The 57,671-nt window shown below is 38.4% G+C and carries 53 protein-coding genes; 28 read left to right on the top strand and 25 right to left on the bottom strand.

What is annotated here, in order from left to right:
* Window positions 1–279 precede the first annotated feature (279 nt).
* Complete coding sequence (locus AC0UMU_RS00620) at window positions 280–528, bottom strand: TIGR03905 family TSCPD domain-containing protein (RefSeq protein ID WP_022390924.1); 249 nt, start codon at window positions 526–528, stop codon at window positions 280–282.
* Between the two features lie 502 nt (window positions 529–1,030).
* On the opposite strand from AC0UMU_RS00620, the gene AC0UMU_RS00625 reads away from it, so the two are divergent.
* Together AC0UMU_RS00625 and AC0UMU_RS00630 are read left to right on the top strand one after the other, a co-directional pair.
* A complete protein-coding gene (locus tag AC0UMU_RS00625) occupies window positions 1,031–2,206 on the top strand; it encodes an ATP-binding protein (RefSeq protein ID WP_288640169.1) in 1,176 nt (391 codons plus the stop codon).
* 164 nt (window positions 2,207–2,370) lie between these two features.
* Window positions 2,371–3,093 (top strand): hypothetical protein, encoded by a 723-nt coding sequence (locus tag AC0UMU_RS00630; RefSeq protein WP_288640170.1) that lies wholly within the window; start codon window positions 2,371–2,373, stop codon window positions 3,091–3,093.
* A gap of 72 nt (window positions 3,094–3,165) precedes the next feature.
* Here the strand turns inward: AC0UMU_RS00630 and AC0UMU_RS00635 are convergent, their stop codons facing one another.
* The 3 genes from AC0UMU_RS00635 to AC0UMU_RS00645 all read right to left on the bottom strand — a co-directional run bounded on the left by AC0UMU_RS00635 (window position 3,166) and on the right by AC0UMU_RS00645 (window position 7,569).
* Window positions 3,166–3,894: a YebC/PmpR family DNA-binding transcriptional regulator gene (locus AC0UMU_RS00635; protein WP_009316537.1), complete on the bottom strand. Its 729-nt coding sequence runs from the start codon at window positions 3,892–3,894 to the stop codon at window positions 3,166–3,168.
* Window positions 3,895–3,931: 37 nt separating this feature from the next.
* Window positions 3,932–6,400, bottom strand: coding sequence for a phenylalanine--tRNA ligase subunit beta (pheT, locus tag AC0UMU_RS00640; RefSeq protein ID WP_009316535.1), 2,469 nt, complete (start codon window positions 6,398–6,400; stop codon window positions 3,932–3,934).
* Window positions 6,401–6,639: 239 nt separating this feature from the next.
* Complete coding sequence (locus AC0UMU_RS00645) at window positions 6,640–7,569, bottom strand: RluA family pseudouridine synthase (protein WP_288640173.1); 930 nt, start codon at window positions 7,567–7,569, stop codon at window positions 6,640–6,642.
* A gap of 232 nt (window positions 7,570–7,801) precedes the next feature.
* Here AC0UMU_RS00645 and AC0UMU_RS00650 point away from each other — a divergent pair, with 232 nt between their 5' ends.
* From AC0UMU_RS00650 to hisB, 8 genes are all read left to right on the top strand, one after another.
* Window positions 7,802–8,458, top strand: coding sequence for a phosphatidylserine decarboxylase family protein (locus AC0UMU_RS00650; protein ID WP_031258917.1), 657 nt, complete (start codon window positions 7,802–7,804; stop codon window positions 8,456–8,458).
* Window positions 8,459–8,502: 44 nt separating this feature from the next.
* Window positions 8,503–9,192, top strand: a complete 690-nt coding sequence (pssA, locus tag AC0UMU_RS00655; protein ID WP_288640175.1) for a CDP-diacylglycerol--serine O-phosphatidyltransferase — start codon at window positions 8,503–8,505, stop codon at window positions 9,190–9,192.
* 60 nt (window positions 9,193–9,252) lie between these two features.
* Window positions 9,253–9,507 carry a DUF4834 family protein gene (locus AC0UMU_RS00660; RefSeq protein WP_288640177.1) on the top strand — a complete coding sequence of 85 codons (255 nt, stop codon included), beginning with the start codon at window positions 9,253–9,255 and terminating at the stop codon, window positions 9,505–9,507.
* A gap of 374 nt (window positions 9,508–9,881) precedes the next feature.
* A complete protein-coding gene (locus tag AC0UMU_RS00665) occupies window positions 9,882–10,301 on the top strand; it encodes a DUF6789 family protein (protein ID WP_009316523.1) in 420 nt (139 codons plus the stop codon).
* A gap of 282 nt (window positions 10,302–10,583) precedes the next feature.
* Entirely contained in the window at window positions 10,584–11,435 is an 852-nt protein-coding gene (hisG, locus tag AC0UMU_RS00670; protein ID WP_009316521.1) for an ATP phosphoribosyltransferase, read from the top strand.
* 2 nt (window positions 11,436–11,437) lie between these two features.
* Complete coding sequence (hisD, locus tag AC0UMU_RS00675; RefSeq protein WP_009316518.1) at window positions 11,438–12,724, top strand: histidinol dehydrogenase; 1,287 nt, start codon at window positions 11,438–11,440, stop codon at window positions 12,722–12,724.
* 10 nt (window positions 12,725–12,734) lie between these two features.
* Window positions 12,735–13,772, top strand: coding sequence for a histidinol-phosphate transaminase (gene hisC / locus AC0UMU_RS00680; RefSeq protein WP_009316516.1), 1,038 nt, complete (start codon window positions 12,735–12,737; stop codon window positions 13,770–13,772).
* A 5-nt stretch (window positions 13,773–13,777) separates the two neighbouring features.
* A complete protein-coding gene (gene hisB / locus AC0UMU_RS00685; RefSeq protein ID WP_288640217.1) occupies window positions 13,778–14,908 on the top strand; it encodes a bifunctional histidinol-phosphatase/imidazoleglycerol-phosphate dehydratase HisB in 1,131 nt (376 codons plus the stop codon).
* An 89-nt stretch (window positions 14,909–14,997) separates the two neighbouring features.
* Here the strand turns inward: hisB and AC0UMU_RS00690 are convergent, their stop codons facing one another.
* The 6 genes from AC0UMU_RS00690 to AC0UMU_RS00715 all read right to left on the bottom strand — a co-directional run bounded on the left by AC0UMU_RS00690 (window position 14,998) and on the right by AC0UMU_RS00715 (window position 21,149).
* Window positions 14,998–15,534, bottom strand: a complete 537-nt coding sequence (locus AC0UMU_RS00690; RefSeq protein ID WP_022390914.1) for a GNAT family N-acetyltransferase — start codon at window positions 15,532–15,534, stop codon at window positions 14,998–15,000.
* A gap of 7 nt (window positions 15,535–15,541) precedes the next feature.
* On the bottom strand, window positions 15,542–16,468 hold the full coding sequence (locus AC0UMU_RS00695) for an EamA family transporter (protein ID WP_278715403.1): 927 nt from the start codon (window positions 16,466–16,468) through the stop codon (window positions 15,542–15,544).
* Window positions 16,469–16,567: 99 nt separating this feature from the next.
* Window positions 16,568–17,134, bottom strand: coding sequence for a Crp/Fnr family transcriptional regulator (locus AC0UMU_RS00700; RefSeq protein ID WP_270213995.1), 567 nt, complete (start codon window positions 17,132–17,134; stop codon window positions 16,568–16,570).
* 115 nt (window positions 17,135–17,249) lie between these two features.
* Complete coding sequence (locus tag AC0UMU_RS00705) at window positions 17,250–18,887, bottom strand: OmpP1/FadL family transporter (RefSeq protein ID WP_278715405.1); 1,638 nt, start codon at window positions 18,885–18,887, stop codon at window positions 17,250–17,252.
* Between the two features lie 122 nt (window positions 18,888–19,009).
* The gene (locus AC0UMU_RS00710; RefSeq protein ID WP_278715407.1) at window positions 19,010–20,329 is read right to left on the bottom strand and encodes a hypothetical protein; all 1,320 of its coding nucleotides are present in this window, start codon (window positions 20,327–20,329) and stop codon (window positions 19,010–19,012) included.
* A 250-nt stretch (window positions 20,330–20,579) separates the two neighbouring features.
* Entirely contained in the window at window positions 20,580–21,149 is a 570-nt protein-coding gene (locus tag AC0UMU_RS00715) for an HdeD family acid-resistance protein (RefSeq protein ID WP_009316508.1), read from the bottom strand.
* A 318-nt stretch (window positions 21,150–21,467) separates the two neighbouring features.
* Here AC0UMU_RS00715 and AC0UMU_RS00720 point away from each other — a divergent pair, with 318 nt between their 5' ends.
* Together AC0UMU_RS00720 and AC0UMU_RS00725 are read left to right on the top strand one after the other, a co-directional pair.
* Complete coding sequence (locus AC0UMU_RS00720) at window positions 21,468–23,444, top strand: putative porin (RefSeq protein WP_122337585.1); 1,977 nt, start codon at window positions 21,468–21,470, stop codon at window positions 23,442–23,444.
* Window positions 23,445–23,471: 27 nt separating this feature from the next.
* Window positions 23,472–24,299 (top strand): transporter substrate-binding domain-containing protein, encoded by an 828-nt coding sequence (locus tag AC0UMU_RS00725; RefSeq protein WP_122337584.1) that lies wholly within the window; start codon window positions 23,472–23,474, stop codon window positions 24,297–24,299.
* Between the two features lie 43 nt (window positions 24,300–24,342).
* Here the strand turns inward: AC0UMU_RS00725 and AC0UMU_RS00730 are convergent, their stop codons facing one another.
* Both AC0UMU_RS00730 and aspT read right to left on the bottom strand, forming a co-directional pair.
* Entirely contained in the window at window positions 24,343–26,010 is a 1,668-nt protein-coding gene (locus AC0UMU_RS00730; RefSeq protein ID WP_278715410.1) for a bifunctional aspartate transaminase/aspartate 4-decarboxylase, read from the bottom strand.
* A gap of 40 nt (window positions 26,011–26,050) precedes the next feature.
* On the bottom strand, window positions 26,051–27,751 hold the full coding sequence (aspT, locus tag AC0UMU_RS00735; protein ID WP_278582689.1) for an aspartate-alanine antiporter: 1,701 nt from the start codon (window positions 27,749–27,751) through the stop codon (window positions 26,051–26,053).
* A gap of 226 nt (window positions 27,752–27,977) precedes the next feature.
* Between aspT and AC0UMU_RS00740 the strand changes: the two genes are divergently transcribed.
* The 4 genes from AC0UMU_RS00740 (at window position 27,978) to AC0UMU_RS00755 (ending at window position 30,982) form a co-directional block, all read left to right on the top strand.
* A complete protein-coding gene (locus AC0UMU_RS00740; protein WP_288640181.1) occupies window positions 27,978–28,226 on the top strand; it encodes a hypothetical protein in 249 nt (82 codons plus the stop codon).
* Window positions 28,227–28,539: 313 nt separating this feature from the next.
* Window positions 28,540–29,079, top strand: coding sequence for a GNAT family N-acetyltransferase (locus AC0UMU_RS00745; RefSeq protein ID WP_122337594.1), 540 nt, complete (start codon window positions 28,540–28,542; stop codon window positions 29,077–29,079).
* A gap of 51 nt (window positions 29,080–29,130) precedes the next feature.
* On the top strand, window positions 29,131–30,306 hold the full coding sequence (locus AC0UMU_RS00750) for a MalY/PatB family protein (protein ID WP_122337582.1): 1,176 nt from the start codon (window positions 29,131–29,133) through the stop codon (window positions 30,304–30,306).
* 25 nt (window positions 30,307–30,331) lie between these two features.
* Window positions 30,332–30,982: a response regulator transcription factor gene (locus tag AC0UMU_RS00755; RefSeq protein WP_122337581.1), complete on the top strand. Its 651-nt coding sequence runs from the start codon at window positions 30,332–30,334 to the stop codon at window positions 30,980–30,982.
* A gap of 98 nt (window positions 30,983–31,080) precedes the next feature.
* On the opposite strand, the gene cysK is transcribed toward AC0UMU_RS00755, so the two are convergent.
* From cysK to AC0UMU_RS00770, 3 genes are all read right to left on the bottom strand, one after another.
* Window positions 31,081–32,031 carry a cysteine synthase A gene (gene cysK, locus AC0UMU_RS00760; protein WP_278715415.1) on the bottom strand — a complete coding sequence of 317 codons (951 nt, stop codon included), beginning with the start codon at window positions 32,029–32,031 and terminating at the stop codon, window positions 31,081–31,083.
* A gap of 293 nt (window positions 32,032–32,324) precedes the next feature.
* Window positions 32,325–32,933 (bottom strand): response regulator transcription factor, encoded by a 609-nt coding sequence (locus AC0UMU_RS00765; protein WP_195595786.1) that lies wholly within the window; start codon window positions 32,931–32,933, stop codon window positions 32,325–32,327.
* A complete protein-coding gene (locus tag AC0UMU_RS00770) occupies window positions 32,923–33,624 on the bottom strand; it encodes a hemerythrin domain-containing protein (RefSeq protein WP_195595785.1) in 702 nt (233 codons plus the stop codon). The genes AC0UMU_RS00765 and AC0UMU_RS00770 overlap by 11 nt, the downstream gene beginning before the upstream one ends.
* 222 nt (window positions 33,625–33,846) lie before the next feature.
* Here AC0UMU_RS00770 and AC0UMU_RS00775 point away from each other — a divergent pair, with 222 nt between their 5' ends.
* The 5 genes from AC0UMU_RS00775 to AC0UMU_RS00795 all read left to right on the top strand — a co-directional run bounded on the left by AC0UMU_RS00775 (window position 33,847) and on the right by AC0UMU_RS00795 (window position 39,741).
* On the top strand, window positions 33,847–35,142 hold the full coding sequence (locus AC0UMU_RS00775) for a hypothetical protein (RefSeq protein WP_270213986.1): 1,296 nt from the start codon (window positions 33,847–33,849) through the stop codon (window positions 35,140–35,142).
* Between the two features lie 34 nt (window positions 35,143–35,176).
* Window positions 35,177–36,322 (top strand): imelysin family protein, encoded by a 1,146-nt coding sequence (locus AC0UMU_RS00780; protein ID WP_031258913.1) that lies wholly within the window; start codon window positions 35,177–35,179, stop codon window positions 36,320–36,322.
* 100 nt (window positions 36,323–36,422) lie between these two features.
* The gene (locus AC0UMU_RS00785; RefSeq protein WP_278715433.1) at window positions 36,423–37,790 is read left to right on the top strand and encodes a di-heme oxidoredictase family protein; all 1,368 of its coding nucleotides are present in this window, start codon (window positions 36,423–36,425) and stop codon (window positions 37,788–37,790) included.
* Window positions 37,791–37,819: 29 nt separating this feature from the next.
* Entirely contained in the window at window positions 37,820–39,052 is a 1,233-nt protein-coding gene (locus AC0UMU_RS00790; RefSeq protein ID WP_278715420.1) for a porin, read from the top strand.
* An 11-nt stretch (window positions 39,053–39,063) separates the two neighbouring features.
* Complete coding sequence (locus AC0UMU_RS00795) at window positions 39,064–39,741, top strand: hypothetical protein (protein ID WP_278715421.1); 678 nt, start codon at window positions 39,064–39,066, stop codon at window positions 39,739–39,741.
* Between the two features lie 58 nt (window positions 39,742–39,799).
* On the opposite strand, the gene AC0UMU_RS00800 is transcribed toward AC0UMU_RS00795, so the two are convergent.
* The 5 genes from AC0UMU_RS00800 to AC0UMU_RS00820 form a co-directional block, all read right to left on the bottom strand.
* The gene (locus AC0UMU_RS00800) at window positions 39,800–41,005 is read right to left on the bottom strand and encodes an MFS transporter (protein WP_195595782.1); all 1,206 of its coding nucleotides are present in this window, start codon (window positions 41,003–41,005) and stop codon (window positions 39,800–39,802) included.
* Between the two features lie 730 nt (window positions 41,006–41,735).
* A complete protein-coding gene (locus tag AC0UMU_RS00805; protein ID WP_270738544.1) occupies window positions 41,736–42,179 on the bottom strand; it encodes a sugar 3,4-ketoisomerase in 444 nt (147 codons plus the stop codon).
* Window positions 42,172–42,582: a sugar 3,4-ketoisomerase gene (locus AC0UMU_RS00810; protein ID WP_270738551.1), complete on the bottom strand. Its 411-nt coding sequence runs from the start codon at window positions 42,580–42,582 to the stop codon at window positions 42,172–42,174. The genes AC0UMU_RS00805 and AC0UMU_RS00810 overlap by 8 nt, the downstream gene beginning before the upstream one ends.
* A complete protein-coding gene (gene rfbA / locus AC0UMU_RS00815; protein ID WP_278715426.1) occupies window positions 42,563–43,459 on the bottom strand; it encodes a glucose-1-phosphate thymidylyltransferase RfbA in 897 nt (298 codons plus the stop codon). Before rfbA ends, AC0UMU_RS00810 begins: the two co-directional genes overlap by 20 nt.
* A gap of 5 nt (window positions 43,460–43,464) precedes the next feature.
* Window positions 43,465–44,667 (bottom strand): dTDP-glucose 4,6-dehydratase, encoded by a 1,203-nt coding sequence (locus AC0UMU_RS00820; protein ID WP_009316484.1) that lies wholly within the window; start codon window positions 44,665–44,667, stop codon window positions 43,465–43,467.
* 259 nt (window positions 44,668–44,926) lie between these two features.
* Between AC0UMU_RS00820 and AC0UMU_RS00825 the strand changes: the two genes are divergently transcribed.
* From AC0UMU_RS00825 to rsxA, 7 genes are read left to right on the top strand one after another with little or no spacing between them, the layout of a single operon-like run.
* Entirely contained in the window at window positions 44,927–45,340 is a 414-nt protein-coding gene (locus AC0UMU_RS00825; protein WP_009316483.1) for a SoxR reducing system RseC family protein, read from the top strand.
* A gap of 34 nt (window positions 45,341–45,374) precedes the next feature.
* Entirely contained in the window at window positions 45,375–46,229 is an 855-nt protein-coding gene (locus tag AC0UMU_RS00830; protein WP_288640187.1) for a Fe-S cluster domain-containing protein, read from the top strand.
* A 59-nt stretch (window positions 46,230–46,288) separates the two neighbouring features.
* The gene (gene rsxC, locus AC0UMU_RS00835; RefSeq protein ID WP_022390125.1) at window positions 46,289–47,626 is read left to right on the top strand and encodes an electron transport complex subunit RsxC; all 1,338 of its coding nucleotides are present in this window, start codon (window positions 46,289–46,291) and stop codon (window positions 47,624–47,626) included.
* A gap of 21 nt (window positions 47,627–47,647) precedes the next feature.
* Window positions 47,648–48,598, top strand: coding sequence for an RnfABCDGE type electron transport complex subunit D (locus AC0UMU_RS00840; RefSeq protein ID WP_009316480.1), 951 nt, complete (start codon window positions 47,648–47,650; stop codon window positions 48,596–48,598).
* Entirely contained in the window at window positions 48,591–49,214 is a 624-nt protein-coding gene (locus AC0UMU_RS00845; protein WP_022390127.1) for an RnfABCDGE type electron transport complex subunit G, read from the top strand. Before AC0UMU_RS00840 ends, AC0UMU_RS00845 begins: the two co-directional genes overlap by 8 nt.
* 15 nt (window positions 49,215–49,229) lie before the next feature.
* Window positions 49,230–49,814, top strand: a complete 585-nt coding sequence (locus AC0UMU_RS00850; RefSeq protein ID WP_009316478.1) for an RnfABCDGE type electron transport complex subunit E — start codon at window positions 49,230–49,232, stop codon at window positions 49,812–49,814.
* A 6-nt stretch (window positions 49,815–49,820) separates the two neighbouring features.
* Window positions 49,821–50,399, top strand: a complete 579-nt coding sequence (gene rsxA / locus AC0UMU_RS00855) for an electron transport complex subunit RsxA (protein WP_031258911.1) — start codon at window positions 49,821–49,823, stop codon at window positions 50,397–50,399.
* A 78-nt stretch (window positions 50,400–50,477) separates the two neighbouring features.
* Here the strand turns inward: rsxA and cydB are convergent, their stop codons facing one another.
* The 5 genes from cydB to AC0UMU_RS00880 all read right to left on the bottom strand — a co-directional run bounded on the left by cydB (window position 50,478) and on the right by AC0UMU_RS00880 (window position 57,366).
* Window positions 50,478–51,629 carry a cytochrome d ubiquinol oxidase subunit II gene (cydB, locus tag AC0UMU_RS00860; RefSeq protein WP_009316476.1) on the bottom strand — a complete coding sequence of 384 codons (1,152 nt, stop codon included), beginning with the start codon at window positions 51,627–51,629 and terminating at the stop codon, window positions 50,478–50,480.
* A 6-nt stretch (window positions 51,630–51,635) separates the two neighbouring features.
* Window positions 51,636–53,192, bottom strand: coding sequence for a cytochrome ubiquinol oxidase subunit I (locus AC0UMU_RS00865; protein WP_122337566.1), 1,557 nt, complete (start codon window positions 53,190–53,192; stop codon window positions 51,636–51,638).
* A 27-nt stretch (window positions 53,193–53,219) separates the two neighbouring features.
* The gene (locus AC0UMU_RS00870) at window positions 53,220–53,462 is read right to left on the bottom strand and encodes a DUF4492 domain-containing protein (RefSeq protein ID WP_022602772.1); all 243 of its coding nucleotides are present in this window, start codon (window positions 53,460–53,462) and stop codon (window positions 53,220–53,222) included.
* Window positions 53,463–53,618: 156 nt separating this feature from the next.
* Window positions 53,619–54,125 (bottom strand): ferritin-like domain-containing protein, encoded by a 507-nt coding sequence (locus tag AC0UMU_RS00875; protein WP_009316473.1) that lies wholly within the window; start codon window positions 54,123–54,125, stop codon window positions 53,619–53,621.
* Between the two features lie 133 nt (window positions 54,126–54,258).
* Window positions 54,259–57,366: a glycoside hydrolase gene (locus AC0UMU_RS00880; RefSeq protein WP_288640190.1), complete on the bottom strand. Its 3,108-nt coding sequence runs from the start codon at window positions 57,364–57,366 to the stop codon at window positions 54,259–54,261.
* Window positions 57,367–57,671: the final 305 nt, after the last annotated feature.

Here is a 57,671-nt window from a genome sequence, read left to right on the forward strand (position 1 = left end):
ATTCGCAAAACTTTGTGTATGAATTAGTTGGCTAATTTTATACTATTTACTGAATCTCCCTTTCAAAGAAAAAAGAACATACAAACAGCCTCAGACAAAGTTACCAAACAGATTCTAAGAGCCTGTCTAAATTTTTCCGACAAAAAAATATTATCAGGTCATTTTTGTGTTTTCTTCCGGTCTTTTTCCCGTTTTCACTCGTCAGATAGCCTGCTATCATCCTCATAAAAACAGAAAAACATACTCCGAAGAAATTCTCAAATCTGACCCGAGTAAAATTCAGACAGGCTGTAAGGCCCTTAAGGCCTTGCATAATTGATCGGGACAAGAAGTAGAACGTACTCCGCAATGAATCCCTTCTAAACGGGAGATAACATCTTCGACTCTCATTCCTTTCACCAAAGACGATATTCCCTGCAAATTACCATTACAGCCTCCTTTGAAAACGACTTTTTCTATTCTTCCATCCTGCACTTCCAGCTCAATATCAGTACTACACGTTCCCTTTGGTTTATAGTTTATTTTCATTACATCCGAATATATTTACCGCTACAAAATTATAGATTATAAACGATTAAGACAATAAAACTTTTTAATTTATAAAGCATTCTATGTTTTCGTGTAAGTAAAACATAGTTACTGACAGTCCTTTTCGGAGCAATCTTATGAATACGGAATGGTAAGAAAAATTATCAATAACGTACAACACATCGTTTGGGATATATTCGTAACCTTGCTTTCGATCATTACATAATTTCAAATTCATCGTGCGATTATCAATAACAGATATGACAACAAAAGACATTCAAAAACAGTAATGCAGCAATGTAGACACTACGAGATGAACAGTATCTTCAAGTATATAGTGAAACTATAGCAGATGTCTTTATCCAACCTTCACCAACGGAAAAAAGAGAAATTTACCGATATAACAGGGAAAAGCAGCATCAGGCATGAAAAAAATATTCCGAGAAATTTGTGTCGCAATAAGATTTATGTAATTTTGTAGTTGTATTTCAAAATTACATAAATGAATATAGAAACAAAATATATCCGCCGGGAATTATCCGCCGTGATAGAAGAGGCATATCGTTACTTCTCAGTCATAACCATTACCGGCCCACGTCAGTCCGGTAAAACTACACTGATCCGTAATTTGTTCCCGCACCTACCGTATTACTCTTTGGAGAACCTCGATGTACGGAGTTTTGCCGAAAATGATCCGATAGCTTTTCTGAACCAACATGTGAAAGGCATGATTCTTGACGAAGTACATAATGCACCAAATCTTTTGTCATATATACAAGGTATGGTGGACGATGACGCAGATCGGCGATTTATTCTTTCGGGCAGTTCGCAATTTGCCATGCTGAAAAAGGTCACACAGTCTTTGGCAGGACGTACCGCCGTTTTCGAATTATTGCCCTTATCCTATTCTGAAGTACGGGAAACAGTCACCGATACACCGCTGGACCATCTGCTGTTCAACGGATTCTATCCCGCGATCTATTCGGGGCGTAACGTGCCTAAATTCCTCTATCCGGCATATATGAAAACCTATCTGGACAAGGACGTTCGCGATTTACTACAAATTAAGGACATGATGCAGTTCCATATGTTTATTCGGCTTTGTGCCGGACGTGTCGGCTCGCTATTCAAAGCCTCCGAACTGGCGAACGAAATCGGTATCAGCTCCCACACAGTTACAGCGTGGTTGTCTGTGCTACAAGCATCCTATATCGTGACTCTGCTGCCCCCATATTTCGAGAATACACGCAAACGGCTGACCAAAACACCCAAGCTCTACTTTATGGATACGGGACTTGCCTGCTATCTGCTCGGTATCGAATCCTCAGAACAACTTTCACGGGACAAAATGCGAGGGGCACTGTTCGAAAATTTCATCGTAACGGAAGCATTGAAACGGCGGTATAACCAAGGCAAGGAGAGCAACCTCTATTTCTACCGGGACTCAAACCAGAACGAGATCGATCTGTTACTGAAAAAAGGTTCGGGATTGTACGGTATCGAAATCAAGTCAGCTATGACCTACCATGAGGATTTTGAAAAGACATTGAAACAAATGAACAACTGGATCAAAGTTCCCATAGAGGGCAAGGCGGTAGTCTATGCGGGCACACTCGAAAACACCACCGGAAAAATCAGTTTGTTGAATTATGCCCACTTGGACGATGTGCTGGAGTAAACCATCAAAGTTTGTTCAACTCACCATCCTACCACTGCATAGAAATTCACAATTCACCACATAAAATGTGACGGTACATCAAAATAACAGAATAACAAACAACTAAAGACAAATATGAAGCAATCGTTTTAATGGCTATTATTCCAGAAAATATAATTTACAGTATGAAAAAAATAGTATTCATTATCTGCATGGTCTTGTGCAACACACTACTCGCATTCGCCCAAAACAAGCAAGAAATTGTATATCTGAAAAACGGAGACAAAGTAAAGGGAATCATCATCGAAGAAATACCCAATACATCTATAAAAGTAAAAACATCGAACGGCAGCATACTTGTCTATTCTATACATGAAATAGAAAAAATTATATCGCCCGAAGATGAAATCTTTCAAAAAAAATTTCGTCTCAAACAGTACAACAACAATCCGACTTATGATAAAACAGGTTACAAAGGATTCATAGATTTCGGAGGAGTAATAGGGATCGGAAATAGAGGAGACGGGGCAATTGCCGTATCAACAACTCACGGATATCAGTTTAACCCATATTTTTTCTTCGGAGCTGGTATCGGAATAGAATACCACATGAATTGGGAGACTTTTTTTATTCCTGTTTTTGCTGATATTAAAACGTATTTTCTCAACAAGAATATATCTCCGTTTTTAGGTCTGAAAGCCGGATACTCGGTTTATGACGGCAAAGGCTGTTATATAAACCCTCATATCGGAGTCACTCTTTCCAGCTCTCCTCGATTCGGTATGAATTTAACAATAGGATATAATATGCAAAAAGCGAAAATCAACGACAGACCGAAGAACATCAAAAATTATAAAGATAATATGGCAATCAACGGAATATCTATAAAACTCGGTTTTGAATTCTAAGAGCTTCTCCTATAAAGAACACAAAAAGAGGCCTTAAAAGACCTCTTTTTATATCTTAAGCCCCAAAGGGTGTTATTCTTCATCGTCAGCTTCTTTCATATTATGAAAAACATTCTGAACGTCTTCATCATCTTCAAACTTTTCAAGCAGTTTTTCAATTGAAGCACGCTGCTCTTCCGTCACTTCTTTAGTATCATTCGGAATACGTTCAAACTCAGCACTTTCTATCTCGAATCCATTTTCTTCAAGATATTTCTGAATGTTGCTGAACGATTCGAACTCTCCGTATAAAACAATCTCTTCCCCGTCGGCTTCAAGTTCATCTACTCCATAATCAATAAGTTCAAGTTCAAGATCTTCAAGAGAAACCCCTTCCTTAGCCTTAATCTTAAACACGCTCTTATGATCGAAAAGGAAAGATAAACTACCGCTGGTTCCTAACGATCCGCCGAATTTATTGAAATAACTACGCACATTGGCAACGGTACGGGTAGGATTATCTGTCGCAGTTTCTACTACAATAGCGATACCGAAAGGTCCGTATCCTTCATAAACGATTTCTTTATAATCGCCCTCATCTTTTGATGTCGCCTTTTTAATCGCACGCTCCACATTTTCTTTCGGCATATTGGCAGCCTTAGCATTCTGCATAAGAACACGCAAACGCGGATTAGCATCGGGATCAGGACCGCTGGCCTTCACGGCAATCGAAATTTCTTTACCTAATTTTGTAAATGTACGCGCCATGTTTCCCCAGCGCTTTAACTTTCTGGCTTTACGATATTCAAACGCTCTTCCCATTGTATTTTATTCTTATATTTCTTATTTATATAAACAATTATCTGAGTTTCGCATTAAGCTTCTGTTGCAAATTACCAATAATCCGGTTCATTATCGATTCGATTTGCTTATCATTCAATGTCTTGGTTTCATCCTGCAGAATGAAAGAAACAGCATAAGATTTTTTTCCTGATTCCAGATTCTTTCCTTCATAAACATCGAAGAGGTACACGTCTTTCAACAGTTTACGTTCAGTGTCATAAGCAACCTTCTCTATTTCGGCAAACTGTACGGAAGCATCGACCAATAACGCTAAATCCCGTTTCACGGGAGGAAATTTAGAAATTTCACTAAATGTGACTTTATTTTTTACGGCTTCTTTTACAAGGAGAGTCCAATTCATTTCAGCATAAGATACCTCAGTTTCAATATCGAACGATTTCAATATTTTTTTCGAGACTAATCCGAACTTCGCAAGAATTTTTCCACCGTTCCGCATCGTATAAACCAACGCAGCATCAAATATATCGTCTGAAATCTGAGAAAATTGTAATTTTTTCATATCGACACCCAAACGGACAAAGATATTCTCTACATACCCTTTCAGCTCGAATACCGAAGATTTTTCATCCGGATGTGCCCAACTTCCCGATACACGATTACCCGTAATCCATAAGCCGAGATGCTGCGCTTCCGAATAAGATGCCAGTGCATTTTTAGACGTATCGGCATCCGCATCATAATTATAACAATTCCCGAATTCGTAGAATTTCAAATCCGGCCGGCGACGGTTGATGTTATAAGCTAAACTCTCCAACCCTCCGAAAAGTAAAGTTTGTCTCATAACATTGAGATCATTACTCAACGGATTAAGAAGCGGAACACAGTTCTTTTCAGGATAAGTCGTCAAAGAGGCATAATAGGCACTTTTTGTCAACGAATTATTCATGATTTCATTGAATCCGCATCCGGTCAACTGTTCTGCAATCAAATTATACAACCGATGATTCTCATCCGTCATCGTTTTGTATGAAAGATTAGAATGTACAGAATCTGTAAATTCGACATTATTATATCCATAAATACGGAGAATGTCCTCTATAACATCGACATCTCTTTGAACATCTACCCGATAAGTAGGAACACTCAATGTCAGAACTCCATCTTTTTCATCTAAGATTTCAATTTCAAGGCTGGAGAGAATACTTTTTACCATATCTTGAGGAATCACCTTACCGACAAGACTGTTCAAACGGTCATAGCTGAGTTCTACCCTGAAATTATCGATTTTGTTCGGATACACATCTACGATTTCTCCCGTTATCTTTCCTCCGGCCAACTCTTTCACCAATAATGCCGCACGTTTAAGTACATAGATCAAATTATTAGGATCAGCACCTCTTTCAAAACGGAATGAAGAGTCGGTATTAAGCCCGTGACGACGTGCCGTCTTACGCACCCACATCGGACTGAAATATGCCGATTCGAGGAATACATCCGTTGTTTGTTCGGTTACACCCGATTTCAGGCCGCCGAACACCCCGGCAATACACATTCCTTCTTTTTCATTACAAATCATCAGATCTCGATCCGACAAAGAACGTTCGACACCATCCAGGGTTACAAACTTAGTCCCCTCCGGAAGTGTTTTTACAATAACCTTTCCTCCCTCGATATGATTCAAATCGAAACAATGCAAAGGTTGCCCGGTTTCATGCAATAGAAAGTTGGTAATATCTACAACATTATTGATAGGCCGCAAACCTATCGCCAATAATCGTTGCTGCAGCCATTCGGGACTCTCTGTCACTTTTACATCCCGTATTGTAATCCCGCAATACCGAGGACAAGCCTCGGTATTTTCGACCGATACCGATATAGCTTTCCCCTCTTTATCATCGACAGCAAATGCCTCTACGGAAGGACGTCTCAAGACGGCATCATACCCGTTTTGTTTTAAATAAGCCGCCAAATCGCGAGCTACACCATAATGTGAAGCGGCATCGACACGATTAGGAGTTATATCGACCTCCAATACATAATCACTTTTTACATTATAATAATCTTTAGCCAATGTACCGGGAGCAACTGTATCGGGCAATACGATAATTCCATCATGACTATCACCGATTCCTATCTCATCTTCGGCACAAATCATCCCGAAAGATTCTTCTCCGCGTATTTTTGATTTTTTAATCGTGAATGTTTCGTCTCCCGAATAAAGTACAGTACCGACAGTTGCGACAACGACATGCTGACCTGCCGCAACATTAGGAGCTCCGCAAACAATCTGCACAGGTTCGCCGTTACCCAAATCGACAGTCGTTATGTGGAGATGATCAGAGTTAGGATGATCTATACAAGTCAACACTTTACCGATTACCAGACCTTCCAATCCGCCTTTTATCGTTTGTACCTCTTCTACTCCACCCGTTTCGAGACCTATTGAGGTAAGGGCAGCTGCAACTTCTTCCGGAGTCTGCGAGATATTCAAATAATCTTTCAGCCAATTATACGAAATATTCATTTTGTATATAATTTTAAAGGTTCAGCAGGACAAAGGTTATAAATTTTACTGGTCAGGTAAAGAATATTCACCTTGCTGCTTATATAATTTTATTTTTTCAACATCATAAAATAATAAAAACAAATGACCCAAAACCGCACTTTAATAAAAAAGTATGCAAAGTTAATAAGATTATTTGTGTTATTAAAAAGTAGCGAGCGAAAAGTATTCTCAAAACGAGCCTCTTACCCGCATCTTTTTCATCGGCCTTTTACAATATACCTGAATTTAGCAGGAACAGGTGTTTCAAAAAACATGTCTCTCCTCGTTACGGGATGAACGAACCTCAAACGAGAAGCATGAAGAGCCAAACGCCCTAAAGGGTTGCATGTAGCTCCATATTTTTTATCTCCGATAATACTGTGCCCCAGGTCTTTCATGTGTACCCGAATCTGATTTTTCCGTCCGGTAGCCAATTGCAATTCTACTAAAGAATATTTTCCGTTGCTTTTGAGCACCTCATAGCGAGTAAGCGCATATTGTCCCTCATCCTTATTCTGTGTAGAATAAACCTCATAAGCAGCATTTTCGGCAAGATAAGAAGACACCTCTCCCTTATCTTTATCGAAAGCACCTTCCACAACTGCGACATAACGTCGGTCCAGCACCATATCGTTCCAAGACCGTTGCATAGTTTCCTGAATCTGTTGACTTTTGGCAAACATCATCAACCCAGATGTATCCCGGTCGAGCCGATGGATAATGAATATTCTGCCAACAGGATCATCTGCTTTCACGTAATCGCTAAGTATGTGATAGGCTGTTTTTTCTTTAATGCGATCTGTCGACATCGAAAGGAGTCCGTATCCTTTATCAATGACAATCAAAAACTCGTCTTCGTACACAATACGCAGACGACTATGCTTAAACACCCTAAATCCTCTTTCAAAATTTATCGCCAATTCATCACCGGAATGCAAAAGATCATCGAACTGTGTCGTAGGAATATTATTTATTGCAACCTGACGATGGGACAAAAGAGACTTTACCGTTGTCTTACTCTTTTCAGGAAACAACGAGAACAGATAATCCAACAATTTGACAGGACCTTCCTGCACCGAATATGTCTTTATCGAACTTTCCTGATTATATCTTCTATTGCTTTTTCTATTATTACGAGTTTGTCTCATGTTAAGCATTCTTTTTATTTCAAGTTACAAAGATAGACATTCAAGAATATTTTACAGGGTATATTTCATAAATTCAGAAAAGATATTCAAAAAGTCCAGATATATAATTCATCGAAAAATTCGGACTGTCTCTGAAAGCCTCTGTCTATAAGATTTTAAAAGAGTTCTTTTGCTATTCCATAAAATGTCATTACTTTTGCATGATAAATTTTTACGTTGCGATATTATGAAAATGAAAATACATCAGGAAGGACAAAACATACTTATTATATTATGTATTATCTTACTGATACTGAATAGCCTCATTCACTATTTTATAAACATACATTATGTTTCTATCCCTTTTCTTGTAATTTCGATCATATTCTTTTTATTGGTTCTCAATTTTTTCAGATCACCCAAAAGACATTATAAAGGAGATATAGAAAACAGCATCGTAGCCCCCGCCGATGGTACGATCGTAGCCGTAGAAGAGGTTATGGAAAATGAATATTTCCATGATAAAAGAATTCAGGTATCTATTTTCATGAGTATATTCAACGTACATGCCAACTGGTTTCCGGTAAACGGAACGGTAACCCATGTAAGCCATCAAAACGGACGTTTTATGGCAGCATATCTTCCCAAATCAAGTACAGAAAACGAACGTTCTACAGTAGTTATCAAAACAGATAAAGGTGAAGAAATTCTTATGCGTCAAATTGCCGGAGCTATGGCACGCCGCATTGTCACCTATGCAGAAGTCGGAGATAAATGTCATATAAACGAACATATGGGGTTCATAAAATTCGGTTCCCGCGTAGATGTATTTCTTCCTTTAGGGACAGAGGTTCTTGTCAAATTAAATGACAAAACGACAGGGAATATAACTCAAATTGCCAGATTATAGCTTTGTCGAAAAACAGGAAAAGACAATGCCTAAATGACATCATTATGAAAAAAATTATAGTCCACATACCCAATGCAATTACATGTCTGAATTTACTATCAGGATGTTTTGCTTGTCTTTTCGCATTTAAAACCGATTTTGAAGCGTCAGCTTTGTTTATCTGTCTGGCTGCACTGTTTGACTTTATGGACGGATTTGCCGCCCGATTATTAAATGCCTACTCCCCTATGGGAAAGGAGTTGGATTCTTTAGCAGACTTGATCAGTTTCGGCATGGCTCCAGGTATCTTGATATTCTCTTTTACCGGACAATTAATCACTCCCGAATATCCGATATTCATTCGAGAATACTTCCCTTATTTAGCATTCTTAATACCGGTTTTCTCCGGTTTGAGACTGGCCAAATTCAATATCGATACACGTCAAATTACGTCTTTCATCGGATTACCGGTTCCGGCTGATGCACTTTTCTGGATCGGAGTTTGCTTTTGGGGACTTGAAAACGGATTCAATATTTATGTATTAGGCTGTTTGATCCTAATCTTTTCCTATTTATTGGTATCCGAATTGCCGATGTTTTCTTTAAAATTTAAAGACTTATCATTGCGCAATAATTACATACGGTATATTCTTTTATTAGGAGCAATAGTCTTTATTACATTATTCGGATTCGGCGGATTCGCCGCAGCTATTGTACTTTACATCGTTTTATCAGTTATTAATATAAAACTGTGAAAACAAAAACGGAACGGTTTTTGTTAAAATATAATCGATGCACACAAAATATTCTCAGTTATGGTTATTATTCTCTATAGTCTCCTATTTATATTCATCTTTATCCTTCTTTTAGGATTAGGTTTTATTGGCACGATAATACGTGTCCTTTTTGGAAATACACGACGTAACTCCGATACGACAAAAAACTCCGGCAATCGTCAGGACGGACGCAGTTCAACAAAATGGTATACTTACCAAAAAAGAAGAGAAAAAATATTCGACAAAACAGATGGTGAATATGTCGAGTTTGAAGAAATAAAAGAAGAAAAGTAAGAGCTCGCCCAAATTTCGTACAGACATTTTCTGAGAATCTTTTGAGAGCGTTTTTCAGTTTCGATAAAAAATATCGAACTACATGATATACAGAAACAGGAAAACAAAACGGAAAGAAACTCCAAAAACTGACCCGAGCAAAATTCAAACAGGCTCTAAGATTATTTATTTCTCCCCTATTTCCATCCAACTGCAACAAAAAATTCTCCGAATTTTAAATATTTTTTCGTCCCGAAAAATAAATACACAAAAACAAAATGACCATAAAATGTGTTTAACCAACAAATCGTCCGGTTTGTTGAAGAGATCTCTAAACGAATAAACACTACAAATATCGGTTATCTTTTTATTTCAAACCGCAAAATTATAGTAATATGAAAAAAATACAAGAACCTATCATAGGAGGATTTTTTGCAACCCTTGCCTTATTATTTGTCTCTTTTATCGAAAATATCAGCGGATCATTCAATTATATTTCACCTATATTTTTATCATCAATAGCAGACGATTCTATTTTAGGAGCTTTCTTCTTGCAATTAATTGCAGGCTGGATATTTGCATTCATATACAGTCTTTTCTTTATTAAAATACTGAGTTGGGCAAAAAATGATTGGATAAGAGGCTTGATATATGGGATCGTAATAGCCATATTAATGGAAATAGGTCTATACATAGCAGTGGATAATATCATTCTTCCGAACCTCATATTAGACACAATCGGCATGCTTATCGCCTACGGAATATTCGGTATCGTTCTCGGAGCTTTCATTCCTTTGTCAAAAAGAGAAAAATAAATAACGAATTATCGGTTTCGACATTTTTTCAAGAACATTCAAAAAGAAAAAGCGCCATATTATTTGCAAATAATAATATTTAATGTACATTTGCAACATCAAAATAAAAGACTTATGACAAATATTACTTTACATCACGGTCATCATCATTCTTAACTCAAATGAGGTGAGCTGTAATTGTATTGTAAAAAAGAAATATAAATAGAAGGCTTGCCGATCGGGTAAGCCTTTTTTTTATGTCCGGAACAAAATTAATTTATAAACTTATAAAAACAATTTATCATGTTACGCATTGCTGTTCAATCAAAAGGTCGTTTATATGAAGACACAATGGGACTTCTCACGGAAGCCGGAATCAAATTATCCTCAGCCAAACGAACTTTATTGATCCCCGCCCGGAATTTTCCTGTAGAAATTCTTTTTCTAAGAGACGATGATATTCCCGATTCGGTCTCTTCCGGTGTCGCCGACATAGGGATCGTAGGTAAAAACGAATTTATGGAAAAGGAAAAGCAAGCTCGCATCGTTAAAAATCTGGGATTCAGCAAATGCAGGCTTTCTCTCGCAATTCCTAAAGACGAAGAGTATCAAGGTCTGGAATGGTTCTCGGGTCGTAAAATTGCGACATCCTATCCGGTAATCTTAAACAAATTTCTAAAAGACAACCACATAAATGCCGATATACACGTTATTACAGGATCTGTAGAGATTGCTCCGGGAATAGGCCTTGCCGATGCGATTTTCGATATTGTGAGTTCGGGAAGTACCCTTGTCAGTAACCGACTGAAAGAAGTCGAGGTCGTTGTAGAATCGGAGGCTATACTCATTGCCAACAATAATCTGACAGACGAAAAACTCGAAATACTGGAAGAGTTGATATTCCGAATCAATGCCGTTCAAGCCGCCGAAGACAAAAAATATATACTGATGAATGTTCCCAATAACTCTTTAGATAAAATACTTGAAGTCTTACCGGGAATCAAAAGTCCCACCATCATGCCTCTCGCAAAAGAAGGCTGGAGTTCGGTGCATACGGTTCTTGAAGAAAAACGTTTTTGGGAAATCATCAACAAACTAAAAACTGCCGGAGCTGAAGGTATATTGGTACTGAACATCGAAAAAATGGTATTATAATTATGGAAATCATCGAATATCCGTCCCGAGATGACTGGAACAAAATCACCGAACGTCCGCATTTAGATACTTTAGCCTTACACGAAAAGGTTAGAAACATATTAAACGAAATCCGGGAAAACGGAGATTGTGCGATACGTTCATATACAGAACAATTTCAAGGAGTCAGATTGTCAGAACTGGAGGTTCAGGAAAACGAATTCGCCGAAGCCGAAAAGCTGCTTGACAAAGAGTTGAAAGAAGCTATTTTGACGGCAAAAAAAAATATAGCTAAATTCCATGCTTCACAGGCTATAACACCTCAAAAAATAGAGACTACCGAAGGAGTAACATGCTGGCAAAAAGCAGTAGGCATAGAACGAGTCGGGCTTTATATTCCGGGAGGTACAGCACCTTTGTTCTCTACGGTATTAATGCTTGCCGTACCGGCTCGTATTGCCGGCTGTCGTGAGGTCATTATGTGCAGCCCGTGTAACGCAAACGGAAACATCCACCCGGCAATTCTTTTTGCAGCCCGTACCGCAGGGGTCGATAGGGTTTTCAAATTAGGAGGTGTTCAAGCAATCGGAGCAATGGCATACGGCACGAAAAGTGTTCCTAAAGTTTATAAAATATTCGGTCCCGGAAACCAATACGTAACTGCAGCAAAACAGATCGTGAGCCTGAAAGATGTAGCAATAGATATGCCTGCCGGACCATCAGAGGTCGAAGTCATTGCAGACAGCTCTTCTTTTCCTGAATTTGTGGCTTCGGACTTTTTATCACAGGCCGAACACGGTGCAGACAGTCAATCGATATTGCTCACTACCGAAAAATCGGTGATCGAAAACGTAAAACAAGAGATCGAGCGTCAACTCGAACAGCTCCCCAGAAAAGATCTGGCAAAAAAATCATTAGAACACAGCCGCCTTGTATTATTAAACGACTGGGATGAAGTCATCGATCTTACCAATGAGTACGCTCCCGAACATCTCATCATTCAAAGCAGTAACTATTGGGAATTGAGTGAAAGAGTCATCAATGCAGGATCTGTCTTTCTCGGCCCATATACTCCCGAAAGTGCCGGGGACTATGCTTCGGGAACAAATCATACCTTACCGACAAGCGGATATGCAAAATCTTACAGCGGAGTAAATCTGGATAGCTTTATACGAAAGATAACATTTCAGGAAATCAGCCGGAAAGGACTGCAGAATCTCGGGAACACTATAGAGACAATGGCCGCCAATGAAATGCTCGACGCTCATAAAAACGCCGTATCGGTAAGACTCGCAAAAATAAACCAATAATAAACACAGCATGAAAAAATTAGAAAAACTGGTTCGACCCAATATATGGAGGCTCAAGCCTTACTCTTCGGCACGAGATGAATTTAAAGGTGAAGCATCTGTTTTTCTCGATGCCAACGAAAACCCGTACAATACTCCGTATAACCGCTATCCTGACCCTCTACAATGGAAAGTTAAAGAAAAAATCGCCGACTTAAAAGGGGTAAACATAGAGTCTATTTTTCTCGGCGTAGGAAGCGACGAGCCGATCGATCTTTTATACCGGGCTTTCTGCGAGCCGGGTATAGACAACGTTATAGCCATCGATCCGACCTACGGGATGTACAAAGTATGCGCCGACATCAATAATGTGGAATACCGCCCTGTCCGACTCAACAACGATTTCGATTTCGAACCGGACAAACTTCTGGCAGAAGCCGACTCTAACAGTAAACTGCTATTTCTATGCTCTCCGAATAATCCTTCGGGGAATTCGTTTTCCTTTGAAAAGATACGGTATATATTAGATAATTTTCAAGGCATTGTTATTGTTGATGAGGCCTATATAGATTTCTCTGCTTATCCTTCTCTTTTGGAGAAACTCGACCAATACCCTAACTTGGTGGTATTACAGACTTTTTCCAAAGCATGGGGAAGTGCAGGAATACGTTTAGGAATGGCTTTTGCATCAAAAAATATTATTCAGATATTCAATAAGATAAAATATCCTTATAATATTAACCGGTTGACACAGGAACACGCTTTGGAGCTCTTGAAACGAAACGGAGAAATACAAGCATGGGTAAAAGAGCTTGTCTCAGAAAGAGAAATCCTTCAAAAAGAGTTATCCGCACTTCCGGTCATACTGCACATATACCCAAGCGATGCAAATTTTTTACTGGTAAAAACCCGGGACGCTCAAGCCTTATATGATTATTTGGTCGCAAAAGGGATCATCGTGCGTAACCGTAACAAGATCACCTTATGCGAAAACTGCCTCCGTATTACAGTCGGTACACCCGAAGAAAACAAGGCATTGATCGACGCATTAAAAAAAGTAACGTTATGAACTCTATAAAAAAAGCCCTATTCATAGACCGGGACGGAACTCTCGTAGTAGAACCTCCTGTCGATTATCAACTGGATAGTCTTGAAAAATTAGAATTTATTCCGAAAGTATTCCGCAACCTGCATTTCATTAAAGAAAAACTCGATTTCGAATTGGTCATGGTAAGTAATCAAGACGGTTTAGGGACAGATTCTTTTCCTGAAGAGACTTTTTGGCCTGCACAAAATAAAATCATACGTGCTTTTGAAAATGAAGGGGTGACTTTTGATAATATTTTAATAGACCGTTCTTTCCCTGAAGAAAATCTCCCTACTCGAAAACCCGGAACCGGAATGTTAAAAGAATATCTTGACGGAAGTTATAACATGAAACAATCTTTTGTCATAGGTGATCGCATCACCGATATGCAGCTTGCAAAAAATATGGGTTGTCGGGGAATATTCTTAAAAAATGAAGAACAAGGATTACAAGAAATAACAGATAACGGGCTCGATCAAACCTGCGTATTGGTCACTCCCGACTGGGATAAAATCACAGAATTCCTTTTTGCCGGAGAAAGACGTGCAGAAATAATACGTAAAACTTCTGAAACCGACATACATGTAACGATCAATTTAGACGGTAACGGTAAATGTAATATTTCTACCGGACTCGGATTTTTCGATCATATGCTCGATCAGATCGGAAAACATTCGGGAATAGACCTGACAATTCGGGTGAAAGGAGACCTGAACGTTGATGAACATCATACAATCGAAGACACAGGTATCGCTCTTGGTGAAGCTATCGGCAAAGCTTTAGGAAATAAAAGAGGCATAGAACGGTATGGTTACTATCTGCCAATGGATGACTGCCTCTGTTCTGTCGCATTGGACTTCGGAGGAAGGGCATGGCTGGTATGGAATGCAGAATTTAAAAGAGAGAAAATCGGAGACATGCCTACGGAAATGTTTTTCCATTTCTTTAAGTCGTTCAGCGATGCAGCCCGAATGAATCTCAACATCAAAGCTGAAGGAGACAATGAACACCATAAAATAGAAGGAATATTCAAAGCTTTGGCTCGTGCCCTAAAAATGGCTATACGACGAGATATATTCCACTATGAGTTACCGAGTACCAAAGGAGCGATCTTCTAAGATTGGGTAAACTCCTGTCTGAATTTTTCAATAAAAAGAATCACCGGAATACAACTTATTCTTTCCGGTGATTTTTTTATAAACTATTGCTATTCCGATATATTCCGGCGATAAACCTCATCTTTAATCCGCTCTATATATTGAGGTAAAAAGTCAGAGTTCTCGTTTCCCATAATCCATAACGGACATGCATCTTCTCGCTTATGATAAGAAGGCTGGATATATTCTTTTTCAAGAACCTTATATCCGTTTCTACGATAATATTCCACACGTCGTATAGCAATCTCATCATCAATTGCGGGCTCTACTTCAAGCAATCTCAATCCCGAAAGATTCTTTGCCACATAATCTAAAACCTGCTGTCCGATTTTCTTATTCCTTAAATGAGGATATATAGCGAAATGTTCCAGATAATAGAATGTTTCGAAATCCCAAAACACAAAAAGTCCGCATAATTCTCCATCCAAAACGACAGCATTAAAATGCATCGAATCGGCAGATTTTATCAAACGTTTCAATTGTTCTACCGGGCGTCTTTCTTCCAATGGAAAAGATTCTTCATATAAAGAAATGAGTCTTTTCAAGAAAGCATCATCAGAATCAGTAATTCGAATTAATTGCATCATAGATTATTTATTTAGAACGGTTAAACAAAAATACGGGAATAAACCGTTTTACAAAATCTCTATTTATCCTATTCTCGGATATAATAATAAACACCGCCGATAAAATAACAAAGATACCGACCAACTGTTCCCCATCAAGAGTCTCATTTAAAAAACATACTCCTAAGAACAATGCGGTAAGAGGCTCCATACAGCCCAAGATAGCAGTAATAGTAGACCCGACTTGCTTAATTGCTAAAATCAAAGTAAAATCAGAAATAAGGGTCGGGATCAGTGCAAGTAAAAATAAGTTTATGCCTGCTTTATAAGACGGAATCGCATCTAAACCGTTTCCCTTTATCAAAAGATTTCCTCCAAAAATAAGTGCCGATGACAACAAAACATAAAAAGTCATTTTTAACCCGTCCATTTTTTGAACACAAGACTTATTCACACCGACAATATATATCGCATAAGTGAGCACCGTTACTAAGACCAATGCCAATCCCCTTACATTAATGACTCCCCCATCCTTGCCTCCACTTAAAAAATAGACTCCGACAATCGCCATCACCGCCGCCGTAACAACAGATAAAGAGACCTTACTTTTGAAAAATAATATCATAATAGTCGTCACCAATACCGGATATAAAAAATGCACAGTGGTCGCAACACTGCTGGGAATATACAAATAAGACGCCGTAAGGCATAAAGAAGTAAGGGCATAAAAAACTCCAAGAAAAAATAATGTAACAAGTTCCTTAGCCGTAATACGAAAATCGCTCTTTACAAATAACAAATAAAGCCCTACTATAACTGCTGATACGGCAAAACGGTAAAACAATATAGAATCGATACCTACTCCCTCCTGTATGACCGGTAAAGCAAAAAACGGAATCATCCCGAACGTAGAAGAAGATAATATCGCTAAAAATATGCCTCTGAATTGTTTCATTTATTCTCTATTTTTAAAGTAAAGTATTTTTCGAGGCGCAAAATTGGGAATAATAAAACAATTATCAATTTACATATGTAAAAAAAGAACAGAGACCTATTATTGTATTCCGGCACGTATCCGGCTCAAAGAAACTTGAGAAATACCTAAATAGGAAGCAATGTGTCTGAGTGGCACTTTTTGTAAAATTTCCGGTTCTTGCTCCATCAACAGATGATACCGTTCGGAAGCCGAAATAAAACAACGTTCCATAATCAATTTCTCCAACTCTAAAATTATCTGATCAGACATTCTTCTTCCCCAATTAGCTAATTCGATATTACGGTCGAAAAGCCGGTTAAGAGCATCATTCGATATTTTCAACAAGTCACACTCCTCAAGTAATTCGATATTTTCATATCCTGCAGAACCAAACATATAACCATTCATCGATAATAACGACATACCCGATGAGGCAAACCAAATAGTCACATCCCGATCTTCTTTATAAAAAAATCCCCGTGCATATCCCTTTATAATGAAATAAGAATATTTTTCTTTAACATCGCTTCGTATCAACAAATGACCTTTCGGAAAAGATACTCGTTCTGTCTCTGCAATAAACAGGGACAACGCTTCATCCGAAAGAGGATATACTTTTCTGATTTTTTCTATAAAATCTTTCATTCGATCTGTTTAACAAAAGAATGCCCGAACAAGCCGGGCATAAAAAATATTACATTCTCATTCAATAAACCTTAAAGGCTGCCTAAATTTTCCGATAAAGAGATTCAGCTTCTTATCAGAACTTAAAACCGAGAGTCAATATAAACGAATTATTTTTAGCATGCAAAGTAGCTACCTCCGAAGTCAGGCCCGTACTCGGAATCGGGGAAAACGCTAAAACATCGCTTTTTGCATTTTTATGAATATAAGCCATATCTGCATAAAAAATTCCGAACCGATAACCCAAACCACAAGTATAATATTGCGTACCCCGGTCAAGTGTATAGTGAGGAGCCATACCTGCTATATTCAATTCATCCCCCGTACTCACTTTCATAGGAGATAACTGATTGGCATATCCCAAACGAGCACTTAACTGAGGAGTAATGCGATATTCTCCTCCTACCCGGAATGTATGTCCGGCTTTAAAATAAGAAGAAATATCATCATTGACATCATTCATCTCCAATCCGTCGGTTTCGCTCAAACTCATTTTGTCATACGCCGTATATTCATAATCAAAACTGACAATTCCTTTTTTCCCGATTATAAATGCCGTACTCGCCATAAATTTCCACGGAGTAACCAAACTATAATCATAACGACCTTCGGGACTATCGGTAATATCATTACGCGATTCATTACTATTATTTTTTAAATAAGTATAGCTATTGTCCACACTCGCCATATAATAATCGCTCATCGAATAGTAGGTCGGAGTGTGAAACGCCAAGCCCAATCGCCAATAATCGGTAACACGAGCTATTAATCCGAGTTTGACATTAAAACCCGTACCTTCTGTTTTCAACCGATTCCATAAAGAGAAATTACTGCTCGTTATCGGATAATTATAAACCTGACCATTATCACCATCTTCTTCCTCATATATAGGAACAAATCCTGATGTATTGGATAAATTTTCATCATGAGAAGAAGTCATTTCATAATCCAAGTCCATTATACCGAGCCCTATTCCGAAATAAACCACATTCGACACATTTCCCCCGAAATTGAACGTATATTCGTTTGTCCGACCTCTTTCCCTGACATAAAGCGATCCCGATCCGGTGGCTTTTGCTCCGAAAAGGCCCTCATAACTGTCATCATAATAACCTCCTTCCGGATTTTCCTGAGGAGACATCAGCAACGACTCATATCCTAAAATACTCAACCAAGGAAGGCCGTTTATATCATAAGCATCCCCACTTTGCACATCAGCTCCGGCCAAATCGTTCTCCCAAATCCCGAAAGATTTATCGGCAATATAATTCGTTACAGAGGAACGAAGATTACTATACTGTACCCGATATGTCTGATCATAAGAATTACGACGATTATACGCAAACCCGAAATTATAAGAGACTATTCCCAAATCTTTTCCGGTATTAAAAGTTCCTATTATACCGACATTATCAAAAACAAATTTTGTCAGATTATTATTCACATTGACAGAAGTTTTTGTCTCCGCAGAAATTCCGGCTATACCCAAAGTCGTAACGATTTCATTACTTCTATACACTCCGATACCCGCCGGATTTTGCGACAATGTCGATATATCACCGCCTAAAGCTCCAAAAGCCCCTCCCATTCCCATGTAACGGGCCGTACCTTTTATATCGGTACGAGAATAATTATAGGCATTCATACTGCCTTGCGCGAATAGCGAAGCTACGCAACACATCGTTATCGCCATAATACAAATTGACCGTTTCATTTTCATAAATATTTCTGATATAAAAAACGGAAGCCCACATCACTCCTCGAATTCTCATTCACAATGATTATGGGCTTTCATTACACTATTTCATTATCGAATATTATCTTAAACTTATCTCTTTATCTCGTACGCCCCCGGGAACCTCCGCTACTACGGCCAACACTACCGCTCGATCCGCTACTGCGAGATGTGGACGGGCTATAGCTACTCCTCGATTCCCGCCTCTGACTGCTTGATGGAGTATATGTGCTGCGTCCTCCGCTACTGTTCCGTACTCGCGATGAAGAGCCGGAAGTACGTCCTGAAGAAGATCCCGGAGTATAAGTCGATCGGCGATTGGTTGTTCCTGAAGGACGGTTATACGTAGAATTACCACTTGATGTACCGATACGAGTACGTCCACGATTCGAGTTGGTTTCTCTCATTATAGGTTGCTTGCTTGAAGAAGACCCCGGAGTGTATTTGTTCCCCGTAGAAGACGGACGGGTATTTATAGTGTTTCTTCCTCCACTATAACGATTTGAAGAACCATAATTTCCGTAAGTCGTTCGTCCACCATTCGAATAACGGATATCCCGTCCGTTATTCCATCCGGGACGATGTCCGGGATAATAGCCGGGGTGATGGTGATGACCTCCCCAGCCCCAATGCGGATACCATGGTCCTGCCCAACCCCAATAAGGATTGTAGCCCCATCCCGGATAACCATATCCCCATGAGAATCCCCATGAACCGAACCCGAAATTCCAGCGCCAAGACAAACTCGAATAACTGTAAGGCGCCCACGTATAATTCCAATACCACGGATTGGTCCATGTCGGTGTCACAAATGCATACGAATTATCAATATATACATTCCAATCCGTAGGATCTAAGAAATATATATCCGTATAAGCAGGATCGGAAATATGTATGGTAAATTTCGGATTGTGAAAACGGCGTATCCGTTCGGCATATTCAAGATCACTTTGAGAACCTTCAAAACCATTAAGATAATATCCCGTATTATCATCATCCGCATCCTGCTCATTCTTCTGAGTCATTCGGGTAAACTCATCAAGAGTAATAGATGGAATCGTATCTGTGGCTTCCGAAGAATAACGACGGTTATATGCATCTACTTCCCGATCATAATCAGATTGAGCAGTAGTTGTCGTAACTGTTGTAGTAGTCGTTGTTGTCGTCGCTACCGGCTGTTGATAAGTCGAAGTCGATTTTTCCTGTTTTTTCTTTTCTACAATCGGATTTTTATCTTTCGGCTGATAATATAAATCATCTTCGGGAATATATTTTTGCCCAAAAGCAACAACCGATAATCCTAAAAATATCAGGACAGACGATAATCTTTTTATTTTCATTGCGATGTCCTCCCTATAATAATTTTCTATTTTGACTTGTCCTGCCGGCAAAAGTTTAACTATACTGTCACTCTTTACCATATATTATATTTTATTCAAATGTCTATACATCAACGAATAAATACAAGAACAAGCATTATCTTATTGTAAAGATGCAACAATTCGGATATTTCGCTGCATCCCGAAGCAAAGATAAGATTTATACTGGTCAAAGAATACTTAATAATGAATAATTTACCCTATAAAATACATTAAAAGGCATGCTTTGCTCACGCAAAACATGCCTTATCGATAAAGAAAATAGGAAATATATAAAACACAATTGGCCTGATTACTTAGGCTGTTCTATTGTCTTGTCCGGCTTTACATCATAAGAGAAGATAATCAATGCCACTCCCCAATAAACAAAAACAAATGAACAGAGAAATACGATACTGTAGGCTGCAGTAAAAGGTGTAAAGAAAAACAAGAATGAGATCAAAAGCATGATAATTCCGTTAATCAAATACAGCCACCAATATTTATAAGCCGATGTCATAGAAAATGCAGAAATAATATTGCTAAGTCCCTTAAACAAAAATATAAAAGCGAAAAAATAAGGAAGAGTCAATTCGCTCAATGCCAAATTGCTGATCAACAAAAATCCGATAAATATATCGAATATTCCTCCAGCAAGCCACCAGCCCCATCCTTGTCCTCGTTTTTCTATATCTCCCGAAACAGTTAATTGAACCACTCCGAAAAGTATCAATCCCCATCCTAACAGCATCGAAATGACAGCATATCCCATAACCGGTTGAAACAACAACCATAACCCCGCAGGTATCAACAAAATCCCTACCAGCATTATTCCCCACCAATATTTGGTCTTTCCCCAAAAATTAAAAGTCGTAAGTTCCATAATCTTTACTTTTATTGATTTATCATATTAATTCGAAATGTTTAAAGTCTATCTAAATTCTCTGATAAGAAAATGTTATCCGGTTACTTTTGCATTTTCCTCTGAACAGAAATATGTCCTCAAAAGAAAACTCTCAAATCTGCCCCGACAAAATTCAGATAGGCTCTTAATCTGCATGTATAACAAGAATAATGGCCGTTTAGATTGATTTATACACGTTAAAGATTATCAAAACCCAAACAACCCTCTCTTTACGAAAGCCTTTTTATAGGCCCGACTCCTTTAATTCTGATTTTTTAATTTTATCTTTGCAGCCGTATGAAAAGAATTTCGGTACTCTTTATTATCGGTATCTGCTGTGTTTTCTCGGTATTTGCCAAGAAAAAGCCGGTTATTGCAGAACCGTATGCATGGCGCAATACACAACCGTTGGGCAACAGGTATCGTGTACCGATGGACACACTTCAGCTCAATTTTTACCAAACTGACCAACCCTCTTCATATTCGACGGCTTATGGTTATACGGGTAATTTAGGAGGTCCGGGATTTTCAAAAATATTTTTCGATCGCCCGCAGATGCCCCAGTTCATATTCAAAGCGCCTTTTCATCCTTGGATAACAACTCCCGAGAATTTTGACTTTTACAATACCCGCATTCCCATGACACTTTTATCCTACCTCACAGGTGGTTCTAAAGTGAAAAAACAAGACGACTTGAAAGCCGTCTTTTCAGGAAATGTAAATGCCAGATTGGGATTCGGAGCTAATATTCAATATCTCTATTCTCGAGGAAGTTATGATCATCAGGCAACAAATGAGCTTTCTTGGCAACTCTCATCTAATTATATCGGAGAAAAATATCAATTACAAGTAATGTTCAACACATATAATTTTGTATGTCAAGAAAACGGAGGGCTTGCTGACGACAACTACATCCTTCATCCTACCGAAATGGATGGAGGAACGGGTATCGATTCACAAAGTATTCCAATCAACCTAAGCGATGCATACAACCGTGTGAGAGGACAAAACTATTATGCCACACAACGTTATAATGTAGGTTTTTATAAAACAGAGACAAAAGACACGACAACAATAGAGACATTTGTTCCTGTCACCAGTTTTATTCATACGATAGAATACAACCGAAATTTCCGTCGTTTTGTCAATCTCTCGGCTGACGAAGATCAAAAATTTTTCAAAAATACCTATTTCAACAAAAACGGATCGAATGACACGACCTCTTATTGGTCTCTCAAAAATACACTGGGAATCTCTCTGCTTGAAGGTTTTAACAAATATGCAAAAATGGGATTGGCGGCCTATATGACATACGAAATACGCCAATTCAAACTAATGCCGGATACTGTTCCCTCAGCCTTCGCTTTCGCACCTGAAACACCGGTACTCGGAGAGCCTGTAACATTTATAAGACGATCATCGAGCCGATACTATACTGAGAATTTACTATGGATAGGTGCTGAAGTTTCGAAACGGCAAGGGAAAATACTGACCTATACTGTAAACGGGAAATTGGGATTAACCGGTCCGGAAGTAGGATCGTTCGATGTGAATGGAGAAATACAGACTCGCTTTCCTATTTTTAAAGATACCGTCCAATTACGTGCATATGGCTTCTTTAAAAATCTTGAACCTGCATTTTATTATAAGCATTACGTTTCCAATCATTTTATATGGAACAATAACTTCAATAAAATCAGGAATTTTCGAGTCGGAGGAGAATTTGCAATAGAACGTTGGGGCACTCGATTGAACGTTGGTGTAGAAAATGTCCAAAACTACGTCTATTTTGATGAAAACTGCATGCCTCGTCAAGAAAGTTCGATCATGCAAGTTTTTAGTGCCAAACTAAACCAATCATTCAAAGTCGGGATTCTTAATTTAGATATCGAAGCAGTTTATCAAAAATCGAGCAGACCTTCTATTATTCCCCTTCCCGACCTCAGCGCATACGGAAATCTGTATTTATCTTTTCCGATAGCGAAGGTATTGAATACTCAAATAGGCGTAGATTGCCGGTATCATACCGAATATTATGCAGAAGGATACCAACCGGCAACTTTGTCGTTTTATAACCAAAGGGAATTTAAAATAGGCAATTATCCAATGATGAATGTTTATGCAAACATGAAATTGAAAATGGTGCGTTTTTACGTTTTATACTCGAATTTCAATCAAGGAATGTTCGGTGGAAACAACTATTTTTCTATGTTGCATTACCCAATAAACCCTGCAACCCTGCAATTCGGAGTCTCAGTCGATTTTGCAAATTAAACCTATATAGAGATAAAGAAAGAATATATGAAATACAAAACGCGATTTATTCTCTATATCGTTCTGTTGGTCATGGTACTTTTCATCATGTATATGATACGTACCCAAATACTCGTTCCGTCATATACCCCGAGAGATATTCCGGAAATCAAGCAAGACACACTACGTATTGTAACGGACTATACTCCGATAAATTACTACATATCTGATGATACCATATCGGGATTTGATTATGAATTATCACAACTGATTGCCAAGCGAAGCGGTCTGCATGTAAAAGTATATCCCGAAGTCAGTTTAAGCAAAAGTATAGAAGGACTCGAGAAAAATCGTTACGATATTATCGGGCGTCCTATTCCTGTCACTACGGACAGTAAAGAAAATTTTTTATTTACCGATCCCATCTTACTCAACAAACAAGTATTAGTGCAAAGAAAAGCCGAATATAACAATGGGAAAGACCCTATACGAAATCAACTCGATCTGGCTCAAAAACATTTGAATATTATCAGTGACGCCCCTACCCGTTTACGGATTATGAATTTGGCACATGAAATAGGCGATACGATTTATGTCAATGAAGAAAACACCTACGGTGACGAACAATTAATTATTATGGTAGCCAAAGGTGAAATTGATTTTGCCGTATGCGATGAAACAATTGCCCGAGAAATGAGTAAACATTATCCGGAAATCGATTTCAGCACCGATATAAGTTTTACACAATTCCGATCTTGGGCTCTACGACTTACATCGCCTTTACTTCTCGACAGCCTCAATATCTGGCTAAAAGACATCAAAAAAAGTCCGGAATTTCAAAAACTGAAAACAAAATATTATAAGAAAAAAAGATAACAAAAACGGGAGACAAAAATTTTCTCTCCCGTTTTACAAAAAACTATTTTGATTCACCTTTCGCCTTTTTCCATGCCAAAGCATACTCATCCAATATCAACCGTACCCCTTTCCCGATTTTCTTATAATCATCTTTATCGAGATTGGCCAAAGATGCACGTATCGACCAATCAGGACCATCAAAACCGCTACCGTTAAGCAACACTATACAAGTATCTTTTGCTAAATGAATTACAAAATCAAGAGGATCATAATTAGCTTCAAGATAACAGGCAAATTCATCTCCGTATAATTTCTTTGCCCACACCATAATATCTATTTCTGAATAATATCCGGCACGCAAAGGATCAGGAACAAGCTCGAAACCTGTATTTTCCCACATGGCATCGAGCCGCTCTTTAATCATTTTCTGCATTTTTTTCTTATATCGGTCTTCCTTATCAAAAAGAGCATAAGCCGCAAAAAGAGCCATCTGCATTTGCTGCGGAGTAGAAAGTCCTGCCGTATGATTCAACGCCACCATACGACTATCCGCTACCATACGGTCTATAAATTTAAGCTTCTCCGGATTAAGAGTTATAGACTCATAACGTTTATGCAAATCTTCAATATCCGACTTCGGAAGCGCAGCAATCATCTCATCATAAATATTATTCTCGCTCAATGCTATTACCGCCAAGCGCCACCCGGTAGCTCCGAAATATTTAGAGAAAGAATATACACACAATGTATTCAACGGTAATTCATACATCAAAGATTTGAAATGCGGCACAAATGTCCCATACACATCATCCGTAATAATCATCAGATGCGGATTATCTTTCTTGACAATATCTACGATCTTATCCAAAGACCGTTTGTCTAACGTATAAGAGGGTGGATTACTCGGATTGACGATATAAAGGACCTTTATCGATTTATCTTTCAATTTATCGAGCTCCGAATCGGGATACTGCCAAGTATGAAGTCCTGTTTCAGTCATTTGACTTGCCTGAATTTTAGTCACCTGAAACTGAAAACGATCAAGTTCAGGAATTTCGATATAAGGGGTAAATATGGGTGTCATAAGAGCGACCCGATCTCCCTTGGCCAGCAGACGATTTTCTTGCAAAGAATCGAAAATATAACACATAGCTGCCGTGCCTCCCTCCGTAGCAAACAGATCATACTTGAAATTTACCGGCTGACGATCACACATCTCTTGTAACAGATAATCGTGTACAATCATTTCGGCATATTTCAACATACGATCAGGTACAGGATATTGATCTCCGATAATCGCTTCAGCCCATTCGTGTATCAACGAATCCGGATCGACTTTTTTCTTATCGACAAAATAATGATAAGCCTCTTTCAACAGATCAGCACCCGGTAAGGCCTTGTGCTGCTGAATAAAATCTTCAAAGCGTTTAGCAATGCCTTTCTCTACAGGAATACCTGCAATCCCTTCAGAGAGATCGAATACCTGACGACACTCTTCCAGACCGAATTTTCCCAATAAAAAGAAAGCTTCACGAGGGACTGTCGCGATCCAGTTAGGATTTCCTCGCCCGGCATTTAGAAATAAACAAAAAGCTTTTCGAGTATGTTCTTCGGCAAACTCTATTAACTTATTCTTAATCTCGAACGGGCTCATCGATTCAAGTCCTTTTTCGAACTTCCGGCTATATCCTTTCATTAAAGCCGAAGGTAATTTTTCTTTACAATCCATATTACAAATTTAAATTATCGATATATTCTACATTTATTATTTACGACATCAGCAATACGATAACGACTCCCCAAAGAATCAATAAAGTATTCCCGACGGCATACGTTACCGTATATCCGAGAGCCGGAACTGTACTCTCTATCGACTCCTGTATTGCACCTAATGCCGCTGTCGTAGTACGAGAACCGGCATTACATCCCAAATTAATGGCCGGATGAAACTTAAATATTTTGTCACCGATCCAGATTCCTAATATCAACGGTATGGAAGTGGACAAAATACCCGCAAAGAAAATTATGAATCCCATTTCTTTTATTCCGGATAAAAAAGTAGGTCCGGCAGTAATTCCGATTACTGCAATAAACATATTCAATCCGAGATTATTAAAAATCCATACCGCCGGATCGGGAATACGGCCAAAGGTCGGATGTTTGGTTCTCAGCCATCCGAAAAACAAACCCGATATCAAAGCCCCGCCACTGGTACTTAGACTAATAGGAATACCGCCTAAACGTATAGTCAATGCTCCTACAATACCGCCGATCAATATTCCTAAACCGACAAAAATAAGGTCTGTTTTATTAGTCGGACGATCTACATATCCCAATTTAGGAGAAGCTTGCTTTATATCGTTTGCCATACCGACAATTTCAAGCAGATCCCCTGCTTGCAACTTCGTATTTGCCAAAATAGGTAATTCAACTCCTGTTCTTTTTACTTTCTTAATAATAATGCCATGCATGAACGGCTGCCGGCGTAATTCTCTTATTGTTTTCCCCTTTGCCGTCTTCTGAGTAAGCATGACAAAAATATCTTCAACCGGAAATGTCAACAATTCAGGATCATTTACTTCATCCCCGATCCAACTTTCATCTTCTATAACAGTTTCCCGTCTTCCGCTCAAAACAAGTTCATCGTTTTTATGAATGATTTGATCAGGAGTCGCATCCACTACTTTTCCTGCAGAACGAACTCTTTCTACAAATATTCTCCGTCCCAAAGTCTGCATTTGTTTCTCCACATCGGCAACTGTTCTCTGAGTATCGAACCAATCGCTACAAGCACAATAGGCTCGAAAAACAACCGGACGGTTCGCATCGATCAAAGCCGGATCATCTTCGATAGAACTTTTTCTCATTTGAGCTTCAAGTTCCCGGGTTTTCTGTTTTACTTTTTCCAACCCGCCCAGCATTTTAGGTCCTAATGTCCCCAAAATATAAGCAGAACCGATTGTTCCGTAAATATAGGTCACAGCATAACAAACAGGAATAATATTCAACCAAGCTTGTTTTTCTGACTCTGAAACACCCAATGTCCCGATCGTATCAGTTCCGACTCCGATTACGGCAGAGATTGTCTGAGCTCCAGCGAACAGTCCAATGGTTTCTCCAGGGTTATAACCCAGTATCTTGGCAATAATAACCGTCACGCCTAAACAGAGAATACAAAGTACACAAGCGAATATAACTTGCGGGATGCCATCGCTTTTCAATGACTGAAAAAACTGAGGACCGACACTGTAACCAATAGAGAAAAGAAATAATAAAAAGAAAACCGATTTTACAGGTCCTGGTATAGGAATATCCATTTGTCCTACTACCACACCTACTAAGAGCACAGAAGTTACCGTCCCCAGAGAAAAAGATTTATATTTCAATTGTCCCAACCAGAACCCAATGCCGATTGTAAGAAATATAGCCATCTCCGGATAGGTACGAAAAAAATGTAAGATTGTCTCCATATCACAGATTATTTAATAAATAATTTTCTTTTCACTCTCAGATAACAAGCATAACCGATATTTTGTTGACTACTTCCAAAAGACAGATATCCAATAAATCTCCAAAAAACAACTGTACGACATAAACGAAGTAAATCAGAAAGTTCTATAAATTACTTTAACCGAATCAACATTTTTAAGCTTCGTATTGTATTTATATCAATTAATTTCTAAATAGTAAACAAATATGGAAAAACTAGAACAAAAAGTCTATGCAATAAAAGAACAGGCTAAAGACGCCGCAAATGTGGCTACAGCTAAAACAAAAAAATCTGCTGATAAAGTCAAAGAAAAAGCGCAGGAAAAGACTCAAGAATTAAAAGAAAAAGCACAACATGCAGCACATACAGTAAAAGAGAAAGCAACACTCGCTGCTGACACTGTCAAAGAAAAAGTTCGACAAGGAATCGACACTATTCATGAAAAAAGTAAATAAAAACCGACTCTAAGAGCCTATCTAAATTTTACTATGGTCGGTTTTGAAAATTTCTTTTGAAGATGTTTTTTATTTTTAAATGATAACAAACTATCTGTCGAATGAAAATGAAAAAACAAACCGAAAGAAAATATTAAAATGGTCTGACAGATTTTCTACATTAGCAAATTTAAACCGGTTCTTAAATCTGCCTAAATAAAGGGTATGTCTAAATTGAAATAACACTATTTCTGACATACTCCTTATTTTTTGGAAAAGAAGCTTCTCTGTTTTTCAAATAAAACGTAAGTTTGTAAATTATCGGATATTAATTATGAAACTATACATAGAAACAGAGAGGCTCTTATTACGAGAATGGACTCCAAATGATTTACCGACTTTTATTAAAATGAATCAAGATCCGGAGGTAATGGAGTTTTTTCCTAAAATATTAGACAGTAAAGAATCTATTGATTTTTATCAACGTATCTGCAAAGAGTTTGATAAAGTAAAATACGGATTGTTTGCCGTAGAAAGGAAATCGGATCATAAATTCATCGGATATACAGGATTGCATAAAGCCGATTTCCCTGCAAATTTTACCCCATGTATCGAAATCGGATGGAGACTTATAAAAGATGTATGGAATCAAGGTTATGCAACAGAAGCTGCCAAAGCATGCCTTCAATATGGATTTATTAATTTAAATATTAAAGAGATATACTCTTTCACTGCTGCTATCAATAAACGATCTGAACGTGTCATGCAAAAAATCGGATTACAAAAAATCGGAGAATTCGATCATCCGAATATAATTTCCGAGAATCGTCTATGCAGACACGTTCTGTACAAAAGTTCTTTTTCAGAAAAATAAGTCTCTGCATAATAAAAACAATAATACTCTATATTAAAAACCGCCCCTATTATGAAATATAATTTCGATACAATAATAGACAGAAATAACACTGATGCTATAAAACAAGAAGCATTGCTTACCCGATGGGGAAGAAATGATCTTATTCCGCTTTGGGTAGCCGATATGGACTTAGCGACACCTCCATTTATTATGGAGGTACTACAAAAACGATGTCAACACCCTATTTTAGGCTATACAAGCAAGCCCGATTCTTATTATTCGGCAATTATCAATTGGCTGAAAAAACGGTATAATTGGAGTATAGAACGCAAATCGATTTCTTATACTCCGGGTATCGTACCCGGACTTGCTTTCGCAATAAAATGTTTTACTTCACCGAAAGATAAAATATTGGTGATGCCTCCTGTTTATCACCCGTTCTTTTTAGTTACGGAAAATGAAAACCGTAAGGTCGTATTTTGTCCGTTAATCTTAAAAGACGGACAATACCAAATCGATTTCGAACAATTTGAAAAACAGATAAAAGGCTGTAAAGTTTTTATTCTTTGTAACCCACACAATCCTGGCGGACGAGTGTGGAATATGAAAGAACTGAAACGGATCGCTTCTATTTGTGCCCAAAACAATGTACTGGTCTTTTCGGACGAAATCCATGCAGATCTTACCTTCCCGCCATATCAACATATACCTTTTGCTACAGTATCAAAAGAAGCCGCAGATAATTCGCTGGTTTTCATGTCGCCCAGTAAAGCATTCAATATGGCAGGACTCGCCAGTTCATTTTGCATAATAAAAAACGAGTTCCTTCGAGAAAAGTTCAAAAAATTCACAGAAGGAAGCGATCTTACCGAAGGGCATGTATTTGCATTCAGGAGCGTAGAAGCGGCCTACACCTACGGAGAAGAGTGGTTATCGCAAGTATTGGAATACCTTCAAAAGAATATAATTTATACCGCACATTATTTAAAAGAAAAAATGCCCCGTATAAAGGCTATAATTCCACAAGCCTCTTTTTTAATTTTTTTAGATTGCAGAGAGCTTTGCTTGTCACAAAAAGATCTGGTCGAATTTTTTGTCGATAAAGCTCATCTCGCTCTGAATGACGGAAGCATGTTCGGAAAAGAAGGAGAAGGTTTTATGCGTATGAATATCGCATGTCCACAAGCTACTCTTGACCGTGCTTTAAATCAACTTGAAAAGGCTTATCACGAAAAATTCGAATAGACCAAATGCTCATTATTAAACCTGCATGTCTCAAAAATATTATATACTTGCCGATAACCAGGCTATTACACGAGCCGGATTAAATTTCATAATACGAGAATTACATCTGTCAGAACATATTGTACATATATATTCAAAACAGGAACTGCCCAATTTGCTTAAAAAAAATTCTCAAGCTATAATCATCTTAGATTATACACTTTTCGATTTTTCAAGAATCGAGGAGTTGATAAACTTACACGAACGATTTCCCTCTGTCCGATGGATCTTATTCTCGGAAGAACTTACTACCGAATTTATCCGTAATATTTATTCTGATAAGGCATTCAGCATCTTATTCAAAAATTCTTCATTTCAAGAAATTTCTGATGCTTTAAAATATACGATTTCCGATAAACAATATTTGTGTGCCCAATCAAAAAATCAACTGCAAAATAATACAGAACAAGGAATCACCGAACAATCTTTATTAACTACTACGGAAATAGAAATACTAAAACTGGTAGCACAAGGAAAATCCGTTAAAGAAATCGCGGCAATCCGCATATCAAGCGTACATACCATTATTACTCACAAAAAGAATATATTCCGAAAACTGAACGTTAACAATATACATGAAGCAACCCGGTATGCCTTTCGTGCCGGAATAATCGACATAGCAGAATACTGCATATAAAAAAAATAAGGCTGTCATGAAGACAGCCTTAGAATCATTTTAAGTTTCTCAATAAAAATTCTCAAATCAGACCCGTGCAGGCCTCTGTTATTTACCTTTTAATCCAAAGGATATTCTTCAAAAGCATAAAGGACTGTGGACAAATAACGTTCACCGGTATCAGGAAGTAATGCAACGATAGTTTTTCCGGCATTCTCCGGAAGCTTCGCCAATTCAGATGCAGCATAAACTGCTGCTCCGGAAGATATTCCGACTAAAAGTCCTTCTTTTTTTGCCAATTCTCTACTGGTACGTATAGCATCATCATTCTGTACAGGAATAATTTGATCAACAACTTCCCCTTTATAAGTTCGGGGAATAAATCCTGCTCCTATACCCTGTATTTTATGAGGTCCGGGTTCTCCTCCAGATAAGACAGGAGAATCCGCAGGCTCTACTGCAACAATTTTTATCGCAGGATTATGCTTCTTCAATGTTTCTCCGACACCGCTTATTGTTCCTCCAGTACCTACTCCAGCCACGAATATATCGATTTTACCATCAGTATCCCTCCAAATTTCTTCTCCAGTAGTTCTTCGATGAACAGCCGGATTAGCAGGATTCTCAAATTGTTGCAGAATAATCGATCCGGGAATTTCATTCTTTAAAGATTCGGCTTTGGTAATAGCCCCCTTCATTCCTTCTGCTCCGGGAGTCAGTACAAGTTGAGCCCCCAATGCCTTGAGCAAATTTCTACGTTCAACACTCATAGTATCGGGCATTGTGAGAATTAGGTTATATCCTTTAGAAGAAGATACAAAAGCCAATCCGACTCCGGTATTTCCACTGGTCGGTTCTATAATCGTAGCACCCGGTTTTAAGACTCCGCGTGTCTCCGCATCTTCAATCATTGCCAAAGCAATACGATCTTTCACACTACCTGCGGGATTAAAATATTCCAGCTTACCTACTACTTTCGCCTGCAAATTCTTGCTTGCATTAAAATTAGAAAACTCCAATAATGGTGTATTCCCGACCAATTCGGTCAAATTTTTAGCTATTCTTGCCATATCATTCTCCATTTAACAATATCGTATCATATTTGACAAAGATAGGCTTTAAGAAAAACTCATCCTATACCACATTCATGGTATTTTATCTTTCTCATTCATAAAACACTGAATAAGAAACGATTTAGTCACAATAAAATCAACGACATGTCTCAGTTCTAAAAAAACAATTTTTCAATAAGATAACCCTCTAAGGTCTTTTTTTACATTTTCACTCATCAGATAATACCCCACTACTCTTCCTCAAAAAATAGAAACATTTCCCAATTAAACGGATTTTCATGAAAAATTGTTTACTTCTTCACATCATCAAGCTCAACCAACTTATTTACTATGGCATAAATCGTCAGTCCTGCAGGAGAATGTATCTGTAATTTACGTACAATATTACGACGATGAGTAATAACGGTATGGATAGACAAACACAATTTCGAAGCAATTTCCTTATTAGTCATTCCTTTAACGACACAAACCACGATCTCTTTTTCCCGATAACTAAGTGATTCAGATTCTTCTTCAACATCCTCATTCCCAAATCTTTTTTGTAACCGAAGTATCTTTCCGGTTATCGTATCCATATCATCAAATATAGAAATAACCTCATCATATTTATTCAAAAGAGTCGTATCCAACAAAGCACCTTGTAACGCAATACATTTGATATGAGATGTACGAGGATTTTCTCTAAATCGGTTCAAATCGAAATACCCGTCAAATACGGGATTGACAATAAGTATATCCGGCGTATGCATCCGTATGAACTCTTGTAAAGCATCTGTACTCAACACCTCCATCGGCTGTATTTTCAAATTCGGAACACGCCTAAGTACCGCAGTCATACCATTCCGGATAATTACAGAATTTTCAGCAATAACAATTCTTATCGCTTCATTACTTTTCATTTTCCTCGAATTTTTTTTCAAGTTGAGCAACAGCCGGAACAAACAACAAATCTTCCAAATTACAATGTGATGCCAAATCTTGTTCACAAGAATAAATATCGAACAAGACGGAGTTCAAACTATTATTACTTTTTTCTGCCGGATAATATTTAATAATTATATTTTTCAATTCGGTAAGTTTCGTCTGTATCTGATTATGCTTTCGGGCAAATACCAATATATTATAATCAGAATTCTTCTTTCCCTCTAATAAAGACAAAACATATCCAAAAACCATATTGTCTTCATATTCCATATGCCGGCGTACTTCGTTAACATATTCATCATAAAATTTCAAAATCAGAATAGCTACACCATCTTGAGAACAATCTATCGCTTCAATCAATTTACGACGAATCGCCGGCAGACAAAAATCAAGGAAATAAGAATGAGAATTTTTCAGATACTCCATTAATGCTTGGATAGAAAAATCTGCCCCTCCGACAACAAATTGTCCGGTATCCATAAAATTGACGACTGCCAAAAACGTTTTATAATCTACATTACAAGCATCGCAAACTTCTTTTACATTTTTATCCCCGAACCCTAACGGCAAACCGAAACGGCTCATCACCATCAATAGAGTATAGTTTTCACAAATAAGATCACTCATCTTATCCGTCGCTTTATATTTGGGTATGTTGTCACTCATATTCTTTCTTTTATATGTTTAAGTACAGGCGCAAAATAACAGATTATTAGCTAAAAATACAATCCCCATTTATAGGTATTTCGACAAAGTTTTTTCAGTATAAATAATGACAGACAAGAATCCCGATTTATAATGAGAATAAACAAAATAATACTTATTTTTAGGTATTGTCAACACTTTACAACACTTATACCTTTGTCTCCTGCATAAACATCAAAAAAAATGAAAAGATTTACTACTTTAACATTCCTTATTCTACTTTTATTTTATGTCAGGGACATACAAGCCCGAAATTTTCAAAACAACGATACTACAAAAGTAAAAAATCATGAAGAATATAAAAAATTCAGAGTCGGTAGTTACGGAGAAATGCTTTTCCAACATATGGATTATGGCCCATATCGTTTCGGGAACGGCGGAGCGGGCTCTCCGAGCGACAAACGATCTTCTATATCGCTTCCCCGTTTTGTGTTAGCTTTCGATTACAAATTTACTCCGTCCATTATTTTATCCGCTGAAATAGAATTCGAATACGGAGGTACGGGTGCAAGTATAGAACATGAATACACTGAAGGAGGTGAATACGAAGCTGAAATAGAAAAAGGTGGAGAAGTTGCATTGGAACAATTCCACATTACTAAAATATTTCATCCGGCATTTGCCGTACGAGCAGGACACATGATCGTACCTATAGGATTGACAAATGCACATCACGAACCGATATTCTTTTTCGGTGCTACACGACCGGAAGGCGAAACACAGATAATCCCGTCTACTTGGCATGAAACCGGGATCGCCATTTTGGGAAAGGCCGGAGATTTCGACTATCAAGCAATGGTCATCAGCGGATTAGATCCCAACGGATTCGATGCTGCTAATTGGATTAAAAACGGAAAACAAAACAAATTTGAAATACCGAATATGACCAATCCGGCATATGCAGCACGGGTAGATTATTCGGGTGTTAAAAATACGAGATTCGGCATATCGGCATATTATACTCCAAGCACAGCTAAAAACTCAACTAAACCGAGCCGAATGGAAGGGATAAAAGGTGCAATCACCATTTTATCTGCTGATGCGCAATATTACAGCCGCGATATTATTGCACGAGCAAACGTTATATACGGAAATCTGACCGAAAGCGACCTTATTTACAAAGAAAATTTAAGAAATCCCACAGCATTGGGATATTCAGAAACCCCTATTGCAAAAGATGTTTTGACATACGGCGCAGAGGCAGGATACAACATCGGTGCATTTTTTAACCACAAATTCAATTTATTTCCATTTGTACGTTACGAATATTATAATTCGATGCACAAGACAGCAAGCAGCATTTCTGCCGACCCTCGCTACAAAGTGGATCTTATTACTGCAGGCTTAAACTATTATATACTCCCCAATCTCGTTGCCAAAGCAGACTATACACGCAGATGGATCGGAGGAGGACATTTCAATAATGAAAGTACTATATCATTAGGATTAGCTTATATCGGTTGGTTCTTTTCTAAATAACAAAATAAATTAATAAATAATCTACAAAACACGTATGAAAAAGAAAAATTGGTTAGTAATGAGCTTATTCATAAGCTCTATGGCATTTGCCGTATCATCATGTAGCGACGATAATAACAATGATAACACTGTGGATGATTCGGCTATGGATCCGGTAAAAACCGCCCTTATCAATGATTATATCGATCTTACCGTACTGCCTACTTATGATGATATGAAAGCTAAAGTATGGGATCTGATGGACGCTGTAACCGTTATGTTCGAAAGCGAAACAGCAACACAAGATCAGCTCAATGCGGTTTGTGCGGCATGGAGAAATGCCCGTGAACCATGGGAATTGAGCGAGGGATTTCTATATGGTCCGGCAGCTAATTACAGCATAGACCCATCTTTAGACTCATGGCCTCTTGACCAAGTAAATATAGAGGCGTTGTTAAATAGTAGCCAAAACATAGCAGAACAAACTTTCGCACAAGATAATTCAGGGTTTCATACACTTGAATATCTTATTTTCTTAAACGGAAATCCCCGAGATATTTCATCCATTTCTTCCCGCCAAAAAGAGTACATCTATTATGTAACAAAAAAATTATTGGATGATACCGTACGTCTTTGGGCAGAATGGCACGGTGAAAAAGCAATAAGCGATCAACGCGATGCAGAGTTGATTGAAAATGATGAAATCACAATTGCCGGAGGAGAAGATGGGTTTGCCGAATTATTGAGAAATCCGAACATGTATCAAAAATATAAAACTCAAAATCAAGTACTTGAAGAAATAATCGATAACGGATTGTGTAACATAGCGAATGAAGTAGGAACACAAAAAATCGGAAATCCCTATCGCGAACAAGATGTATATGCCGTAGAATCATGGTATAGTTTCAATTCTTTGGACGATTATGAAAATAACATAATCAGTATTGAGAATTCTTATTTGGGAGGACCGGCGGCAACCCGAAAATCAGAAACCAGCATGTCGGCTTATGTAGCGTCAAAAAATAGTGACTTGGATGCGGAAATAACCAAAGCGATTTCTGATGCAAGAAAAGCGATTCGGGACATTCCAGCACCCTTCCGCGATCAAGTTACAAAAGGAAAAGTTGCAACAATAGATACAGCAATGGATAAATTAGCCGAATTGAATAAATCACTTGAAAAAATTAAAAGTGTTCTTTAAAAATATTTTTTGAATTCTTAAAATGACAAAATACAGATTTTTTAAAAATTTGTTCTCGTTTCCCCTGATACTCAGCATTGCCCGGACTATTGTCCCGGCAATGCTTCTCTATAGTTGTAGCGAAGCTCTTGATGACACGGTAATACTGAAGCCGAACGGATCTGTAGCCAGTTATAAAGAACTATCCGCCGGAACTTCTACAATATTCTCATCCTCCAGCCGTGCATACGACACCGAAGCTAACTGGGTAACAGGCGATCTGGAAACAATGTTCACCAATGGAGATATGTTATATGATGACCCCAGGGTTAGCGGGAACGATCCTTCTACAGGAGGATTAGGACCAGTATATGGAGGCTATTCTTGCGGAAGCTGCCATAATAATGCAGGAAGAACCTCATCAACTTTGTTTACTCATGGAGGTTCAGGAAACGGCTTTTCCTCCATATTAATCTACATAACACGTAAAAACGGCGGTTATTTTCGCCAATACGGGCGCGTACTGCATGATCAAAGCATTGTGGGTAGCCAAGCTGAAGGAAAACTTTCTGTAACATATACAACAGAAAAGTTCAAATTTCCGGACGGAGAAGAATATGAACTACAAACACCGCATTATCGAGTTACCGAATGGTATGCCGATAGTATTCGTCCCGAAGACCTATATATAAGTCCTCGTATTCCGTTGCGTCATGTAGGGATGGGACAAATGATGGCACTCAGCCAAACGGAACTCATAAAAATTGCAGCTCAAAGCAATTATCCGGAATACGGAATCAGCGGAAAACTAAATTATGTAACGGAAAAAGGGGTACGGAAAATCGGAGTATCCGGAAATAAAGCCAACCATTTGGACTTGACGGTAGAACTCGGTTTTTCTTCGGATCTAGGTGTCACAAACGACCGTTATCCTGAAGAAGTTTGCGAAGGCCAAAGCCAATCGCCTCACGGATTACAGGGGATACAAATAAGTACGAAAGATATGGAATATGTCGATTTCTATCTGCACGCTTTAGGTGTACCTGCCCGAAGATATGTCAATAACGCCGAAGTAAAAAAAGGTGAAGAAAACTTCTATAAAGCGAAATGCGATTTGTGCCATATGCCCACTTTACACACCCGTGCAGATGCGCCTTTATTACTTAACGGTACTCGACTGCCTTGGCTTTGCAATCAGGTTATACACCCATATTCAGATTATCTTCTACACGATATGGGGCCCGAATTAGACGACCACCTTTCGGCAGGTCTGGCAACCGGAGCTGAATGGCGGACAACGCCATTATGGGGTATAGGCTTGCAAGAGGTGGTTAACGGACATACAGAATTCTTACATGACGGACGTGCACGCAACTTAAAAGAGGCGATCATGTGGCACGGAGGTGAAGGTGCCGTGTCGCGCGAACTGTTCAAAAGGATGAGCAAGGAAGACCGGGACGCACTGATTCTTTTTATCGAAAGTTTATAAAACATTCATTTTATTACGATCTACAAATTATGAAATATATCTATTCAAAACTAAGTATAGCTCTGCTGTTATTTTCTTTCTTAATAATTCCGGTAACAGCTCAAAATAATGATGATAACGACATCGATAACGGGGTAATCTCTTCGGCAGGAAGGCAAGGATTCAGCTTTCAAACAAAAAACAAAAAATTTCTATTTAAACCGTACGCTCTCATACAAATAGCCGGAAAATTTAATTATTATGATGATGAAGGTTTAAATCTTGCAGATCAGGATAAAGTCGCAAATTCGGGGTTTGCCATACCAAATGCGATCATAGGTTTTTCAGGTAGGGCATTTGGCAGACTGACATTCAACTTTGCCCTAAACGCATCCCAAAGCGGAGGAGCATTGTTACAACAAGCTTGGTTCGATGTAAAAATGAAAGAGGCTTTGCAATTACGTGCAGGGAAATTTAAAACGCCTTATAATCAGGCTTACTTAGTTACTTTAGGAGAAACACTTTTCCCGGTATTACCGTCATCGCTAACCACAGGAGTCAATCTCGACAAATCATTAAATGCCGTAAAGCCCAATATTGCAACAGGCTTCGACTTAGGAATAGAATTACACGGACTCATCAAACAAAAATGGGGATATCAGGTCGGCGTATTTAATGGGACAGGAATAGACGTAAACACTGCAACCAAAACGACAAGCGATGATCATAAAGGTATCCCGTCTCTTTTATATGCCGCACGTTTTGCATATATGCCGTTCGGTCCGATGCCGACCTATCAAGGAAATCCGGACGATCTGCACAACAACAAACTTTTATTTGCCATTTCGGGAAATTATAATGTAGAAGCCGAAGACGAAAGTAGCGATGATTTACGTGCCGGATTTGAATTCGCATGGTTAAAAAACCGATTTTATATATCGGGCGAGGCTTATATGTTGCGTATGAATTTCACTAAACGGATGCAATCTGCAGCCGATTTTACGGCTTGGGGAGCTTATATACAAGGGGGATATTTTGTCACGAGCAAACTACAAACAGCTTTACGATACGACTTTTTTGACAGAAACGGAACGGATAAAGACGGAAGCTTGAACATGCCTGCCGTGGGTCTCAACTATTTCTTTTCTCGGTGTAATCTAAAATTGCAAGCAATGTACCAATACATAGGTCGTTGGGGACATGAAACTCAACTCGACAGAGACATGGACGATAACGGAATGGCAATGCACAGCGCCACAGTAATGTTGCAATATACTTTTTAAAAATTCCAAAAATGAAATATTCTTTTATTATAATAGCAGGATTACTTGCATTTTCAGCTTGTGACAGTGGAGACATATATCCCAAGGAAGAAGAGTACAGCGGACGCAATGTAAATGTAACTCTCCATTTCTCCGGTGTTAATGCATGGCCCGAAGAATATGAACTGAAACTCACATCTTTCGGTGATAACGAGGATACTCCGCTAACTACCCTACTGCTGGAAAAAAACGATGAAGGCTCAGGTACTTACCTGATGCACAATGTGCCATTCGAAGCCAAGAATATTGCCGTATCGATCATGAATAACAGAAAATGGGTATGTAATCTCAATGAACAACAATTATCCGGTAGTGAAACAAATATATCCCTATCTGATATGAATGTAAACCTTGTACAATATAACCGCATCCAGGAACAGGTATTTAACCAATGTACTGCCTGTCATGGCGGTGCCGGAGGTTTGTATCTTACGGAAGATAAAAGTTACGATGCCTTGGTAAATAAAGCTTCTTCAACCCATCCGGATAAAATGTTAGTCGAACCGGGACTTCCAAACAGCAGTTTTATCATTACGGTACTGACAGACGCTCAAGCTACCAAAACAAACCATACGACCTTATCTTCTTTAAAAAATGACGATATAACTTTACTGAAAGAATGGATTAAAGCCGGAGCTAAAAAAGAATAATTCGCTCGGAGATGTATCTTAATGGATTATTCAAATATAATTACCCAAAGATACATCTCTATTTTTTTATCTTACGTATATCCGGTAAAAACCAAGCAATCAATCCCAATAAAGGCATATAAGCACACAATTGATATACATACTCTATTCCGAACTTATCTGCCAAACCTCCTAAAACAGCCGAAGCAATTCCAGCAATACCAAAAGCCAAACCAAAAAAAAGCCCCGAAATCAGGCCGAGTTTAGATGGTAATAATTCTTGAGCATAAACCAATATGGCAGAAAAAGCCGAAGAAAGAATCAATCCGATAAGGATACTTAAAATACAAGTCCATAAAAGATTTGCATGAGGCATAATCAAACTGAAAGGTGCTGCTCCTAAAATAGAAGCCCAGATTACATATTTCCGGCCTACTTTATCTCCAACCGGCCCTCCCAACAAAATGCCAAGTGCCGAAGCGAACAGAAAAGCAAACAGAAAGAATTGCGAATCACGAACAGTTACATCGAATTTCTCTATTAGAAAAAATGTATAGTAGCTGGTTATACTTGCTAAATAAACATATTTGGAGAAAATCAAAATCAACAAAACCGACAACGAAAATATCGTCTTTTTACGAGATAACGGTGACATAACCTCAGTTTTCATTCCATCCTTATTTAACCGTAAAGCCTTCAGTTTTCTTTTGTACCACCGGCAAATAGGTATCATTACAATTATGGCACATAAAGCCAATAGGGCAAAAAACACGATATTACGCTGTCCATAAGGCGCTATACACAACGCAGCAAGTAACGGGCCTAATGAACTTCCCATATTCCCACCGACCTGAAAAACCGATTGGGCAAGTCCTCGCTTCCCACCGGAAGCTAAAGAAGTAAGACGAGACGCCTCCGGATGCAGTATAGAAGATCCTATACCCACCAAAAACACAGAGAATAAAACCTGATGCAAAGTTCCCGAAAAAGCTAAAACAACAAGTCCGATGAGAGTAAAACTCATCCCGATCGGCAAAAACCACGGATTAGGCTTTTTATCCAGATAAAACCCGACTAACGGTTGAAATACCGAAGCCGAGATCTGGTAAACCAATGTTATGAATCCGATCTGGACAAAACTCAAAGCCATACTCTCTTTCAACAAAGGATATACAGCTGTAATTACAGACTGTAATGTATCATTTAATAAATGAGAAAGGCCCAATGCCAATAACACTCGAAAAGCTGTACTCTCAGCAGCTTTCGGGAAAGATTGCTCTTGCATAACTTCTAATTTTGGGAGCACAAAATTAGTAAAAAAAGAGGTTCAAAGAACTTTAATACAAAAAGTTCTTGAATCTCACACCTCTTTACTCTATTAAATTATTCCAACAACGACTGCAAATATTATTTTATTCAATTCAAAATCATCCCTGAAGGAGATAAAATAATAAGATTATCTGTATATAAATTTGAATTTTTTATGTACATTTAGATCGAATGTTGAAATCAATATACTATTTCTTGCAATAACGAAACATTGTAAAAGTTAGATTGTAATGGTATTTGCAAATCTCCAATAGCATGATTATGAAAAAGCGAGTTATAAGTATCGTCGGTCTTGTGATAATTGTGATCTTAATATCGTATGGTCTAACGATTTTCGAAATTAAGTCAAAAATTATATGGGGGTTACTATTTGTTGCCTTGACTTATCTTATTTGTGCAATGACCAACAAATTCCTTAAACCGAATACAATTTTATATGCATTATTAACAGGTATCGTTGTTACACATATCCCATGGTGGATAAGTCTTCATATCAACTATAATATAAACTTCGACTCACTAATTCGAAATTTTTTTGAAGGGACAAAAATGTCCTATTCCATTGCAGGGGCAATATCGGGATACTTGTTGTATAAACTCTCAAAGCTATTTCGACAAAAATAGTATTAGCCCAGACTAATACCATAAAAACTACAATTAAAAAAGGAAGTTAAAAGACGCCCACTTTAGACATTACTCAACGGAATCTCTTTCTCTTTTAAGAAATCGGAATATTCTCGAATATAATCATTTTCATCATACAATTCGGAAGCTAATACCAAAGAAACCGCTCCCGAAGAAAAATTGTTCAACTCACGCCAAATTCCGGGACGTACCAATAATCCGTAATAAGGACGATTCAACGATACAATACGACGTTCTCTCCCATCATCCAAAATGACATCAAAGCTTCCACTGGCAGCAACGATCAACTGGTATAAAACACGATGGGCATGTCCTCCTCGTTCTTCTCCTCCGGGAACATCATATAAATAATAAACACGACGAATATCGAACGGTACGGTTATGCAGTCTTCTACCACTGTTATATTTCCATTGGGGCGAGAATGTTTGTCCAGTTCTATCACCTGACAATCACCGACTCTACTCATTACAAATATATTATCCATGCTCAAGACATTTTAAATATAGATCATAATCCTCAATATAATCTTCGGGATCATACAATGTAGAAGATAATACCAAGGCTAACGAATTGGTGGAAAAATTTTCCAATCTGCGCCAAATCATATTAGGAACATACACCCCATAATAAGAACGGTTCAAAGGATATACCTTTTCTTGCCGTCCATCATTCAGAATTACATCGAAACTACCGGACAAAGCCACAATGAACTCTTGCTGTTCTATAAAAGCATGCCCGTCTCGCTTCTCACCACCGGGAACATCATACACCCAATAAGATCGTTTTATAGGGAAAGGAATATGCCGAAATTCTTCTATGAAAGAAAGATTTCCGCGCGCATCTACAATTTTAGGCAAATCGACTATTTTAACGGCCTCCAACCCCATCGGCTTCATCTTTAATAAGATTAATCATATATTGCCCGTACTGATTCTTCAACATAGGTTTCGCTTGTTGCAACACAGATTCTTTCGAGATCCATCCTTTTCTGTATGCAATCTCCTCCAGACAAGCGACTTTCAGTCCCTGACGATGTTCGATTGTTTCTATAAAAGCCGACGCTTCGAACAGCGAATCATGTGTTCCCGTATCGAGCCAGGCAAACCCTCGTCCCATTAACTGGACTTTCAATTCTCCAGTTTCCAAAAAAGCTTGATTTACCGAAGTTATTTCAAGTTCCCCACGTGCAGAAGGTTTTATCGATTTAGCTATATCTACAACCTTATTCGGGTAAAAATAAAGTCCTACAACTGCATAATTAGATTTCGGTTTTTCGGGTTTCTCTTCAATAGAAGTCACATTTCCTTCTGGATCAAAAGCCGCAACTCCATATCGTTCAGGATCACTGACTCTGTACCCGAATACCGTAGCATATCCGTTCCCGACATTTTCAACAGCAGCACGCAACATCGCAGAAAAACTCTGTCCGTAAAAAATATTATCACCTAACACCAAGCAGACCGAATCATTACCTATAAATTCTTCTCCGATAATAAATGCCTGTGCCAAACCGTCTGGAGTCGGTTGTTCGGCATATTCAAAATGAACGCCAAACTGAGATCCATCCCCTAACAAACGTTCGAATCCGGGTAAATCGAAAGGAGTAGAAATAATCAAAATATCTCGAATACCGGCTAACATCAATACCGAAACAGGATAATATATCATCGGTTTATCATATACCGGCAATAACTGTTTTGAAACACCCTTCGTAATTGGATACAAACGAGTCCCAGAGCCTCCGGCCAAAACAATCCCTTTCATTTTTTTTAATTTTTATGTCCGTACATTTGTTCATAATACTTTTGATAGTCTCCACTGGCTACTTCCTCAACCCAATCCTGATTCTCAAGATACCAACGGATTGTCTTCTCAATCCCCTCTGTAAATGGAGTTTCAGGATACCAACCTAACTCTTTCGCTGTTTTCGAAGGGTCTATCGCATAACGCATATCATGCCCCAAACGGTCTCCCACATAAATAATCAGATCATAATTTATATTCGAAATATCGGTTCTAAGAACTTTTTGATAATGGGGTTCTTCCTTCATTAAACGCACGACAGTATCGATAATCAGCTTTACGATATTGATATTTTGTTCTTCATTAAATCCTCCTATATTATACACCTCTCCTACTCTTCCCGAATTCAATACCATATCAATTGCCTTAGCATGATCTTCGACATATAACCAATCGCGAACATTCTCACCTTTACCATATACCGGCAGCTTTTTACCTTCAAGAATATTTTTAATAATCAAAGGTATCAATTTTTCCGGAAAATGATACGGACCGTAATTGTTCGAACAACGAGTAATATTTACAGGAAATTTATATGTTTCATGATATGCTCTAACAATCAAATCGGCACCTGTCTTTGAAGATGAATATGGAGAACGCGGATCTAAAGGTGTATCTTCCGTAAAAAAATACTTACCGTAAGTATGTATTGCCGAACGTCCTTTCACAACAGACTTTACTGCTTCATCTTTAATAACCAAAGGCTGAGGATCTACAAAATCTTTATTTAATGATCCATATACCTCATCAGTAGATACCTGCAAATACTTTTTACCTTCGCGATAAATCGGATAACCATCTGCATCTTTACCTGTCATCCATGCTTTTTTAGCACATTCCAACAAATTTTGAGTTCCCAAAATATTCGTCTGTAAAAATAACTGAGGGTTTGTAATACTTCTGTCTACATGAGACTCGGCAGCAAAATTGACAACATAATCGATATCATTTTCCGCAAAAATATAAGAAACCAATTCTTCATTGCCGATATCTCCTTTTACAAATTTTACACGAGGATCTTTCAATTCGGTCTTTATCGTCCCTAAATTACCGGCATAAGTCAACTTATCTAAAATAACAATATGAATATCTTCATATTTTTTAAGCATGTACTTTACAAAATTTGCACCAATAAACCCGGCTGCTCCCGTTACCAAGTATGTTTTCATAAATCATTTATTAAAATAAAACGTTGCAAGATACGAATATTTTTTCATGGAATACCGTAAATTTAAACTTAAATCGGATTCTTTTTTTTATAACCTGATAAAAAATTCAGACTGGCTTTTAATATAATATAGATATAAGCTAAAATTATTTTCTCAAATAAAAATCGTCATTTTTTACACATTTATTGTACGAATATAAGATACAAAGAAATAAAAATTTCCTATATTTGCCCCATAATTGCAATGTCGAGATAGCAAAATGGATAATACTATAAAACACGAAGGTATCGTAGAACGAATTGAAAACGGTATTGCTTATGTAAAAATCATACAACATTCCGCATGTTCAGGATGTCATGTCAAAGCAGCTTGTACGATAGCAGATCAACAAGAAAAAATTATTGAAACGGTTTGTTCGGGATGCAATATAAAAATAGGGGAGCGTGTTTTTATAGTCGGAAACGAAACAATGAGCCGAAAGGCTTTAAAACTGGCAATCATATATCCGTTTTTTTGTCTTTTCGGCATACTTTGCATTGCATACGCTTTTTCTGTAAATGAATTGCTATCCGGTATTTTATCCATTATAGCTCTAATACCCTATTACACAGTTCTATATTTTCGTAAAAGCAAACTAAGAAAAGATTTCATATTCACATTGGAGAAAGAATAAACAGAACGACTTAAACTTTAAATAGAACAAACACATGAATTTAGTATTAATTGCGACTTTTTCACTTGGAGCAATCGGGGCAATAAGTGCTGTTATCCTGTATTTTGTCGCACAAAAATTTAAGGTGTACGAAGATTCTCGAAACGGACAAGTAGAAGAGGTGCTTCCGGGAGCTAACTGCGGAGGATGCGGATACCCCGGATGTAAAGGTTTCGCTGATGCTTGCGTCAAAGCTGAGTCATTGGACGAACTTCTATGCCCCGTAGGGGGTACTCCCGTTATGGCCAAAGTTGCTGCAATTTTAGGTAAAGAAGTAATCGAAAGTACTCCCAAAGTCGCTGTAATCCGTTGTAACGGCACTTGTAACAACAGAGTGAAAACGAATATTTATGATGGGGCTAAAAGTTGTGCTATCGAAGCTGCTCTTTATGGAGGCGACACCGGATGTTCTTTCGGATGCTTGGGAAACGGAGATTGTGTAAAAGCCTGCGCTTTTGGGGCTATACATATGAACCCTGAAACCGGGCTACCCGAAATCGATGACGAAAAATGTACAGGATGCGGTGCATGTGTAAAAGCGTGCCCTAAAATGATTATCGAACTGAGGAAAAAAGGGCCTAAATCACGCCGTATATTTGTCAGTTGCATGAACAAAGACAAAGGTGGTATAGCACGAAAAGCCTGTACTGCCGCATGTATAGGCTGCGGGAAATGTGCTAAAGAATGCCCATTCGACGCGATTACTGTAGAAAATAATCTCGCATATATAGATGATAACAAATGCCGTTTATGCCGTAAATGCGAAACCGTATGTCCTACCGGGGCAATTCATACAATAAACTTTCCTCTCCGAAAACCGGCAGAAACTACGGTAACTGCCGAAACATAAACCTGAAAATAACCATTACGAACTATCAAATCAGAATCCAATTATAAACATAATTATATATGTTAAAATCATTTCGGATAGGTGGAATACATCCACCGGAAAATAAATTATCTGCCGGAAAAAACATACAAACGGCAGCTCTTCCCAAACAAGCTGTAATTCTTTTAGGACAACATATAGGAGCTCCGGCTCAAGTTGTCGTAAACAAAGGTGATTCGGTAAAAGTGGGAACGTTATTGGCAAAAGCCGGAGGTTTTGTTTCCGCTAATATTCACTCTTCTGTTTCCGGAACAGTAGCAAAAATAGATCAGATTACCGATACGTCAGGTTACAAACGCCCGGCAATATTTATTGATGTTGAAGGTGATGAATGGGAAGAAAGTATCGACCGTAGCAAAGTTCTGAAAAAAGAGTGTACTCTTAGCGAAAAAGAAATAATACAACGAATCAGTGATTGCGGTATCGTAGGACTTGGAGGAGCAACATTTCCTACTCAAGTAAAACTGTCTCCGCCTCCGGGGATGAAAGCATCGATACTGATTATAAATGCCGTAGAATGTGAACCTTATCTCACTTCAGATCATCAATTGATGATGGAAAAAACCGAAGAGATTCTCGTCGGAATCATGATATTGAAAAAAGCGGTTGGAGTAGAACATGCGGTAATCGGAATAGAAAATAATAAAAAAGACGCTATATCCAAGATGCAAAGTCTGGTGTCTTCATATTCCGGAATTACAATTTGTCCACTAAAAGTAAGATACCCGCAAGGAGGTGAAAAACAACTGATTGATGCTATTATCCGCCGTCAAGTTCCAAGTGGCGGATTGCCTATCTCTACCGGAGCTGTAGTACAAAACGTAGGAACGGCATTTGCAGTATATGAAGCGATACAAAAGAATAAACCGCTATTCGAACGTATAGTAACCGTAACAGGGAAATCGTTAAAATCTCCGTCTAATTTTCTAGTACGAATAGGAACTCCTATCGGACAACTGATCGATGCTGCCGGAGGATTGCCTGACGATACCGAAAAAATCGTATCCGGAGGTCCTATGATGGGGAAAGCGGTAGTATCGACAGATATACCGACAACAAAAGGCTGTTCCGGTATTCTCCTGATTCAAAATCGAGAAGCCGAAAGAAAAGAAATGTATCCATGTATTCGATGCGCAAAATGTGTAGCTGTATGCCCGATGGGACTCGAACCTAATCTTTTAGCGAAATTATCGGACTTTTCCGATTGGGAAAAATCGGAAAAAGAACATGTCATGGATTGCATCGAATGCGGTTCATGTAGCTACACATGTCCGGCACACCGTCCCTTACTCGATTTTATTCGTTTAGGCAAAAGTAAAGTCGGAAATATTATCCGTAACCGGGTTGTCAAAAAATAACAAAAAGAAATTCTTTAATTTATGGATAAAAAATTTATAATATCACCTTCACCGCATATTCATAGCGGAAATTCTGTAGAAGGATGTATGTACGGCGTTCTGATTGCTTTGATCCCGGCATTTCTTGTAGCACTCTATTTTTTCGGGTTAGGAGCATTGATCGTAACTGTTACATCGGTATTGGCATGTGTCTTATTCGAATACCTGATTCAAAAATACATTTTAAAAGGAAAAGTAACTATTTCTAACGGATCAGCAATTCTTACCGGGGTCTTATTAGCATTCAATGTCCCCTCAAACCTTCCGGTATGGATCATTATCATAGGAGCATTAGTCGCTATCGGGATCGGGAAAATGTCGTTCGGAGGATTGGGAAACAATATTTTCAATCCGGCATTAGTAGGGAGGGTATTTCTATTGATTTCTTTTCCCGTACAAATGACAACATGGCCAAAACCGGAAGCATTCAACTCACATTATCTGGATGCGACAACAGGTGCGACACCTCTTAGTATGTTAAAACAAGGTATGCCGATAGAAAACACAACTTTAGATTTATTACTCGGAAACGTCGGAGGTAGTCTCGGTGAAATCGGGGCAATCGCCCTACTTTTAGGTTTTGCCTATATGTTATGGAAAAAAATCATTACATGGCACATTCCGGTGTCGATATTGGCAACCGTCGCAATTTTCTCTCTTTTAATAGGCATAGATCCTCTAACCCAACTTCTTACCGGAGGGCTGTTGTTAGGATCGATATTCATGGCTACCGATTATGTTACATCACCGATGTCTCACAAAGGAATGATTATTTATGGCGTTGCCATCGGTCTCTTGACAATCATTATCCGCCAATGGGCTGCCTATCCTGAAGGAATGTCGTTCGCTATATTGATTATGAACGCTTTCACACCGTTAATTAATATGTATGTCAAACCTAAACGTTTCGGGGAGGTCGTAAAACATGGCTAAAACAGAATCTACATTTTTAAATATGCTTGTCGTCTTGACGGTCACCACTCTAATTGTCGGAGCAGCATTGGGATATGTGTACAACATCACCAAAAAACCTATTGCCGAAGCAGAACAGAAACAGCAAATAGAAGCCATACAAATGGTAGCTCCGGAATTTGACAATTCACCGATCAAGGATAAATATTCACTGAAAATCGGAGCAGACAGTTTGGAAGTTACCATTTTCCCGGCAAAAAAAGGAGGACAAAAAGTCGGTGCGGCAGTAGAAGCAATCACAAAAAAGGGTTTTGGAGGAGAAATAAAAATCATGGTAGGATTTAATGCAGACGGTTCAATACGTAATTATAGAGTTTTGAAACATGCAGAGACTCCGGGATTAGGTTCTAAAATGGATGAGTGGTTTCGAACAGACAAAAACAATCAAAATATTTTAGGTAAGAACCCGGCAACCGACCGTCTGACAGTAAGTAAAGATGGCGGAAGTGTAGATGCCATTACGGCTGCAACCATTAGTTCAAGAGCATTTCTGGATGCCATACAAACAGCTTATAATGCTTATATGAACCGTACCGATGCTCAAAGCGGTGCATCATATAAAGCACATAACAAATAAACAGGAGATGATATTATGAATAAAATGAGCATCATACTAAACGGAATCATTAAAGAGAATCCGACATTTGTTCTATTATTGGGGATGTGTCCTACTTTGGGAACGACCTCATCTGCAGAAAATGGCATGGGGATGGGACTGGCGACAGCATTTGTTCTGATTTGTTCGAACGTAGCTATATCATTAGTAAAAAACTTTATTCCCGATAAAATCCGTATTCCGGCATTTATTGTGATAATCGCAGCTTTCGTTACTATTTTAGAAATGTGCATGAAAGCTTATGTACCGGCACTATACGCAAGTCTAGGATTATTTATTCCTCTAATTGTAGTAAACTGCATCGTATTAGGTCGCGCTGAATCATTTGCGGCAAAACACAACGCATTCGATTCGATGCTCGACGGTGTAGGTATCGGTTTGGGATTTACCGGAGCACTGACTCTTTTAGGTGCTGTACGGGAGTTTTTAGGTACAGGAAAAATATTCAGCGTTACAATCTTCCCCGAACAATACGGAGCTTTAGTCTTCGTTCTTGCTCCGGGAGCTTTCATCGTGCTGGGATATCTCATTCTCATTGTTAACAAACTTAAAACCAAATAAGAGATGATTACCTATATATCTATATTCATTACCGCCATATTCGTCAATAATATCGTATTGGCTCAATTTTTAGGGATCTGCCCTTTTTTGGGGGTTTCTAAAAAGGTCAGTACTGCAATCGGAATGGGGGCTGCCGTAACATTTGTAATGACAATTGCAACAATCGTCACATACTTGTTGCAAAAATATCTGCTGGATGCTGCCGGGCTGCAATTTATGCAAACCATAATTTTTATTTTAGTAATAGCGGCATTGGTACAAATGGTAGAAATCATTCTGAAAAAAGTATCACCTCCACTCTATCAGGCATTAGGAGTCTTTCTTCCTTTGATTACTACCAACTGTGCTATTCTGGGAGTTGCTATTTTGGTAATACAAAAAGATTATAATCTGATGGAATCTGTCGTATTTGCCATTTCGACAGCTATCGGCTTTACATTAGCAATGGTTTTATTCGCCGGCATTCGGGAACAATTGAGTACGACTAAAGTTCCTAAAGCCATGCAAGGAATTCCTATCGCTTTAGTAGTCGCAGGGCTTTTAGCTATGGCTTTCATGGGATTTTCGGGTATAAAAATCGGATAAATACTTGTTATTAGAAAAACGGAATCGCCGAAAACTAAATGGTTTTCGGCGATTCCGTTTTTCTAATACAACAAACTTCTAATAGGTATGTTCTCCACTTTCCATCTCCTGTTCGGTAATAGGCTTTTTGTCCATAGCTCTCCACGCATAGACAATATAAGCTAAAACAAAAGGAACTAAGAAAGAGACGACAGTCATTACTTCTAAGGTAAAGAGACTTGATGAACTGTTATAAATCGTCAGAGAACTTTGCAAATCAACAGCAGAAGGATAATACGGAGTATTATTATAACCTGCCAAGAAGAATAGGCTCAAAACGACTAACACTGTCCCAATACCGCTATACCAAATACCGCAAATCCATGTCTTGGAAAATGCTGCTCGTATAATTGCATACAATACCGACACGACACCAATCAGAAACATAACCGCAACCCAAGGCATCTCTATCAAATTAAAGAAATATTTATATTTTCTCACAAACACTTCTCCATTTACAGGATTCAGTTCATAACCGTCGGCTGTAAGCGTTACACCGACAAATATAAGGAACAACACGACAAAAGGAACTGCATTGATCAATACTTGCCGACGGGCACGATTAAAGATCGTTTCGTCCGCAATATTATTCATAAAATAAAGCGAGGCCTGAACTCTTGCCAAAAAGAAAACAGTCACTCCTAACAAAAGATTACGCCAATCAGCTATCGCTTCTAATCCATGATACGGATTTACCCACGTAGAAATTACAGGCTGATATATATCCATTAGATTTTCTTTATCAACTTTGAAATCAGCTCCGCTGAAAAAAGTACCGACAGCAACTCCTAACAAAATGATTCCGACAACACCGTTAATCAATAAAAATATATCATACACTTTCGTTCCCAAAAGATTCCCTTTACGAGAACGATATTCGTAAGAAACAGCTTGTATGATAAAACTAAAAAGAATAGCCATCCATAACCAATATGCTCCTCCGAAACTCGTAGAATAAAATAATGGGAATGATGCAAAAAAAGCCCCTCCGAACACCACCAAAGTCGTAAACGTAAACTCCCATTTCCTACCTAAAGAATTAACGAGCATAGTTTTCTCTATCGGCTTCTTGGCAATAGTCGTCAGTAAAGTCTGCCCACCCTGCACAAAAAGTAAGAACACCAACAACGCCCCTAACAGCGAAATAATAAACCACCAATAATGCTGGTAAAAAAATTCATTCAGTTCCATAATCTTCTATTTTTGAACAGGTCCTTTTTTTATTTGTTTCAACATAATCCCGATCTCGGCAATAAGCAATACCGTAAAAAGAACGGCAAACATCCAGAATGTTGTCTGTACTGCAGATGTCTGAATTTTCGATACTGCAGCAAACGTCGGCATAATATCCTGTATCACCCAAGGCTGGCGTCCCATCTCCGCAACAATCCATCCCGACTCCAAACAGATATATCCCAAAGGAAGAGATAAGAGAGAGATCCATAATACCCATTTAGCTTTATCTAACTTATCTTTAGAGATATAAGCCAATATCAATAGAAAAAGCGCAATGAAGAAGAATGCTAATGTAATCATAATATGAAACGAATAGAAAACAAAAGGAACATGTGGTATCAATTGTTCCATATCAGTCACATACCCATATCCGAAATCAGAATAATTTTCTTCCAATCGTTTTCCCGCTTCTTCCATGGCTGCTTTATCTCCAGCTTTTTGAGCTACTTTATAATCAGACAATGCCTTAATAGCCAATTTCCCTCTTTCGATACGTTCTTGCGCAGAAGGGGCGATAATCACTTCTCCCTTTGCATTTTTCATCTCATACCCACCATCGATAATATCATTAATTCCCGGTACAAAACCGTCAATATGGCGAGTAGCAAGGAAAGACAAAAGTCCGGGAATTTTCACCTCGAATAAAAACGGATCGATATTGTCCGTATAACTCTTTTTTTCAGGATTAAGAATGCCGAAAGCGACCAATCCCTGTCTATTTTCTCCATGATATACCCCTTCCATAGCTGCAAGTTTCATCGGTTGTTTTTCTGCAACCTGATACGCCGACCCATCTCCGGTATAAGCAACAACAATCATTCCTATAAGCCCGACCCATGAAGCGACTTTCATACTTTTGACAGCCATAAAACGTTCTCTATTCTTTAATAAATACCAAGCACTAATACTGACAACGAATATAGCCCCGAATACCCAACCTGCAGATACGGTATGAAAAAACTTATTGATTGCAACCGGTGATAATACGACATCTGCAAAACTATCCATTTCATTGCGGACGGTATCAGGATTAAATTTCATTCCTGCCGGATACTGCATCCAAGCATTGGCCACCAATATCCACAAAGCCGAAATCGTAGCACCCAAAGTTGTCAACCAAGTAGCAGCCAAATGCATGCCTTTGCTCACCTTATTCCATCCGAAGAACATAATTGCAATAAAAGTCGATTCCATAAAAAAGGCCATAATTCCCTCAATAGCCAACGGAGCTCCGAATATATCACCGACAAACCAACTATAATTAGACCAATTCGTTCCGAACTGAAACTCCAAAATAATACCGGTTGCAACGCCAATGGCAAAATTTATTCCGAATAGAGTCATCCAGAATTTTGTCATTTGTTTCCACCGTTCATCTCCAGAACGATAATAAATCGTCTCCATAATCCCGACAATAACTCCCAGCCCCAACGTCAACGGAACAAAAAGCCAATGATACATGGCCGTCAAAGCAAACTGCGCCCTCGACCAATCCACAACAGAAAATAGATCATTCATAACTCAGACGTTTATAATTTATAGTATTTATCTACTTTCAGGAACAGGAAACGTAAGTTCCATACCTACATGCTCGGCCCGCTCCTCATCAGTATTGAAATTTGCATTTAAAATATTAGGGAAAAAAAATAGTTTCAGTACGAAAAACATAATAAATAATTTAATCAGAATAATCGTCCATAAGGTCTTGCCCAAAGTCATATTTCTGAATCCGTCTACATAAAATCGAAATATACGAACAAATACATTTTTATTATTTATCAAGGTCATTCTCTATTCGGTATTAGAAAGCTTACGAATACAAACTTAAAAACTATTTTTCATATTTATAAAATAAATCAGGATTTTTATCTGCAAACAATATCAAAAAGACTCTGCCCGATCACTCAGACAAAGTCTTTTCTTCATCAAAAACACCCCAACATATTAAGCTTTGCAAACTTCTTGGCGGAAAATACGCATATCTTCCAACCATGACTCAATATCTTCTTCATGCTCCAATTCTTCTGCAAGAATATGAGTAGCGATATTGAAAGTCGTAAAATCTTTTCCATTAGTGAAATTAGCGATATCTTCGTATCTCTGAATAGCACATCTTTCTGATCCGAGATTTTGTTTCAATATAGCCTCAATATTAGGATCTACCGGAGGAAGATATTTACAATGAGCTAATTTAAACCATTCTTCAGGCGACAGAACCGGAGTACCATCCAACTGAATAATTCTGTCAATTAACAGTTTTGCATGATCAAGTTCTTCATCTGCATGTTTCAATAATTCTTTTTCAATGTCATCATGCATCGGACCTTTCATTACACGTGCTCCTACCCAATATTGATAATATGCCAACCATTCTTCTGCCAATGCCTGATTCAGAACATCGATCAAACTCTTTACATCCAATGTAAGAATTTCAACTCCTTTTTTTCCCATAATTCTATTTTTATTATGTAAATAAATGTCGATTTATTACTTAAAACAAACTATGAGATAAAATGTTTAGAATCCGGAATAATTATATGATGTCCGATAAAAAAGAAGTCCGGAAATTCCGGACTTCTATAAATCATTTTTTTATCATCTTTTGTGTTTTACAACCGTTATCTGTCTCCACTTTCACAACATACATTCCCGGTAATAAGCCAGACAAAGATAATTTACAGATTTTTTCATTTATATCCGATTGCCGGTAAACAAGTTTTCCGTAAACATCATATAAAGTGACATTTTTCATAGGACTTCCACTACTAACCGTAGCTTCATCCCTAACAGGATTCGGCTGAATATGAATATCCCTATTCTTATCTTCCTCCTTTACCGTTGTAACAGAAGAAATATCTCCTGAACCCGACACAAATGTCACCACTGAAAGAGGGGGTATCTTAAACACATCGCCTTCTTTAATCTTAGGATAAGCTTTCATATTGTCACCCTCTGAAGTCACATAAGGAGTAAACTCCAAGTCTGTATTACCGGATATATTCTCTACCTTAAACGTAAACGGTCTTTTCACAGTTCTCGAATTTGTCGCAATAATTACGACTTGCTGCGTTGCTTCATTAATGTACGAAGAATACATATCGTTCTTCAACGCATCGACAACACTTAAATTATCTGACCGTTTCGCTTCCACCCGCTTCATTCCAGGACGTACGAATCGGGAATATTGTCCTAATGTGTAAAGAAGCTTTGTTCCGTGAATAAAGCCATCATTAAGACCTTCTACCGTCGGAGCTTCAATTAAAGCAAAGCGGCTTTCTCCGTAATGACTACCCGATTCAAAAGTTGTCCACCAATGCCACCCGGTAGCATTAGCTACCACCAGATCGACATGCAGCATACGGGCCAGGGAGATGGCACATTCTATTTCACTGAATCCCCCTTCTGAACCTGGATGCCCCCAACTGTATCCGCCGTCCAAAAGACTGTACTCCGACTGAAAATATTCGAGTGGAGGATTCACGGCATCCATAGCTTTCCTAAAATTAACGCGGGTATCATACATGCCCTGAGCATCCTGATCTGCCCAATAACTATGTGCAGATACGATATTAGAAACATTCGGCAATCCCGCTACTTTCATCGTCGGCTGTTCATTCCCCCAAAATTTCGGAATCTGAGACTCTGCACTACCAAGAAAACCGGCTTCTGCGAAAGTCAACTGTGTCGTCAACTGTTTTGCCGCAAACGCACTGCTCATAGCCTTTATCACATCTGCAATCTCCTGATCGGTAGCCGGTGATCCTTCTTGCCCTCCTGCCCAAGCATACTGTGGCTCATTCATCGGGCTGATATAATCGAAATGAATACCCTCCTTGTCAAAATGATCGACAACCTCTGCTGCAAATAACGCATAATCGTCGTATTTATCTTCCGCAAGAATATAGTTTGATCCATTATCTTTATTATAAGCATAACCGTGTTTCGTCATATATATAGGAGGAGAATTCATAAATCCTAAAAGGTCTTCCACACCATATTCCAAAGCCGCCTTTCTAAGAAACCAGAGCTGCCCGGTCTGTCTCTCCCATGTATAAGTTCCATCGGGATTCAAAAAACATTCGGTACGTTTCGAATCGCCCATTCCTGCATCATCGCCTTGCGTTGCCGAACCCGAACCGATATTGAACCGCCAGCAAGAGAGGCCCATCCCTTTCGGATTTCCGTTTTCATCCAGCTCTTTACTGAACAGCAGTTCAGCTAAACGATTCTTCTTCGCTTCAGGCCAAAGCCGCCCCAACCAATCGGCATTCCAGGCATCAGACGATCCGAAATTCCGTATTGTCTGATATTTATTTGAACAATTGACGGTTATTTCGACCGGAGACATAAGCGTTGATGAATAGTAATAGGCAACATCTTCGACATCCATTGCATAATCATCGACCATTAACTCATCATAAAGCCCTCCGGCACTCTCTGATGCAACAGTACTACCTAAAGACCATTTATCAAGACCTAAATTATAAGGATTTACCGCTACTTTCGCTGCCGTCTGTTTACCGTTCTGATAAACGCGTATAATGATTCTGGGGGTTACCGCATGCACTACACTTATCGCATTCCATTTCCCAGACTCTAAAAGCTCACTGCCCACCGTCTCGATCTTCTCCCCTTCTACGATGGTCTCCAAAACCACATAGGCTGCATCCCCGTCAACCTTTATCTTAAGGCCATAACCGTTGTTTTCATCCTTAAAAGCCCGATAAATATATTTGCCATGATCTGCATCGTCAATAGATTCTTTCTTATACAGAAAATTCAACGTCGAAGCTTCATCGGGAATGATATTATCGGAAAACTGCAACTGTCCGCCTGCTTCCAACTTTACCACCTGACCCCTCTGTGAATCCTCTTCAAATGAATATCCTGACCCCTCGATAGTGATGCGTCCGCCTTCCTCTTTCAAATCATTATCGAAAAGGAAAGTTATAGGGCCTTCCGGAAGAGGCTCCGTTATGGCTTCGCCCGCATATATTTGAGCTACCTGACTCGCACTCAACGGATAATGATAGATGTTGACATCATCTATCGATCCGGTGCTTGGATGCGGTGAACGATCGGGATTAACACCGAAATAAAGATGTGTCAGATCCAACAAAGATATAGGAGCCAAGATCTTTTTCGAACCAACTTTCTTACCGTCCAGATAATAATTCCAAGAAACTCCGGCAACTACCAACGCAATATGATGCCATGTATTATCCTTTTCTATTCGAGGACCATATAACGGCTCCCAAATACCATTATTGATCTTATTGGCACAGGAAACAATACCACTTGAATTATCATCATACCCGTATATCGGCATCAAATAAATATTGCTGCCATTAGTGGAACTATAAAATTCAAAAATCTGTTTCCATAGCTCATCTCCATCGAAAGAGCTGCGTTTATACCAGAAAGAAAGTGACAACGTATCTCCTATGACAGGTGCAGGCGTTATCACTGCATACTGGGACTTAACCCTGTCGAATGAAAGCACTTTTCCTCGAACAGGATCATCGACTATTCTCGCCCCTTTTAGCTCCATACTCGTATTGGACTGGTTGTCCTCAGCCGTACCTTGTTCAAAATTATAGGATGCATACAATTTATAATCCGCATAATTTTGAGCCAATAGCCAACCCGGCAAAGTCAAAGCAATAAGTATCAACAGTTTCTTTACATCCATATTTTTTATTTTTAATTACTATTTCTATAAAAACTCTCATTTACCAAATAATCGCCATTAGCGGAGACCCAAATACTTAATAATGTAACCAACCGATACAAAGACAATCGATCACCATCTAACCAGGTTAAAAATCAAGACCGATTATATAGAAGAAATACATTCCACATAACAAACACACATTTTTTTCATGATACAAAAATTATAGTAAAACAACTTAATCGGACAGCAATCACTATAAATAATAGCAGAAAACAATTTTATAGAGAATTACTGCAATCCCTATTAAAAATTTAATTATGACA

Source organism: Coprobacter fastidiosus (genome assembly GCF_982245605.1).

What these genes read in the sequence shown, in the direction of transcription:
- AC0UMU_RS00850 (WP_009316478.1), top strand. Translation starts at nt 49,230, where the DNA reads ATGAATAAAATGAGCATCATACTAAACGGAATCATTAAAGAGAATCCG.
- AC0UMU_RS00775 (WP_270213986.1), top strand. Translation starts at nt 33,847, where the DNA reads ATGAAAAGATTTACTACTTTAACATTCCTTATTCTACTTTTATTTTAT.
- AC0UMU_RS00645 (WP_288640173.1), bottom strand. Translation starts at nt 7,569, where the DNA reads ATGAGACAAACTCGTAATAATAGAAAAAGCAATAGAAGATATAATCAG.
- AC0UMU_RS00825 (WP_009316483.1), top strand. Translation starts at nt 44,927, where the DNA reads ATGGATAATACTATAAAACACGAAGGTATCGTAGAACGAATTGAAAAC.
- pheT (WP_009316535.1), bottom strand. Translation starts at nt 6,400, where the DNA reads ATGAATATTTCGTATAATTGGCTGAAAGATTATTTGAATATCTCGCAG.
- AC0UMU_RS00710 (WP_278715407.1), bottom strand. Translation starts at nt 20,329, where the DNA reads ATGGTAAAGAGTGACAGTATAGTTAAACTTTTGCCGGCAGGACAAGTC.
- AC0UMU_RS00755 (WP_122337581.1), top strand. Translation starts at nt 30,332, where the DNA reads ATGTCTCAAAAATATTATATACTTGCCGATAACCAGGCTATTACACGA.
- AC0UMU_RS00725 (WP_122337584.1), top strand. Translation starts at nt 23,472, where the DNA reads ATGAAATACAAAACGCGATTTATTCTCTATATCGTTCTGTTGGTCATG.
- AC0UMU_RS00785 (WP_278715433.1), top strand. Translation starts at nt 36,423, where the DNA reads ATGCTTCTCTATAGTTGTAGCGAAGCTCTTGATGACACGGTAATACTG.
- AC0UMU_RS00705 (WP_278715405.1), bottom strand. Translation starts at nt 18,887, where the DNA reads ATGAAACGGTCAATTTGTATTATGGCGATAACGATGTGTTGCGTAGCT.
- AC0UMU_RS00875 (WP_009316473.1), bottom strand. Translation starts at nt 54,125, where the DNA reads ATGGGAAAAAAAGGAGTTGAAATTCTTACATTGGATGTAAAGAGTTTG.
- cysK (WP_278715415.1), bottom strand. Translation starts at nt 32,031, where the DNA reads ATGGCAAGAATAGCTAAAAATTTGACCGAATTGGTCGGGAATACACCA.
- aspT (WP_278582689.1), bottom strand. Translation starts at nt 27,751, where the DNA reads ATGGAGACAATCTTACATTTTTTTCGTACCTATCCGGAGATGGCTATA.
- AC0UMU_RS00805 (WP_270738544.1), bottom strand. Translation starts at nt 42,179, where the DNA reads ATGGATAATATATTTGTAATGAGTAGAGTCGGTGATTGTCAGGTGATA.
- AC0UMU_RS00730 (WP_278715410.1), bottom strand. Translation starts at nt 26,010, where the DNA reads ATGGATTGTAAAGAAAAATTACCTTCGGCTTTAATGAAAGGATATAGC.
- hisC (WP_009316516.1), top strand. Translation starts at nt 12,735, where the DNA reads ATGAAAAAATTAGAAAAACTGGTTCGACCCAATATATGGAGGCTCAAG.
- AC0UMU_RS00650 (WP_031258917.1), top strand. Translation starts at nt 7,802, where the DNA reads ATGAAAATACATCAGGAAGGACAAAACATACTTATTATATTATGTATT.
- AC0UMU_RS00780 (WP_031258913.1), top strand. Translation starts at nt 35,177, where the DNA reads ATGAAAAAGAAAAATTGGTTAGTAATGAGCTTATTCATAAGCTCTATG.
- AC0UMU_RS00800 (WP_195595782.1), bottom strand. Translation starts at nt 41,005, where the DNA reads ATGCAAGAGCAATCTTTCCCGAAAGCTGCTGAGAGTACAGCTTTTCGA.
- rfbA (WP_278715426.1), bottom strand. Translation starts at nt 43,459, where the DNA reads ATGAAAGGGATTGTTTTGGCCGGAGGCTCTGGGACTCGTTTGTATCCA.
- AC0UMU_RS00750 (WP_122337582.1), top strand. Translation starts at nt 29,131, where the DNA reads ATGAAATATAATTTCGATACAATAATAGACAGAAATAACACTGATGCT.
- AC0UMU_RS00830 (WP_288640187.1), top strand. Translation starts at nt 45,375, where the DNA reads ATGAATTTAGTATTAATTGCGACTTTTTCACTTGGAGCAATCGGGGCA.
- AC0UMU_RS00635 (WP_009316537.1), bottom strand. Translation starts at nt 3,894, where the DNA reads ATGGGAAGAGCGTTTGAATATCGTAAAGCCAGAAAGTTAAAGCGCTGG.
- AC0UMU_RS00660 (WP_288640177.1), top strand. Translation starts at nt 9,253, where the DNA reads ATGGTTATTATTCTCTATAGTCTCCTATTTATATTCATCTTTATCCTT.
- cydB (WP_009316476.1), bottom strand. Translation starts at nt 51,629, where the DNA reads ATGGAACTGAATGAATTTTTTTACCAGCATTATTGGTGGTTTATTATT.
- AC0UMU_RS00625 (WP_288640169.1), top strand. Translation starts at nt 1,031, where the DNA reads ATGAATATAGAAACAAAATATATCCGCCGGGAATTATCCGCCGTGATA.
- AC0UMU_RS00700 (WP_270213995.1), bottom strand. Translation starts at nt 17,134, where the DNA reads ATGAAAGATTTTATAGAAAAAATCAGAAAAGTATATCCTCTTTCGGAT.
- hisG (WP_009316521.1), top strand. Translation starts at nt 10,584, where the DNA reads ATGTTACGCATTGCTGTTCAATCAAAAGGTCGTTTATATGAAGACACA.
- AC0UMU_RS00665 (WP_009316523.1), top strand. Translation starts at nt 9,882, where the DNA reads ATGAAAAAAATACAAGAACCTATCATAGGAGGATTTTTTGCAACCCTT.
- AC0UMU_RS00845 (WP_022390127.1), top strand. Translation starts at nt 48,591, where the DNA reads ATGGCTAAAACAGAATCTACATTTTTAAATATGCTTGTCGTCTTGACG.
- AC0UMU_RS00770 (WP_195595785.1), bottom strand. Translation starts at nt 33,624, where the DNA reads ATGAGTGACAACATACCCAAATATAAAGCGACGGATAAGATGAGTGAT.
- AC0UMU_RS00620 (WP_022390924.1), bottom strand. Translation starts at nt 528, where the DNA reads ATGAAAATAAACTATAAACCAAAGGGAACGTGTAGTACTGATATTGAG.
- AC0UMU_RS00810 (WP_270738551.1), bottom strand. Translation starts at nt 42,582, where the DNA reads ATGGGGTTGGAGGCCGTTAAAATAGTCGATTTGCCTAAAATTGTAGAT.
- AC0UMU_RS00765 (WP_195595786.1), bottom strand. Translation starts at nt 32,933, where the DNA reads ATGAAAAGTAATGAAGCGATAAGAATTGTTATTGCTGAAAATTCTGTA.
- AC0UMU_RS00880 (WP_288640190.1), bottom strand. Translation starts at nt 57,366, where the DNA reads ATGGATGTAAAGAAACTGTTGATACTTATTGCTTTGACTTTGCCGGGT.
- AC0UMU_RS00870 (WP_022602772.1), bottom strand. Translation starts at nt 53,462, where the DNA reads ATGACCTTGATAAATAATAAAAATGTATTTGTTCGTATATTTCGATTT.
- AC0UMU_RS00820 (WP_009316484.1), bottom strand. Translation starts at nt 44,667, where the DNA reads ATGAAAACATACTTGGTAACGGGAGCAGCCGGGTTTATTGGTGCAAAT.
- AC0UMU_RS00790 (WP_278715420.1), top strand. Translation starts at nt 37,820, where the DNA reads ATGAAATATATCTATTCAAAACTAAGTATAGCTCTGCTGTTATTTTCT.
- AC0UMU_RS00795 (WP_278715421.1), top strand. Translation starts at nt 39,064, where the DNA reads ATGAAATATTCTTTTATTATAATAGCAGGATTACTTGCATTTTCAGCT.
- AC0UMU_RS00630 (WP_288640170.1), top strand. Translation starts at nt 2,371, where the DNA reads ATGAAAAAAATAGTATTCATTATCTGCATGGTCTTGTGCAACACACTA.
- AC0UMU_RS00865 (WP_122337566.1), bottom strand. Translation starts at nt 53,192, where the DNA reads ATGAATGATCTATTTTCTGTTGTGGATTGGTCGAGGGCGCAGTTTGCT.
- pssA (WP_288640175.1), top strand. Translation starts at nt 8,503, where the DNA reads ATGAAAAAAATTATAGTCCACATACCCAATGCAATTACATGTCTGAAT.
- AC0UMU_RS00745 (WP_122337594.1), top strand. Translation starts at nt 28,540, where the DNA reads ATGAAACTATACATAGAAACAGAGAGGCTCTTATTACGAGAATGGACT.
- rsxC (WP_022390125.1), top strand. Translation starts at nt 46,289, where the DNA reads ATGTTAAAATCATTTCGGATAGGTGGAATACATCCACCGGAAAATAAA.
- AC0UMU_RS00695 (WP_278715403.1), bottom strand. Translation starts at nt 16,468, where the DNA reads ATGAAACAATTCAGAGGCATATTTTTAGCGATATTATCTTCTTCTACG.
- hisD (WP_009316518.1), top strand. Translation starts at nt 11,438, where the DNA reads ATGGAAATCATCGAATATCCGTCCCGAGATGACTGGAACAAAATCACC.
- AC0UMU_RS00720 (WP_122337585.1), top strand. Translation starts at nt 21,468, where the DNA reads ATGAAAAGAATTTCGGTACTCTTTATTATCGGTATCTGCTGTGTTTTC.
- AC0UMU_RS00715 (WP_009316508.1), bottom strand. Translation starts at nt 21,149, where the DNA reads ATGGAACTTACGACTTTTAATTTTTGGGGAAAGACCAAATATTGGTGG.
- AC0UMU_RS00840 (WP_009316480.1), top strand. Translation starts at nt 47,648, where the DNA reads ATGGATAAAAAATTTATAATATCACCTTCACCGCATATTCATAGCGGA.
- AC0UMU_RS00740 (WP_288640181.1), top strand. Translation starts at nt 27,978, where the DNA reads ATGGAAAAACTAGAACAAAAAGTCTATGCAATAAAAGAACAGGCTAAA.
- AC0UMU_RS00690 (WP_022390914.1), bottom strand. Translation starts at nt 15,534, where the DNA reads ATGATGCAATTAATTCGAATTACTGATTCTGATGATGCTTTCTTGAAA.